50 protein-coding genes and 1 tRNA gene are annotated in these 55403 nt (G+C 59.2%); 41 read left to right on the top strand and 10 right to left on the bottom strand.

Features of this window, described 5'->3' with window-relative positions:
• Positions 1-54: 54 nt before the first annotated feature.
• The 3 genes from BOP96_RS30185 to BOP96_RS23815 all read right to left on the bottom strand — a co-directional run bounded on the left by BOP96_RS30185 (position 55) and on the right by BOP96_RS23815 (position 2024).
• Positions 55-471: a hypothetical protein gene (locus BOP96_RS30185; RefSeq protein WP_073454188.1), complete on the bottom strand. Its 417-nt coding sequence runs from the start codon at positions 469-471 to the stop codon at positions 55-57.
• A gap of 688 nt (positions 472-1159) precedes the next feature.
• Complete coding sequence (locus BOP96_RS29830; protein WP_138726241.1) at positions 1160-1516, bottom strand: hypothetical protein; 357 nt, start codon at positions 1514-1516, stop codon at positions 1160-1162.
• A 423-nt stretch (positions 1517-1939) separates the two neighbouring features.
• Positions 1940-2024 (bottom strand) — tRNA-Leu (locus tag BOP96_RS23815).
• A gap of 108 nt (positions 2025-2132) precedes the next feature.
• On the opposite strand from BOP96_RS23815, the gene queA reads away from it, so the two are divergent.
• From queA to BOP96_RS23785, 6 genes are all read left to right on the top strand, one after another.
• Positions 2133-3182 carry a tRNA preQ1(34) S-adenosylmethionine ribosyltransferase-isomerase QueA gene (gene queA / locus BOP96_RS23810; protein WP_003194027.1) on the top strand — a complete coding sequence of 350 codons (1050 nt, stop codon included), beginning with the start codon at positions 2133-2135 and terminating at the stop codon, positions 3180-3182.
• Between the two features lie 5 nt (positions 3183-3187).
• Complete coding sequence (gene tgt, locus BOP96_RS23805) at positions 3188-4303, top strand: tRNA guanosine(34) transglycosylase Tgt (RefSeq protein WP_161937012.1); 1116 nt, start codon at positions 3188-3190, stop codon at positions 4301-4303.
• A 43-nt stretch (positions 4304-4346) separates the two neighbouring features.
• A complete protein-coding gene (gene yajC / locus BOP96_RS23800; RefSeq protein ID WP_003175975.1) occupies positions 4347-4685 on the top strand; it encodes a preprotein translocase subunit YajC in 339 nt (112 codons plus the stop codon).
• A gap of 62 nt (positions 4686-4747) precedes the next feature.
• Positions 4748-6616, top strand: coding sequence for a protein translocase subunit SecD (gene secD / locus BOP96_RS23795; protein ID WP_014719826.1), 1869 nt, complete (start codon positions 4748-4750; stop codon positions 6614-6616).
• A 9-nt stretch (positions 6617-6625) separates the two neighbouring features.
• Positions 6626-7540: a protein translocase subunit SecF gene (secF, locus tag BOP96_RS23790; RefSeq protein WP_014719825.1), complete on the top strand. Its 915-nt coding sequence runs from the start codon at positions 6626-6628 to the stop codon at positions 7538-7540.
• 123 nt (positions 7541-7663) lie between these two features.
• Entirely contained in the window at positions 7664-8206 is a 543-nt protein-coding gene (locus BOP96_RS23785; RefSeq protein WP_003194023.1) for a glycine zipper 2TM domain-containing protein, read from the top strand.
• A gap of 205 nt (positions 8207-8411) precedes the next feature.
• Here the strand turns inward: BOP96_RS23785 and suhB are convergent, their stop codons facing one another.
• The gene (suhB, locus tag BOP96_RS23780) at positions 8412-9227 is read right to left on the bottom strand and encodes a type III secretion system regulator SuhB (RefSeq protein ID WP_005791195.1); all 816 of its coding nucleotides are present in this window, start codon (positions 9225-9227) and stop codon (positions 8412-8414) included.
• A gap of 145 nt (positions 9228-9372) precedes the next feature.
• Between suhB and trmJ the strand changes: the two genes are divergently transcribed.
• The 21 genes from trmJ (at position 9373) to BOP96_RS23675 (ending at position 28185) form a co-directional block, all read left to right on the top strand.
• Positions 9373-10143 (top strand): tRNA (cytosine(32)/uridine(32)-2'-O)-methyltransferase TrmJ, encoded by a 771-nt coding sequence (gene trmJ / locus BOP96_RS23775; RefSeq protein ID WP_058410987.1) that lies wholly within the window; start codon positions 9373-9375, stop codon positions 10141-10143.
• Positions 10144-10145: 2 nt separating this feature from the next.
• The gene (gene cysE, locus BOP96_RS23770) at positions 10146-10931 is read left to right on the top strand and encodes a serine O-acetyltransferase (protein WP_034128028.1); all 786 of its coding nucleotides are present in this window, start codon (positions 10146-10148) and stop codon (positions 10929-10931) included.
• A gap of 287 nt (positions 10932-11218) precedes the next feature.
• Positions 11219-11710, top strand: a complete 492-nt coding sequence (gene iscR, locus BOP96_RS23765; protein WP_003194020.1) for a Fe-S cluster assembly transcriptional regulator IscR — start codon at positions 11219-11221, stop codon at positions 11708-11710.
• A gap of 50 nt (positions 11711-11760) precedes the next feature.
• Positions 11761-12975 carry an IscS subfamily cysteine desulfurase gene (locus BOP96_RS23760; protein ID WP_003194019.1) on the top strand — a complete coding sequence of 405 codons (1215 nt, stop codon included), beginning with the start codon at positions 11761-11763 and terminating at the stop codon, positions 12973-12975.
• A gap of 99 nt (positions 12976-13074) precedes the next feature.
• Complete coding sequence (gene iscU, locus BOP96_RS23755; RefSeq protein ID WP_003175965.1) at positions 13075-13461, top strand: Fe-S cluster assembly scaffold IscU; 387 nt, start codon at positions 13075-13077, stop codon at positions 13459-13461.
• Between the two features lie 28 nt (positions 13462-13489).
• The gene (gene iscA / locus BOP96_RS23750) at positions 13490-13813 is read left to right on the top strand and encodes an iron-sulfur cluster assembly protein IscA (protein WP_003209680.1); all 324 of its coding nucleotides are present in this window, start codon (positions 13490-13492) and stop codon (positions 13811-13813) included.
• Positions 13814-13821: 8 nt separating this feature from the next.
• The gene (gene hscB / locus BOP96_RS23745; protein WP_014719822.1) at positions 13822-14343 is read left to right on the top strand and encodes a co-chaperone HscB; all 522 of its coding nucleotides are present in this window, start codon (positions 13822-13824) and stop codon (positions 14341-14343) included.
• A 51-nt stretch (positions 14344-14394) separates the two neighbouring features.
• A complete protein-coding gene (gene hscA, locus BOP96_RS23740; RefSeq protein ID WP_014719821.1) occupies positions 14395-16257 on the top strand; it encodes a Fe-S protein assembly chaperone HscA in 1863 nt (620 codons plus the stop codon).
• Positions 16258-16260: 3 nt separating this feature from the next.
• Entirely contained in the window at positions 16261-16602 is a 342-nt protein-coding gene (gene fdx / locus BOP96_RS23735) for an ISC system 2Fe-2S type ferredoxin (protein WP_005791182.1), read from the top strand.
• Positions 16603-16616: 14 nt separating this feature from the next.
• Entirely contained in the window at positions 16617-16817 is a 201-nt protein-coding gene (gene iscX / locus BOP96_RS23730) for a Fe-S cluster assembly protein IscX (RefSeq protein WP_014719820.1), read from the top strand.
• Positions 16818-16909: 92 nt separating this feature from the next.
• Positions 16910-17335, top strand: a complete 426-nt coding sequence (ndk, locus tag BOP96_RS23725) for a nucleoside-diphosphate kinase (RefSeq protein ID WP_003175956.1) — start codon at positions 16910-16912, stop codon at positions 17333-17335.
• Positions 17336-17364: 29 nt separating this feature from the next.
• Entirely contained in the window at positions 17365-18513 is a 1149-nt protein-coding gene (rlmN, locus tag BOP96_RS23720; RefSeq protein ID WP_003194014.1) for a 23S rRNA (adenine(2503)-C(2))-methyltransferase RlmN, read from the top strand.
• 10 nt (positions 18514-18523) lie between these two features.
• A complete protein-coding gene (pilW, locus tag BOP96_RS23715) occupies positions 18524-19282 on the top strand; it encodes a type IV pilus biogenesis/stability protein PilW (RefSeq protein WP_014719819.1) in 759 nt (252 codons plus the stop codon).
• Entirely contained in the window at positions 19282-20262 is a 981-nt protein-coding gene (locus BOP96_RS23710) for a RodZ domain-containing protein (protein ID WP_014719818.1), read from the top strand. The genes pilW and BOP96_RS23710 overlap by 1 nt, the downstream gene beginning before the upstream one ends.
• Positions 20263-20264: 2 nt before the next feature.
• Entirely contained in the window at positions 20265-21374 is a 1110-nt protein-coding gene (ispG, locus tag BOP96_RS23705; protein WP_003175952.1) for a flavodoxin-dependent (E)-4-hydroxy-3-methylbut-2-enyl-diphosphate synthase, read from the top strand.
• A gap of 23 nt (positions 21375-21397) precedes the next feature.
• Entirely contained in the window at positions 21398-22687 is a 1290-nt protein-coding gene (gene hisS, locus BOP96_RS23700) for a histidine--tRNA ligase (RefSeq protein ID WP_057703917.1), read from the top strand.
• 41 nt (positions 22688-22728) lie between these two features.
• The gene (locus BOP96_RS23695; protein ID WP_073454186.1) at positions 22729-23370 is read left to right on the top strand and encodes a YfgM family protein; all 642 of its coding nucleotides are present in this window, start codon (positions 22729-22731) and stop codon (positions 23368-23370) included.
• A complete protein-coding gene (bamB, locus tag BOP96_RS23690) occupies positions 23363-24514 on the top strand; it encodes an outer membrane protein assembly factor BamB (RefSeq protein WP_014719815.1) in 1152 nt (383 codons plus the stop codon). Before BOP96_RS23695 ends, bamB begins: the two co-directional genes overlap by 8 nt.
• A 139-nt stretch (positions 24515-24653) precedes the next feature.
• Complete coding sequence (gene der / locus BOP96_RS23685) at positions 24654-26123, top strand: ribosome biogenesis GTPase Der (RefSeq protein WP_005791167.1); 1470 nt, start codon at positions 24654-24656, stop codon at positions 26121-26123.
• 134 nt (positions 26124-26257) lie between these two features.
• Entirely contained in the window at positions 26258-27406 is a 1149-nt protein-coding gene (locus tag BOP96_RS23680) for a pyridoxal phosphate-dependent aminotransferase (RefSeq protein WP_019817224.1), read from the top strand.
• Entirely contained in the window at positions 27394-28185 is a 792-nt protein-coding gene (locus BOP96_RS23675; protein ID WP_014719813.1) for an amidohydrolase, read from the top strand. Before BOP96_RS23680 ends, BOP96_RS23675 begins: the two co-directional genes overlap by 13 nt.
• Before the next feature lie 167 nt (positions 28186-28352).
• On the opposite strand, the gene leuA is transcribed toward BOP96_RS23675, so the two are convergent.
• The 4 genes from leuA to BOP96_RS23650 form a co-directional block, all read right to left on the bottom strand.
• Positions 28353-30032 carry a 2-isopropylmalate synthase gene (leuA, locus tag BOP96_RS23670; protein WP_014719812.1) on the bottom strand — a complete coding sequence of 560 codons (1680 nt, stop codon included), beginning with the start codon at positions 30030-30032 and terminating at the stop codon, positions 28353-28355.
• 425 nt (positions 30033-30457) lie between these two features.
• A complete protein-coding gene (locus BOP96_RS23660) occupies positions 30458-31279 on the bottom strand; it encodes a M23 family metallopeptidase (RefSeq protein WP_014719811.1) in 822 nt (273 codons plus the stop codon).
• A gap of 3 nt (positions 31280-31282) precedes the next feature.
• Positions 31283-32662: an exodeoxyribonuclease VII large subunit gene (xseA, locus tag BOP96_RS23655; RefSeq protein WP_014719810.1), complete on the bottom strand. Its 1380-nt coding sequence runs from the start codon at positions 32660-32662 to the stop codon at positions 31283-31285.
• A 10-nt stretch (positions 32663-32672) separates the two neighbouring features.
• Positions 32673-33563, bottom strand: a complete 891-nt coding sequence (locus tag BOP96_RS23650) for a LysR family transcriptional regulator (RefSeq protein ID WP_014719809.1) — start codon at positions 33561-33563, stop codon at positions 32673-32675.
• Positions 33564-33662: 99 nt separating this feature from the next.
• Here BOP96_RS23650 and BOP96_RS23645 point away from each other — a divergent pair, with 99 nt between their 5' ends.
• The 6 genes from BOP96_RS23645 to BOP96_RS23620 all read left to right on the top strand — a co-directional run bounded on the left by BOP96_RS23645 (position 33663) and on the right by BOP96_RS23620 (position 40009).
• Complete coding sequence (locus tag BOP96_RS23645; RefSeq protein WP_020301374.1) at positions 33663-34430, top strand: sulfite exporter TauE/SafE family protein; 768 nt, start codon at positions 33663-33665, stop codon at positions 34428-34430.
• Between the two features lie 137 nt (positions 34431-34567).
• Entirely contained in the window at positions 34568-35116 is a 549-nt protein-coding gene (locus tag BOP96_RS23640; protein ID WP_005791157.1) for a hypothetical protein, read from the top strand.
• A 104-nt stretch (positions 35117-35220) separates the two neighbouring features.
• Positions 35221-36690, top strand: a complete 1470-nt coding sequence (gene guaB, locus BOP96_RS23635) for an IMP dehydrogenase (RefSeq protein WP_014719807.1) — start codon at positions 35221-35223, stop codon at positions 36688-36690.
• Positions 36691-36770: 80 nt separating this feature from the next.
• A complete protein-coding gene (guaA, locus tag BOP96_RS23630) occupies positions 36771-38348 on the top strand; it encodes a glutamine-hydrolyzing GMP synthase (RefSeq protein WP_003193997.1) in 1578 nt (525 codons plus the stop codon).
• Between the two features lie 187 nt (positions 38349-38535).
• Positions 38536-38781, top strand: coding sequence for a helix-turn-helix domain-containing protein (locus BOP96_RS23625; protein WP_003193996.1), 246 nt, complete (start codon positions 38536-38538; stop codon positions 38779-38781).
• Positions 38774-40009: a type II toxin-antitoxin system HipA family toxin gene (locus tag BOP96_RS23620; RefSeq protein ID WP_003193995.1), complete on the top strand. Its 1236-nt coding sequence runs from the start codon at positions 38774-38776 to the stop codon at positions 40007-40009. Before BOP96_RS23625 ends, BOP96_RS23620 begins: the two co-directional genes overlap by 8 nt.
• Before the next feature lie 38 nt (positions 40010-40047).
• Here the strand turns inward: BOP96_RS23620 and treR are convergent, their stop codons facing one another.
• Positions 40048-40752, bottom strand: coding sequence for a trehalose operon repressor (gene treR, locus BOP96_RS23615; protein WP_060768042.1), 705 nt, complete (start codon positions 40750-40752; stop codon positions 40048-40050).
• A gap of 254 nt (positions 40753-41006) precedes the next feature.
• Here treR and treP point away from each other — a divergent pair, with 254 nt between their 5' ends.
• The 5 genes from treP (at position 41007) to BOP96_RS23590 (ending at position 48592) form a co-directional block, all read left to right on the top strand.
• Entirely contained in the window at positions 41007-42449 is a 1443-nt protein-coding gene (gene treP / locus BOP96_RS23610) for a PTS system trehalose-specific EIIBC component (RefSeq protein ID WP_014719803.1), read from the top strand.
• A 122-nt stretch (positions 42450-42571) separates the two neighbouring features.
• Entirely contained in the window at positions 42572-44218 is a 1647-nt protein-coding gene (treC, locus tag BOP96_RS23605; RefSeq protein WP_073454185.1) for an alpha,alpha-phosphotrehalase, read from the top strand.
• Between the two features lie 165 nt (positions 44219-44383).
• Positions 44384-45604, top strand: coding sequence for a maltoporin (locus BOP96_RS23600; RefSeq protein WP_019817230.1), 1221 nt, complete (start codon positions 44384-44386; stop codon positions 45602-45604).
• Between the two features lie 172 nt (positions 45605-45776).
• On the top strand, positions 45777-48311 hold the full coding sequence (gene ptsP / locus BOP96_RS23595; protein ID WP_073454183.1) for a phosphoenolpyruvate--protein phosphotransferase: 2535 nt from the start codon (positions 45777-45779) through the stop codon (positions 48309-48311).
• A 2-nt stretch (positions 48312-48313) separates the two neighbouring features.
• Positions 48314-48592 (top strand): PTS transporter subunit EIIB, encoded by a 279-nt coding sequence (locus BOP96_RS23590; protein WP_060768040.1) that lies wholly within the window; start codon positions 48314-48316, stop codon positions 48590-48592.
• A gap of 136 nt (positions 48593-48728) precedes the next feature.
• On the opposite strand, the gene mltF is transcribed toward BOP96_RS23590, so the two are convergent.
• A complete protein-coding gene (gene mltF, locus BOP96_RS23585) occupies positions 48729-50189 on the bottom strand; it encodes a membrane-bound lytic murein transglycosylase MltF (protein WP_073454181.1) in 1461 nt (486 codons plus the stop codon).
• Between the two features lie 286 nt (positions 50190-50475).
• Here mltF and purL point away from each other — a divergent pair, with 286 nt between their 5' ends.
• The 3 genes from purL to BOP96_RS23570 form a co-directional block, all read left to right on the top strand.
• Positions 50476-54372, top strand: coding sequence for a phosphoribosylformylglycinamidine synthase (gene purL, locus BOP96_RS23580; RefSeq protein ID WP_020301368.1), 3897 nt, complete (start codon positions 50476-50478; stop codon positions 54370-54372).
• Positions 54373-54376: 4 nt separating this feature from the next.
• Complete coding sequence (locus BOP96_RS23575) at positions 54377-54688, top strand: NIF3 1 (RefSeq protein WP_014719796.1); 312 nt, start codon at positions 54377-54379, stop codon at positions 54686-54688.
• A 550-nt stretch (positions 54689-55238) separates the two neighbouring features.
• Positions 55239-55403, top strand: a 165-nt coding sequence (locus BOP96_RS23570) for a DUF6124 family protein (RefSeq protein ID WP_371925415.1), incomplete at its 3' end; no start/stop codon positions are given.

Below are 55403 nucleotides of genomic sequence, written 5' to 3'. Positions count from 1 at the left end.
CTCTTCAACGCTGAGTTCGGTATAAGACATAGGGGCAGCACCGTACCGGAAAGGTCAGGTGTTGCACTCAGTTTTTGCCGCCGCCCGTGAAAAAATACTCTCGCCGGAGTCATCGTTGTCAAGGTTTCTCTGTTTTATTATTAGTTGCTCTTGAATTCTCTCGAAAACAAACGTGATATTTTTGACGATTTCGTCCAAATCGCCAGCTAGAATGTATTTATGTCGTATCTTCCAGTATCTATATTCACTGCAAGTGGCAACCCAAGTGAATTTATTTTTAAGGTTTCTTATTTCTTTGGCTATGTTTTCACGCTTTCTTTTTGATGAGTTATTTAACTTATTTTCAAGACATTCCTTTGCAATCATCTTTTTTTCGATGGCTCGCTCAAAAACATACTGCCTTTCACATTCCGCAAAGAAAAATTCAGGAGTAAGATTTTTAAGGATTATGCGTTGTGGAATAAATATCATGTAAGTTATTATTGTTTGTTACTAATACAAATACCATGCCGTGCATGATTGTCAAATAAATAAATATTTTTACTTTCCAACCTGTAAAAAAGCTGATTTTTTTAAAAATCAAAAACGGTCAAAAAAACCTATAAAATCAACTTGCGACACTTATTTAAGAGTTATCCAAGAAGAGCAAAAGCAAAAGCCCGCCCTAACAGGCGAAAAGCATCTGGGTATTGCGAACAAAGTTCGCATATCAAAATCAAAAGCGTAGAACTCAAATTTGTATATTCAATAAATTTTGAGTAGCAAAACTTTCAAAAATCAAAACCTTTGAAATTGCCGTTTTTAGACGATTTACCATCTTGTGCGTATGGTAATACCGAGAATTAAAACACGCCGTTTTTAGCTTGTTTCTGTTGACGCACTAGAAAAGTGCATTGAGTTTTTTCTACGTTTTTTTGTCGGTTTTTTGAGTTTCAATTTTCTTGGATAGTCGTTTTTTGGCTTAAAATCAATGAAAAACGTTGTCAATAGAAAACCGAAAATATATTTAAGGTGGAACCTTAATTATCAAATAGAGGTCAACCATATTCTTTAAATTTCACAAAATATGAAATGACCATCCACCGCGTTCATCTGGTCATTTTTCAAGCTTGAACAACTTCAACCGCTAAAAACGACCTAGCAGGCCGATATGTTGTATTCAGTCTTTGGTAGGCAGAACATAACTTGATAGCCCTGTATTCACGTAATTCCAGATTTTTTTTGATATTAAGCCGCGATCTAAAAAATACTCAGCAGCAAATAGAACTCTTGGAGCTAATTGTTTTGCATCTTGTATATGGCCATTGGCTGCCAAGTTGACACAATATCTGGTCACAACTTTTAATGCGACCTCTTCATCATTTATCTCATCACGAACAGCTTCATCAACTATGCTTTTATAATCGGATAGCGAAATAAAATTTGGATTTAACTCGTTATCAACTTTATAGTCTTGCCATAATATCTGTTTGACTATTTCGTAATGCTTCTGTCTCTTTTTATAATGCCCAAACATATTAGTTACCTACACCGATGAACCCAGCGAAATAACACAAACACTAACCCATGGCATGTCATTTTGCCATCATGCTTTTGTCGCCTTTTATGTAGAGGTTTTTGCAGAGCTTAGTGGCAATCGAAATAGTAAATGGTCTGATAATCATTCTTAGGCTAATCCTCACCTGAGTATGAGACACATTCGATCCATGGTTGACCCTTTCCCGCACTGCTGCAGAGCCGCAGCACGTCAAACGGTCTGGATAAGAAGGATAGCTTCAATACACCGTTTCAGGTGTGCAGAGCGAAGCCGAAGCGGACGCCACCGGGAGGCGGTTTTTCCCAAGAAAAGGGTATGAGAAGGGTAGATTTTTTGGATAGAAAAAGGGGTAGAAATTTCTTTCTACCCCTTCTCTAAGTCCTTGATTTACAAGGAAAATTATGGTGCCCCGAGGGAGACTCGAACTCCCACTCCTTTCGAAAACGGATTTTGAATCCGCCGCGTCTACCAATTCCGCCATCAGGGCTCAATGGCGGCGAAGTATAGAGATGAGATTACCGTTGGTCAATCACGTTTCATGGTCTATTTTCACTATTTCCGCTAGACTTCCCGGCCCTGCTAGACGAACCCCATCATGCGCGTTGCTGACTTTACTTTTGAGCTCCCTGATTCGCTGATCGCTCGCCACCCTTTGGCCGAGCGTCGCGCCAGTCGACTGCTGACCCTGGACGGGCCCAGCGGTGCCCTCGCACACCGTCAATTCACTGATTTGCTTGAGCATTTGCGCCCAGGCGATCTGATGGTTTTCAACAACACCCGGGTGATCCCGGCGCGGCTGTTTGGCCAGAAAGCGTCCGGCGGCAAGCTGGAAATCCTGGTGGAGCGGGTGCTGGACAGCCACCGCGTGCTGGCCCATGTGCGCTCCAGCAAGTCGCCCAAACCGGGGTCGAGCATCTTGATCGAGGGCGGTGGCGAAGCCGAGATGGTGGCGCGCCACGATGCCTTGTTCGAGCTCAAGTTTGCCGAAGAAGTGTTGCCGCTGTTGGAGCGCGTCGGCCATATGCCGTTGCCTCCTTATATAGACCGCCCCGACGAAGACGCGGACCGCGAGCGCTATCAGACCGTGTACTCACAGCGCCTCGGCGCCGTCGCCGCACCGACTGCCGGGCTGCATTTCGACCAGCCACTGCTGGATGCGATTGCCGCCAAGGGCGTCGACACCGCCTATGTAACCCTGCACGTGGGGGCCGGTACGTTTCAGCCGGTGCGTGTGGATAACATCGAAGACCACCATATGCACAGCGAATGGCTGGAGGTCAGCCAGGACGTGGTGGATGCGGTGGCGGCGTGCAAGGCGCGTGGCGGTCGAGTGGTTGCCGTGGGCACCACCAGTGTGCGTTCGCTGGAGAGTGCAGCGCGTGATGGCGTGCTCAAGCCGTTCAGTGGCGACACCGATATTTTCATTTTTCCAGGGCGACCCTTTCATGTGGTCGATTGCCTGGTCACCAACTTCCATTTGCCCGAATCCACGCTGTTGATGCTGGTGTCGGCATTTGCCGGTTACCCGGAAACCATGGCTGCCTACCAGGCCGCCATCGCTAACGAGTACCGTTTTTTCAGCTACGGTGATGCGATGTTTATCACCCGTAACCCGGCGCCGCGCGGCCCTGAGGACAACTTATGAGTCGTATGTCGTTTGAATTGCTCGCTACGGACGGCAAAGCCCGTCGTGGTCGCCTGACCTTCCCGCGTGGCACTGTGGAGACCCCGGCCTTCATGCCGGTCGGCACCTACGGCACCGTCAAAGGCATGTTGCCCCGCGACATCGTCGCCACCGGTGCCGAGATTATCCTCGGCAATACCTTCCACCTGTGGCTGCGCCCGGGCACGGAAGTGATCAAGAAGCACGGCGACCTGCATGACTTCATGAAGTGGCAAGGCCCGATCCTTACCGACTCCGGTGGTTTCCAGGTGTTCAGCTTGGGCGCCATGCGTAAGATCAAGGAAGAGGGCGTGACCTTTGCCTCGCCGGTCGACGGCGCCAAGGTGTTCATGGGCCCGGAAGAGTCGATGCAGGTACAGCGCGATCTGGGTTCGGACATCGTGATGATTTTCGACGAGTGCACGCCGTACCCGGCCGATGAAGACGTGGCGCGTATCTCCATGGAGTTGTCGCTGCGTTGGGCCCAGCGTTCGAAGAATGCCCATGGCGATAACACAGCGGCGCTGTTCGGTATTGTTCAGGGCGGCATGCATGAAAACCTGCGCAAACGCTCGCTGGAAGGCCTCGACAAGATCGGCTTCGACGGCCTGGCCATCGGCGGTTTGTCGGTGGGCGAGCCCAAGCATGAAATGATCAAGGTGCTGGATTACCTGCCGGGCCTGATGCCCGCAGACAAACCTCGTTACCTTATGGGCGTTGGCAAACCGGAAGATCTCGTAGAGGGTGTGCGCCGCGGTGTGGACATGTTCGATTGCGTGATGCCAACCCGTAATGCCCGCAATGGGCATCTGTTCATCGATACAGGCGTGCTGAAGATCCGTAACGCGTTCCATCGCCATGATGATTCGCCGCTGGATCCTACCTGTGACTGCTACACCTGCCAGAACTTCTCCCGTGCTTATCTGCACCATCTGGACAAGTGCGGGGAAATGCTGGGTAGCATGTTGAATACCATCCACAATTTGCGTCACTACCAAGTCCTGATGGCTGGTTTGCGCGAGGCTATTCAACAGGGTACATTGGCCGCCTTCGTCGATGCCTTCTATGCCAAGCGTGGCCTCCCTGTGCCGCCCTTGGACTGAGTTTTCCGACCCTAAGATTCACTATTTGCAACTGGAGTGCTAAATGAGCTTTTTTATCTCTAACGCCATGGCTGACGCCGCTGCGCCTGCTGCTGCCGGCCCTATGGGCGGTGGTTTCGAGTGGATTTTCCTGGTCGGCTTCCTGGTCATCTTCTACCTGATGATCTGGCGTCCACAGGCCAAGCGCGCCAAAGAGCAGAAAAACCTGCTGGGCAGCCTGCAAAAAGGCGACGAAGTCGTGACCACTGGCGGTATCGCCGGCAAGATCACCAAGGTCTCCGATGCTTTCGTGGTACTGGAAGTCTCCGACACCGTGGAAATGAAGTTCCAGAAGGGCGCCATCGCCGCCACGCTGCCTAAAGGCACGCTCAAAGCGATCTGAGTAACAACCTTTACCAATCGACGGGGCGCGCAAGGCGCCCCGCGTTATAAGCGGGCGGCGTGATGCTGAACAAATACCCTCTGTGGAAATACGTACTGATCCTGGCGGTGCTGGCGATCGGTTTTATTTATTCCGCTCCCAATCTCTATCCTGATGACCCGGCGATCCAGATCTCTGGCGCCAGCACTTCGCTGCAGGTCAATCAGGCTGACCTGGACCGTGCGAGCAAAGCGCTCACCGACGCGGGTATCCAGGTTAAAGCGGCAACCTTGGCGGCTGGATCCAAAGGCGGCTTGTTGCGCCTGACCAAGCAAGAAGACCAATTGCCGGCCAAAGATGTCGTACGCAAGGCCATGGGTGACGACTACGTTGTCGCGCTCAACCTGGCCCAGACCACGCCACAATGGCTGCGCAGCATTGGCGCGCACCCGATGAAGCTGGGTCTGGACTTGTCCGGCGGTGTGCACTTCCTGCTGGAAGTCGACATGGACAAGGCCCTGGACGCACGTCTGAAGGTCTACGAAGGCGACGTGAAGAGCCTCCTGCGCAAAGAGAAGCTGCGTTATCGCAGCCTGCCGCAGCTCAATGGCGCCATCCAGCTGGGCTTTGCTGACGAAGCATCCCGCGAACAGGCCCGTGCGCTGATCCGCAAGAACTTCAATGACTTCGACATCGTGCCTGCCGACCTGAACGGCCAAGCGGTACTGCGTCTGGCGATGAGCCCGGCCAAGATCGCTGAAATCCGCGAATACTCCATCAAGCAGAACCTGACCACGGTCCGTAACCGCGTCAACGAGCTGGGTGTGGCAGAGCCGATCGTGCAGCGCCAGGGTGCCAACCGCATCGTGGTTGAGCTGCCAGGCGTACAGGACACTGCTGAAGCCAAGCGTATCCTCGGCAAGACCGCCAACCTGGAGTTCCGTCTCGCGGCAGACCCAGGCGCTACGCGTGCAACTTCCGAAGAATTCGAATTCCGCGAAGGCAACCGTCCTCCTGCGCTGATCGAGCGTGGCTTGATCATCACCGGTGACCAGGTGACCGACGCCAAGGCCGGTTTCGGCGAGCACGGCACGCCTGAAGTGAACATCCGTCTGGATGGTCATGGTGGCGAACTGATGAGCCGCGCCACGCGCAGCAACGTTGGTCGCAGCATGGCGGTGATCTTCATCGAGCAGCGCCCGGTGACCACCTACACCAAGCAAATGGTCAATGGCGTCGAGAAAGACGTGCCGGTGCAGACCTTCAAGGAAGAGAAGAAGATCATCAGCCTGGCGACCATCCAGTCGCCGCTGGGTGCTCAGTTCCGTATCACTGGCCTGAACGGCCAGGGCGAGTCTTCCGAGCTGGCGTTGCTGCTGCGTGCCGGTGGCCTGGCTGCACCGATGTACTTCGCTGAAGAGCGTACCATCGGCCCGAGCCTGGGTGCCGACAACATCACCAAAGGTGTCGATGCGGCGCTGTGGGGTATGTTGTTCGTGTCGCTGTTCATCATCGCCATCTACCGCTTCTTTGGTGTGATCGCCACTGTCGCCCTGGCGGGCAACATGGTGATGCTGCTGGCGTTGATGTCGTTGCTGGGCGCCACACTGACCCTGCCAGGTATCGCCGGTATCGTACTCACCATGGGTATGGCGGTGGACGCCAACGTGCTGATCTTCTCGCGGATTCGTGAAGAGATCGCCGCCGGTATGACCGTGCAGCGTGCAATCAACGAAGGCTTCGGCCGGGCATTTACCGCGATCCTCGACTCCAACCTGACCACACTGTTGGTCGGCGGGATTCTCTTCGCCATGGGCACAGGCCCGGTGAAAGGTTTTGCGGTGACCATGTCCCTCGGGATCTTTACCTCGATGTTCACGGCCATCATGGTGACCCGCGCAATGGTCAACCTGATCTTTGGCGGGCGTGACTTCAAGAAGTTGTGGATTTAAGGGGCTGCCATGTTACGTACAATCAACTTCATGGGCGTTCGCAATATTGCGTTCGGCGTCACCGTGCTCCTTACCGTTCTGGCGTTGTTCAGCTGGTTCCATAAGGGCCTGAACTACGGCCTGGACTTCACCGGCGGTACGCTCATCGAGCTGACCTATGAGAAGCCGGCCGACGTTACCCTGGTGCGCAGCGAGCTGGTCAAGGCCGGCTATCACGAAGCCGTGGTGCAGAGCTTTGGTGCCACCACCGACCTGCTGGTACGCATGCCTGGCGAAGACCCGCAACTGGGTCACCAGGTAGCCGAGGCCTTGCAGAAGGTCGGCGGCGATAACCCGGCGTCGGTCAAGCGCGTCGAGTTCGTCGGCCCGCAAGTGGGTGAAGAACTGCGCGATCAGGGCGGCCTCGGCATGCTGATGGCGCTGGTCGGCATCATGATCTACCTGGCATTCCGCTTTCAGTGGAAGTTCGGTGTCGGTGCCATTGTGTCGCTGATCCACGACGTGATCGTGACCGTGGGTATCCTGGCCTACTTCCAGATCACCTTCGATCTGACCGTATTGGCAGCTGTGCTGGCGATCATTGGTTATTCGCTCAACGACACCATCGTGGTCTTCGACCGGGTTCGTGAGAACTTCCGGGTGCTGCGCAAGGCGACGTTGATCGAGAACATCAATATCTCCACCACGCAGACCCTGCTGCGGACCATGGCGACGTCGATCTCCACCTTGCTGGCGATTGCTGCGCTGATGATCTTCGGTGGCGATAACCTGTGGGGCTTCTCCCTGGCGCTGTTTATCGGCGTTCTGGCGGGTACCTACTCGTCGATCTACATCGCCAACGTGGTGCTGATCTGGCTGAACCTCAACAGCGAAGACTTGATCCCTCCTGCCGCTACCGACAAGGAGGTCGACGACCGTCCTTGATGGGCGTTTGTTGATCCGCTGTTACAAGAAAGGCGCGAGTATTGAACTCGCGCCTTTTTTTTTGCTCCAAGGCTGGGTATAGCGCGGATCTTTCGGTCCGCTTGTGATGGTCAGGAGGTTCATGTGAACAAGTCGTTGCTGGTTGGTGCGGTATTGGGTGCTGTCGGTGTGACTGCCGGAGGCGCTGTTGCCACCTACAGCCTGGTAAAAAGCGGCCCTGAGTATGCGCAAGTACTGGCGGTACAGCCGGTGAAAACCCAGATCAAAACCCCGCGTGAGGTCTGCAAGGACGTCACCGTGACCCGGCAGCGTCCGGTGCAGGATCAACATCAAATCGCCGGTACCGTGGTGGGTGCCCTTGCGGGTGGCCTGCTGGGCAACCAGATTGGTGGCGGTAACGGTAAGAAGCTGGCCACCGTGGCCGGTGCGGTCGGTGGTGGCTACGCCGGTAACAAGGTTCAGGAAGGTATGCAGAACCGCGATACCTACACCACTACGCAAACTCGCTGTAACACCGTTAACGACATCAGTGACAAGGTGGTCGGTTATGACGTGCGTTACAACCTGGATGGCAAGGAAGGTACCGTGCGTATGGAGCGTGACCCTGGCAGCCAGATTCCGGTGGATAAGGAAGGTCGTTTGATCCTAGGTCAGAACCAGCAGTAATCCCAAGCCTTGCAAGGTTCAAGTGTGGGAGCTGGCTTGCCTGCGATGGCGGTGGGTCAGTAACCCGTGAGTTGGCTGGCAGGCTGTTATCGCAGGCAAGCCAGCTCCCACATTGGATTGTATTGAGTCAGTTGGAATTGGTTTTTTGCTAAATCCCAGGCATAAAAAAAGCACCCCGAGGGGTGCTTTTTTTGTGCTCGCTCGCTTAGCGCTTCAGCGAAGCCGGCAGGTGCGGCTGGATCGCCGTCAGTACTGCCTTGAAGCATTTGGTGTTGCCAGCCACGACGTGACCTTTCTCCAGGAAGTCATGACCGCCGGTGAAGTCGCTCACCAGGCCGCCTGCTTCCTGAATCAGCAGGGCGCCGGCTGCCATGTCCCACTCGGACAGGCCCGACTCCCAGAACGCATCAAAGCGACCGGCGGCTACATACGCCAGGTCCAGGCTGGCTGCACCGGCGCGGCGGATGCCCGCGGTCTGGCCAACCAGGGCGCGGAACATGCCCAGGTAGTTCTCCAGGTTGTCCATCTGGTCGTCACGGAACGGGAAGCCGGTACCCAGCAGGGCGCCTTCCAGGCTAGTGCGGCCGCTGACACGCAGGCGACGACCGTTCAGTTGGGCGCCACGACCACGGCTGGCGGTGAATTCTTCCTGGCGAACCGGGTCCAGCACAACGGCGTGTTCCAGGCGGCCACGGTATTTGCAGGCGATGCTCACGGCAAAGTGCGGGATGCCGCGCAGGAAGTTGGTGGTGCCATCCAGTGGGTCGATGATCCACAGGTAGTCTTCGCCTTCGCCACTGCCTTTGTGCAGGCCGGTTTCTTCACCGAGGATGCCGTGGGTAGGGTAGGCCTTGCGCAGGGCGTCGATGATTTTCTGTTCGGCGGCGCGATCCACCTCGGATACATAATCCTTGGCGTCTTTTTCGTCGACCTTGATGGTATCCAGGCGCTCGATGGAGCGGAAGATCAATTCACTGGCGCTGCGGGCGGCGCGCAGCGCGATATTCAGCATGGGCTGCATGGATAGGTCACCTAAGGTTGTTAAAGAAAGCCGAGCATTCTAGCAGAAACTTTCCTCAGGTGAAGGACGACGTTCGCTTTCATGGCATAACCTTAGGCGGTTCTGTAAGATTTGCTCCCCTTTCCTGTGTCCGCGAGCGCCTCCCTTGCTGCAAAACATTCGTGTCGTCTTGGTCAATACCAGTCATCCCGGCAACATCGGCGGGGTGGCGCGAGCCATGAAAAACATGGGGCTGACGCGCCTGGTGCTGGTCGAACCGCGGGTATTCCCGCACCACGAGGCTGATGCTCGTGCGTCCGGCGCCAATGACTTGCTTGAAAATGCCCAAGTGGTCGCCACCTTGGAGGATGCCTTGGTCGGCTGCAATCTGGTGCTCGGCACCAGCGCCCGTGACCGTCGTATCCCTTGGCCGCTGCTGGATCCGCGCGAATGCGGCATTAAAGTGGTGGAAGAGGCTGCTGGCGGTGCTGAAATCGCCTTGGTATTCGGCCGTGAAGACTCCGGCCTGACCAACGAAGAGCTGCAGCGATGTCATTACCACGTGCATATCCCATCAGACCCTGAGTTCAGCTCGCTGAACCTCGGGGCTGCGGTGCAGGTGCTGACTTATGAAGTGCGCATGGCCTGGCTGGCCGCTGCCGGCCAGCCGAGCAAGGTGGAAAAGGAAGAGGTTGCATCGACCAAAAGTGGCGAGTTGGCCACCATGGACGAGCTGGAGCGGTTCTATGAGCACCTGGAGCAAACCTTGGTCGCCATCGAATTCCTCGACCCTGAAAAGCCACGGCACTTGATGGCGCGCCTGCGTCGTTTGTACGGCCGCAGCTCGGTGAGCCGGGCTGAAATGAACATATTGCGTGGCATCCTCACGGAAACCCAGAAAGCGGCCCGTGGTGAGCTTCTTAAGCGGAAGGATTAAAAATGTTCGAGCGTTTGCGAGAAGATATCCAGAGTGTTTTCCACCGTGACCCGGCGGCGCGCAATGCCTTTGAAGTGCTGACCTGCTACCCGGGCATGCACGCGATCTGGATCCACCGCTTGTCCGGCGCCCTGTGGGGCATGGGCTGGAAGTGGCTGGCGCGGCTGGTATCGAACTTTGGACGTTGGTTGACCGGTATCGAGATCCATCCGGGTGCCAAGGTAGGTCGTCGGTTCTTTATCGACCACGGCATGGGTATCGTGATTGGCGAGACGGCCGAGATCGGCGATGACGTCACCCTCTATCAAGGCGTGACCCTGGGCGGCACCACCTGGAATAAGGGTAAGCGCCACCCAACGCTGGGCGATGGCGTGGTAGTAGGGGCGGGCGCCAAGGTGCTCGGGCCGTTTACCGTGGGTGCCGGCGCCAAGGTTGGCTCCAACGCGGTAGTGACCAAGGCTGTGCCGCCGGGTGCTACGGTTGTGGGCATTCCAGGCCGCATCATCGTCAAGCCGCAAGTCGGTGATGAGCAAGAGGCCAAGCGCAAGGCGATGGCCGAAAAGATCGGTTTCGATGCCTATGGCGTTAGTGAAGACATGCCCGATCCAGTGGCTCGTGCGATTGGTCAATTGCTTGATCATCTGCAGGCGGTGGATGGCAAGCTGGAGGGCATGTGTGGGGCGCTGAAGGAGCTGGGCAGCCCGTACTGCGCCAAAGACCTGCCTGAACTGCGCGAAGAGGACTTTGCTGAGATCAAGGACGAGGCCGCTACCACCAAGGCAGGCTAAATGCGGTCTCTTGTGGGAGCTGGCTTGCCTGCGATAGCTGTCTATCAGCTTGCTTATAGGTTGCTGGCCCACCGCAATCGCAGGCAAGCCAGCTCCCACATTTGATCTCCATTGGCTCGGTGGTCTTGCAGCGGGCCTGGTTGCGCTGTTCGATCCCACCCCATCCTGCTATGATTCGCGCGCCCTTTTTACGGGTATTCCTGACTAAAGTACTAGGTCTTATAGTTGACTTAAATACTCGGGAATCGCATACTTGCTCCCATTCTGAAACACCTTGGTACTTGTCCATGAGACTGACTACAAAAGGCCGATACGCGGTGACCGCCATGCTCGACTTGGCCTTGCACGCGCAAACTGGGCCGGTGTCCCTGGCCGATATCTCCGAGCGCCAAGGCATTTCCCTGTCCTATCTCGAGCAGTTGTTCGCCAAATTGCGCCGTAGCAATCTGGTTTCCAGCGTTCGCGGTCCGGGTGGTGGCTATCAGTTGTCCCGCGACATGCAGGGCATTCAGGTGGCCCAGGTGATCGACGCGGTCAACGAATCCGTCGATGCCACCAAATGCCAGGGTTTGGGTGACTGCCATGCCGGTGACACCTGCCTGACGCACCACTTGTGGTGTGACTTGAGCCTGCAGATCCATGAGTTTTTGAGTGGTATCAGCTTGGCTGATCTTGTGACTCGCCGTGAGGTGCAAGAAGTAGCCCAGCGTCAGGACCAGCGCCGTTGCAACACCAAGGCGCCGCGTCTGGACAAGATTGAAGCGTCCGCCGTCGAGTGACAGCCGAAGAGCTAACGGCACGCCAGCCAGCCTGATTTAGGAGAAAGTCCATGAAATTGCCGATTTACCTTGATTACTCAGCGACCACCCCGGTTGATCCGCGTGTCGCGCAAAAAATGAGCGAATGCCTGCTGGTCGACGGAAACTTCGGCAACCCGGCCTCCCGTTCCCACGTATTCGGCTGGAAAGCCGAGGAAGCGGTCGAGAACGCTCGTCGCCAAGTCGCTGACCTGGTCAATGCCGACCCGCGCGAAATCGTCTGGACCTCTGGTGCCACCGAGTCCGACAACCTGGCTATCAAGGGCGCGGCGCATTTCTACGCGACCAAAGGCAAGCACCTGATCACCACCAAGATTGAGCACAAGGCTGTCCTGGACACCATGCGCCAACTGGAGCGTGAAGGTTTCGAGGTTACCTACCTTGAGCCAACCACCGACGGTATCGTCACCCCGGCCATGATCGAAGCCGCGATGCGTGAAGACACCATCCTGGTTTCGGTGATCCACGTGAACAACGAAATCGGCACTATCAACGACATCGCCGCCATCGGCGAGCTGACTCGCTCCAAGGGCGTGTTGCTCCACGTCGACGCTGCTCAGTCCACTGGCAAGGTCGATATCGACCTGTCCAAGCTGAAAGTCGACCTGATGTCGTTCTCGGCCCACAAGACTTACGGCCCTAAAGGCATCGGTGCTCTCTACGTAAGCCGCAAGCCGCGCGTACGTATCGAGGCCACCATGCATGGCGGCGGTCACGAGCGCGGCATGCGTTCGGGCACCCTGGCGACCCACCAGATCGTCGGCATGGGCGAAGCTTTCCGTGTGGCCAAGGAAGACATGGCTGCCGAAAACGTGCGCATCAAGGCCCTGAGCGATCGCTTCTACAAGCAGGTCGAAAACCTTGAAGAGCTGTACATCAACGGCAGCATGACCGCTCGTGTACCGCACAACCTGAATTTGAGCTTCAACTACGTCGAAGGCGAGTCGCTGATCATGGCGCTCAAGGACCTGGCGGTATCGTCCGGTTCGGCCTGCACCTCGGCGTCCCTTGAGCCTTCGTACGTACTGCGCGCCCTGGGCCGCAACGACGAACTGGCCCACAGCTCGATCCGCTTTACGTTCGGCCGCTTCACCACCGAAGAGCAAGTCGACTACGCCGCGCAGAAGGTCTGCGAAGCCGTCAACAAGCTGCGCGTTCTGTCGCCACTGTGGGACATGTACAAAGATGGTGTCGATATTTCCAAGATCGAGTGGGCGGCACACTAACTATAGAAGCCGCCACCCAAGCTCTGTAGGAACGTGGCGGAAAACGCAGGCGTTTCTACAGGGTTCCAGAGCGGCCCTGATGAGTGAGGATTCAGTACCATGGCTTACAGCGAAAAGGTCATCGACCACTACGAAAACCCGCGCAACGTCGGCAAGATGAACGCGGAAGATCCAGATGTCGGCACCGGCATGGTCGGCGCCCCGGCGTGCGGCGATGTAATGCGCCTGCAGATCAAGGTCAATGATGCCGGTGTTATCGAAGACGCCAAATTCAAGACTTACGGCTGCGGTTCGGCCATCGCCTCCAGCTCCCTGGCGACCGAATGGATGAAAGGCAAGACCCTGGATGAGGCTGTCACCATCAGCAACACCCAGCTGGCCGAAGAACTGGCGTTGCCGCCAGTGAAAATCCACTGCTCCGTACTCGCTGAAGATGCCATCAAGGCAGCTGTTCGCGACTACAAGCAGAAGAAAGGCTTGATCTAAGCATTTGGCGACGAGTAAGGAGTCAACGATGGCTATCAGCATGACAGAAGCGGCTGCGCAGCACATTCGCCGCTCCCTGAATGGGCGCGGTAAAGGTGAGGGGATTCGTCTGGGTGTACGCACCACGGGCTGTTCCGGCCTTGCCTACGTGCTGGAGTTTGTCGACGAGGTGGTTGAAGAGGATCAAGTGTTCGAAAGTCACGGCGAGAAAGTGATCATCGACCCCAAGAGCCTGACCTACCTGGACGGCACCGAACTCGATTTCGTCAAGGAAGGGTTGAACGAAGGTTTCAAGTTCAACAACCCTAACGTGCGCGGTGAATGTGGCTGCGGCGAAAGCTTCAACATCTGAGGCTACTCGTGGGTACTCCTTGTCATTTCGCTTTATTCGAGCTGCAGCCGAGCTTTCGGCTGGACCTTGAGCAGCTCGCCACGCGCTACCGTGAATTGGCGCGTGGGGTGCATCCGGACCGCTTCGCTGACGCTTCCGAGCGTGAGCAGCGCTTGGCCCTTGAGCAATCGGCCAGCCTCAACGAAGCCTATCAGACGCTCAAAAGCCCCCCCAAACGCGCGCGCTATTTGCTGGCGATGAAGGGCGGTGAGTTGCCGATGGAAGTCACCGTGCATGATCCGGACTTCCTGATGCAGCAGATGCAATGGCGTGAAGAACTCGAAGAACTGCAGGACGAAGCCGATGTGGCGGGTGTCGCGGTCTTCAAGCGTCGTCTGAAAACCGCCCAGGATGAGCTCAACGAAAGCTTCGCAGCCTGTTGGGATGATGCGGCGCAACGCGAACAGGCTGAGCGCCTGATGCGGCGCATGCAGTTTCTCGACAAGCTCACCTACGAAGTGCGCCAGCTAGAAGAGCGCCTCGACGATTAACCCAGTGCTGCCCGTGATGCACGCCTGATAGACAGATAAGACCTGATTACCATGGCTCTACTGCAAATCGCCGAACCCGGCCAAAGCCCTCAACCGCACCAGCGTCGCCTGGCGGTCGGGATTGACCTGGGCACCACCAATTCCCTGGTTGCTGCCTTGCGCAGCGGCCTGTCCGAGCCACTGCCTGACGCCGATGGGCAGGTGATCCTGCCGTCCGCTGTGCGTTATCACGCAGATCGCACTGAAGTGGGCGAGTCGGCCAAGCTCGCCGCGTCCGCAGACCCCTTGAACACGGTGTTGTCGGTCAAGCGCTTGATGGGTCGTGGGTTGTCCGACGTCAAGCAATTGGGTGACCAACTGCCGTACCGCTTTGTCGGCGGCGAGTCCCATATGCCGTTCATCGACACCGTCCAGGGGCCCAAGAGCCCGGTCGAAGTGTCGGCCGATATCCTCAAGGTGCTGCGCCAGCGTGCGGAAAATACCTTGGGTGGTGAGCTGGTAGGGGCGGTTATCACCGTTCCGGCGTATTTCGATGACGCCCAGCGTCAAGCCACCAAGGACGCGGCGAAACTTGCCGGCCTGAACGTGCTGCGCTTGCTCAACGAGCCGACTGCGGCAGCTGTGGCCTACGGCCTCGATCAGCACGCTGAAGGCCTGGTCGCTATTTATGACCTGGGCGGCGGTACCTTCGATATTTCGATCCTGCGCCTGACCGGCGGTGTGTTCGAAGTGCTCGCGACCGGCGGCGACAGTGCCCTGGGTGGCGATGATTTTGATCACGCCATTGCTGGCTGGATCATCAGCAGTGCCGGCTTGTCGGCTGATCTGGACCCAGGCGCGCAGCGCAACCTGCTGCAAACTGCCTGCGCGGCCAAAGAGGCGCTGACTGACGCTGCTTCTGTTGACGTTTGCTACGGTAATTGGTCGGCCCCACTGACTCGCGAAGCCTTTGATGCGCTGATCGAGCCGATGGTCGCCCGCAGCCTCAAGGCCTGCCGTCGTGCTGTGCGTGATTCCGGTATCGAGTTGGAGGACGTTGGCGCAGTGGTCATGGTGGGCGGTTCCACCCGCGTTCCGCGCGTGCGTGAAGCGGTAGCCGAAGCCTTTGGGCGCCAACCACTGACCGAAATCGACCCGGATCAAGTCGTCGCCATCGGCGCTGCCATCCAGGCCGATACCCTGGCTGGTAACAAGCGTGATGGCGGCGAATTGCTGTTGCTCGACGTGATTCCGCTGTCGCTAGGCCTGGAAACCATGGGCGGCCTGATGGAGAAGGTGATTCCGCGTAACACCACCATCCCCGTCGCGCGCGCCCAGGACTTCACCACCTACAAAGACGGTCAGACAGCCATGATGATTCATGTGCTGCAAGGTGAGCGCGAGCTGATCAGCGACTGCCGTTCCCTGGCGCGCTTTGAATTGCGTGGCATTCCGGCGATGGTCGCGGGCGCGGCGAAAATTCGCGTGACCTTCCAGGTCGATGCCGATGGCCTGCTCAGTGTCGCTGCGCGCGAACTGGCGTCTGGCGTTGAAGCCAGCATCCAGGTCAAGCCGTCCTACGGCCTCACCGATGGCGAAATCGCCAAGATGCTCAAGGATTCATTCCAGTATGCCGGTGACGACAAGGTCGCCCGCGTATTGCGCGAGCAACAAGTGGATGCCCAGCGTCTGCTCGAAGCGGTGCAGGGCGCCCTTGAAGCCGACGGCGAGCGCTTGCTGGATGCCGAAGAGCGCATGGTCATTGACCTGCAAATGCAGGAACTGGCCGAACTGATGAAAGGCAACGATGGTTACGCCATCGAGCAACAGACCAAGCGCCTGTCGCAAGTCACTGATGCCTTTGCTGCCCGCCGTATGGATCAGACGGTTAAAGCCGCGCTGGCGGGCCGCAACCTGAATGAAATTGAGGAATAACTGATGCCGCAGGTCACTTTTCTACCGCACGCCGAACATTGCCCTGACGGCATGGTCGTGGAGGCTGAGACCGGCAAGTCCCTGCTCGACGTCGCCCATGACAACCACATCGAGATCGAAAGTGCCTGTGGCGGCGTGAATGCCTGCACCACGTGTCACTGCATCATTCGTAAAGGTTTCGACAGCCTAAATGAGGCTGACGACCTGGAAGAAGACTATCTTGATCGGGCGTGGGGCCTGGAGCCGACGTCGCGCCTGAGTTGTCAGGCGAAAGTGGGGACTGAAGACCTCACCGTCGAAATCCCGAAATATTCGCTCAACCATGCAGCCGAAGCGCCGCATTGATTCAAGGAAATGTCATGAGCCTGAAATGGGTTGATGTACAAGAAATCGCTATACAACTTGCGCAAGCTCATCCTGAGGTCAATCCTCTTACCGTGAACTTCGTCAAGCTGCGCGACCTCGTAATGGCACTGCCGGATTTTGACGACATCCCTGACCGGGGTGGCGAAAAGGTCCTTGAGGCGATTCAAGGCCTGTGGATCGAAGAAGCAGACTGAGCCGCCTTTTTACGCAGTTAGGCAATACCCAATAACCCGCGTATAATTCGCGGGTTTAATTTTTCGTAAATTACCGTTTCTGGAGTTACACCATGGCTGTTCAACGTACTTTCTCCATCATCAAGCCTGACGCTGTTGCAAAAAACGTCATCGGCGAGATCACCACTCGTTTCGAAAAAGCCGGCCTGAAGGTTGTAGCTTCGAAACTCAAGCAACTGTCCAAGGCTGAAGCTGAAGGCTTCTACGCTGAGCACAGCGCTCGTGGCTTCTTCGGCGACCTGGTTGCCTTCATGATCTCCGGTCCTGTTGTTGTTCAGGTTCTGGAAGGCGAAAACGCTATCGCTCTGAACCGTGAGCTGATGGGCGCTACCAACCCTAAAGAAGCTGCTGCCGGCACCATCCGTGCTGACTTCGCTGAATCCATCGACGCCAACGCTGTTCACGGCTCGGACTCCGAAGCTGCCGCTGCTCGCGAAATCTCGTACTTTTTCGCTGCTACTGAAGTAACCGCTCGCTAAGCATCGGCTTAAAGAGTGAGGGTGAATCCATGACTACATCGACTGTTAAAACCAACCTGCTGGGTCTGACTCAGCCGGAAATGGAGAAATTCTTCGACTCAATCGGGGAGAAGCGTTTCCGTGCCGGTCAGGTAATGAAGTGGATTCACCACTTTGGCGTCGACGATTTCGACGCCATGACGAACGTCAGCAAGGCCCTGCGCGACAAGCTCAAGGCCATTGCCGAGGTGCGTGGTCCCGAAGTGGTCAGCGAGGACATTTCCAGCGACGGTACCCGTAAATGGGTGGTGCGCGTGGCGTCCGGTAGCTGTGTCGAGACCGTGTACATTCCCCAGGGCAAGCGCGGCACTTTGTGCGTTTCGTCCCAGGCAGGCTGTGCCCTGGACTGCAGTTTCTGCTCCACCGGCAAGCAAGGCTTCAATAGCAACCTCACCGCCGCCGAAGTCATCGGCCAAGTGTGGATTGCCAACAAATCCTTTGGCAGCGTCCCGGCGACCGTCGACCGTGCCATCACCAACGTGGTGATGATGGGCATGGGTGAGCCGCTGCTGAATTTCGACAACGTGATTGCGGCCATGCATTTGATGATGGACGACCTGGGCTACGGCATCTCCAAGCGCCGTGTGACCCTGTCGACCTCCGGCGTGGTACCGATGATCGATGAGCTGGCCAAGCACATCGACGTCTCCCTCGCGTTGTCGCTGCACGCACCTAATGACGCATTGCGTAACCAATTGGTGCCGATCAACAAGAAGTATCCGCTTAAGATGCTGCTCGAATCGTGCCAGCGTTATATGGCGACCCTGGGTGAGAAGCGTGTGCTGACCATTGAGTACACCATGCTCAAGGACGTCAACGACAAGCTGGAGCACGCGGTCGAGATGATCGAATTGCTCAAGGACACCCCGTGCAAGATCAACTTGATCCCGTTCAACCCGTTTCCTCATTCTGGTTACGAGCGGCCGAGCAACAACGCCATCCGTCGTTTCCAGGATCAACTGCACCAGGCCGGCTATAACGTCACTGTGCGAACCACTCGTGGTGAAGACATCGATGCCGCCTGTGGCCAATTGGTAGGGCAGGTGATGGACCGCACCCGCCGCAGTGAACGTTATATCGCCGTGCGCGAACTTAACGCCGCTGAAGATTTGCCGCAAATCGCTGTGAATCGAATCTGAGAGGATCTCTATGCCCTTGCGCCTTGCGCTGCTTTTACTGTTTACCGGCCTCGTGGCCGGTTGCGTTTCATCGGGCCATGACAGCCCGTTGCGCACTGATAAAGGCCGTGATGAGGCGCGGGTTGCCTATGTGCAACTGGGTTTGGGGTACCTGCGCCAAGGCATGAGCGAGCAGGCCAAGGTGCCGTTGAAAAAGGCCCTTGAGCTGGACGCTGATGATGCCGATGCCAACGCCGCGCTGGCCCTGGTGTTTCAGGCTCAGGCTGAGCCCGAGCTGGCCGACCGCTATTTTCACAAGGCCCTGGCCTCCCGCCCTGCCGATCCGCGGCTGCTGAATAACTACGGCAGTTTCCTGTTCGAGCAGAAACGGTATGACCTGGCGTCACGTTATTTCCAGCAAGCCGCCACCGATACTCTCTACCCGCAGCGTTCGCGGGTGTTCGAGAACCTTGGTGTGACCTCGATGCGCCTCGGCCAGCGCGACAGCGCCCGCCAGCAACTGGAAAAAGCCCTGCACCTGAACAGTCGCCAGCCACGGGCATTGCTCGAAATGGCTGAGTTGTCTTACGAAGACAGGCATTATGTGCCGGCACGTGACTATTACGAGCGTTTTAGCCTGCTCAGCGGGCAAAATGCACGTAGTCTATTGCTCGGTGTGCGCCTGGCGACGGTTCATGAAGAACACGACACGGCCGCACGTTTTGGCCAGCAACTCGAACGACTCTATCCCGGTACGCCGGAATATCAGCAATACCTGTCGGAGCAATGATGAAAGCCGCGCACCCGGAAGATGTAGCAGCTAATCGCGTCAACCCAGGCGAAACCTTGCGCCAGGCCCGCGAAAGCAATGGTTGGTCGCTGGCGGAAGTGGCCCTCAAGCTCAATTTGACCAGCACCTCCCTGGCCAACCTGGAAGCCGGCGCGTTCGATAAGCTGCCTGGGCATACCTTTGCCCGCGGCTATATCCGCGCCTACGCCAAATTGTTGGGTATCGACCAGGCCGTACTGGTGCAGGAATTCGACCAGTTCACCGGTACCGATGCACAGGGCAGTAATGTCCATGGCCTTGGGCGCATCGAAGAGCCAACGCGGGTTTCCCACACGATTTTGCGGATTGTCAGCCTGTTGTTGCTGGTTGCCGTGGTCGGCGGCGGTTTCGTCTGGTGGCAAGACCAAGCCTCCCTGCGCAGCAAAGACCTGACCAGCAACGCCATGGAGCACGTCGAAGTCGAAAGCGCCGATGGCACCACCCAGATTCATCCGCTGGACGAGCCGGAAGACCAGGCCGTGGTAGAAGGGCAAGCCGCGCCGCAAGCACCGGCCACTGCCGAACAGTCCACGCCAGATGCTGGCGTGGACCCTGCTGCGGTGCCGGCTCCGGCTGTTCCGACCGCTCCCGCAGCACCCGTGGCACAGGCTCCGGCGGTTCCTGCACCTGCGACCCCTGCGCCAGCCGCACCCGCAGCGCCGGCGATATCGCCTCCCACCACTCCGGCGTTGATCGCCGGTGACGGGCGCGTACAAATTACCTTCATCGCTGACTGCTGGACGCAAGTTACCGATGGCAACGGCAAAGTGCTGTTCAGCGGTTTGAAGCGTAAGGGCGATACGCTTGACCAGGGCGGCAAGCCTCCTTTGACGCTGCGTCTGGGCTTCGCCCGTGGCGCGCAAGTGGCCTACAACGGCCAGCCTGTAGACGTGGCGCCGTTCACCAGTGGCGAGACCGCTCGCCTCAAGTTGGGACAATAGTCATGCACGGCGAATCTCCAATCAAACGTCGCGTATCGCGCAAGATATGGGTCGGCTCGGTGCCGGTGGGTGGCGATGCCCCTATCGCAGTGCAGAGCATGACCAACAGCGACACCAACGATGTAGCGGCCACCGTGGCCCAGATCAACCGTCTGGAAGCGGCCGGTGTGGACATCGTGCGGGTGTCCGTTCCGGACATGGACGCAGCCGAGGCCTTTGGTCGTATCAAGCAGTTGGTCAAGGTACCGCTGGTTGCCGACATTCACTTCGACTACAAGATCGCGTTGCGCGTGGCCGAACTGGGTGTGGACTGTCTGCGTATCAACCCCGGCAACATCGGGCGTGAAGACCGCGTGCGTGCTGTGGTGGACGCTGCCCGTGATCGCGGTATTCCGATCCGCATCGGCGTCAACGCCGGCTCCCTGGAAAAAGACCTGCAAAAGAAATACGGCGAGCCCACTCCGGCGGCGCTGGTCGAGTCGGCCCTGCGCCACGTTGAACACCTTGAACGTCTGAATTTCCAGGACTTCAAGGTCAGCGTAAAAGCTTCCGACGTGTTTATGGCGGTAGAAGCCTATCGCCTGCTGGCCAAGGAAATCGTGCAGCCGCTGCACTTGGGTATCACCGAAGCTGGCGGTTTGCGCTCAGGCACAGTGAAATCTGCGGTGGGTCTCGGTATGCTGCTCGCCGAAGGGATTGGCGATACTATCCGCATCTCCCTGGCGGCAGACCCCGTTGAGGAAGTGAAGGTCGGTTACGACATTCTAAAATCCCTGCGTTTGCGTTCCCGTGGTATCAACTTCATTGCCTGCCCGAGCTGCTCGCGGCAGAACTTCGACGTGGTGAAAACCATGAACGACCTGGAGTTGCGCCTCGAAGACCTGCTGGTGCCGCTGGATGTCGCAGTGATTGGTTGTGTGGTCAATGGGCCGGGCGAGGCCAAAGAGGCTCATGTGGGCCTGACCGGTGGTACACCAAACCTGATTTACATCGACGGCAAGCCGTCGCAGAAGCTAACGAATGACAATCTGGTGGACGAGCTGGAAAAGCTGATCCGCGAGAAAGCGGCCGAGAAGGTCGCCGCTGACGCAGCGCTGATCGCTCGCGGCTGATTGAACGAATTTAAGGATCTGATGTGAGCAAGTCTCTGCAAGCCATTCGTGGCATGAACGACATCCTGCCGGAGCAGACGCCACTGTGGCGCTACTTCGAGAGCACTGTCGCGCGCCTGCTGGATAACTACGGTTACAAGCAGATCCGTATGCCGATCGTCGAGTTCACCGAGCTGTTCAAACGCTCCATCGGTGAAGTGACCGACATCGTCGAAAAAGAGATGTACACCTTCGAAGACCGCAACGGCGACTCCCTGACCCTGCGTCCGGAAGGCACGGCCGCGTGCGTGCGTGCCGTACTGGAACATGGCATCACCGGTGGTGGCCAGACCCAGAAGCTCTGGTACATCGGCCCGATGTTCCGCCACGAGCGCCCGCAGAAAGGCCGTTACCGCCAGTTCCACCAGATCGGTTGCGAAGTTTTCAACCTGGACGGCCCGGACATCGACGCCGAGCTGATCGTGCTGACCTGGCGCCTGTGGGGCCAACTGGGCATCCGCGATGCGGTCAAGCTTGAACTCAACAGCCTGGGCACCAGCGAGTCCCGGGGTCGCTATCGCGAAGCCCTGGTCGAGTACCTGTCGGCCCACCTGGACAAACTGGACGAAGACAGCCAACGCCGTCTGAAGACCAACCCGTTGCGCGTGCTGGATACCAAGAACGCCGACACCCAGGCCGTGCTGGTCGATGCGCCGAAAATGGCTGATTACCTGGACGACGAGTCCCGCGTGCATTTCGAGGGCCTCAAGGCTCGTCTGGATGCAGCCGGTATTCCCTACGTGATCAACCCCAAGCTGGTGCGTGGCCTCGACTACTACAGCAAGACCGTGTTCGAGTGGGTCACCGACAAGCTCGGCGCCCAGGGCACCGTGTGTGCCGGTGGTCGCTACGATGGCCTGGTCGAGCAAATGGGCGGCAAGCCGACCCCGGGGGTAGGCTTTGCTATGGGCATCGAGCGGCTGATCCTGCTGCTGGAAACCCTGGAGCAGGTTCCGGAAGAGATTTCCCGTCAGGTGGACGTGTACCTGTGCGCTTTCGGCGAGGCTGCCGAACTGGCGGCCCTGGCCTTGAGCGAAAAAGTACGTGACCAGTTGCCCAACCTGCGCCTGCAGATCAATGCCGGCGCTGGTAGCTTCAAGAGCCAGTTCAAGAAGGCCGACAAGAGCGGTGCGCTTTACGCACTGATCCTCGGCGATGACGAGCTGGCCCAGCAAGTGATAGGTTTCAAACCCCTGCGTGGTCAGGGTGAACAACAGAACATTGCCTTTGATGCGCTCGCTGCGCACTTGGCCACCTGCGTCGTGCAGGGTTGAAGCTGTCGAACAGCCGAATTTAGCGATTAAGGAGTATTGGGGTGTCGAGTACTGATGATGAGCAACTGGCCGAGTTCAAGGACTGGTGGCAGCGTAACGGCAAGCCCCTGGTCACTGGCGGCCTGCTGGCGCTAGTGGTGGTGTTCGGCTGGCAAGCCTGGACCAAGTATCAGGCCAACCAGTCCCAAGGTGCCTCGATCGTTTATCAGCAACTGCTGGAAACTACCCTGACCCCGGACGGCAAGCCTGACCCTGCGCAGGTGGCGGATCTGGCCGGCAAGCTGAAGAACGAATTCAGCGGTAGCACCTACGCCCAGTACGGCAGCCTGTTCGTCGCGAAAGTCGCGGTCGATACCGGCAAGCTGGATGACGCCGTCACCGAGCTGAAGGCCATTGCCGACAAGCCGACCAACCCGACCCTGGGTGAAATCGCACGTCAGCGCCTGGCACAGGTATTGGCGGCACAGAACAAGGCTGACGAAGCACTCAAACTGCTCGACGGCGATGCTGACAAGGCATTCGTGGCAACTCGCGAAGAGCTCAAGGGCGACCTGTTGGTCCAATTGGGTCGTACCGACGAAGCCCATGCTGCGTACCAAAAAGCCAAGGCGGCGCTGTCTGATGAAGCGGCGGTCGGTGGCTTACAAATCAAGCTCGACGACTTGGCCAAAGGGGATGCGTGACGTGATCCGTTGGAAACATGCAGCATTGCTGGCTCTGGCCGTTTTGGCCGCGGGTTGCAGCAGCAACAGCAAAAAAGAACTGCCTCCTGCCGAGCTGACCAGCTTCAAGGAAGAAGTGGTCCTGCAAAAACAATGGAGCCAATCCATTGGTGATGGGCAGGGCGACCTCTACAACCTGTTGCAGCCGGCGATTGACGGCGACAACATCGTGGCTACTGATTCCACTGGTGTCGTGGTTGCCATGGATCGCATGAGCGGCGACGTCAAGTGGAAGAAAGACCTCGAACTGCCGGTTTCCGGCGGTGTGGGCGTCGGCTACGGCATGGTGCTGATCGGTACCCTCAAGGGTGACGTGGTCGCGCTGGACTCCAGCACCGGTGAAGAGAAATGGCGCGCTCGCGTGACCAGTGAAGTGCTCTCGGCACCGGCGACCAACGGCGATATCGTCGTGGTGCAAACCCAGGATGACCGCGTGATCGGCCTGGATGCCTCCACCGGCGACCAACGCTGGTTGTACGACAGCACCCCAGCGGTGTTAACCCTGCGCGGTACCAGTGGTCCGATTGTGACCAACAACCTGGCCGTTGCTGGCCTGTCGACCGGTAAAGTGGTTGCCCTGAATACCCAGAACGGCGTGCCGGCCTGGGAAACCCGTGTGGCCATCCCGCAAGGTCGTTCCGAACTGGATCGCGTGGTCGACATCGACGGCGGCTTGCTGCTGTCGGGTGAAACCCTCTACGTCGCCACCTACCAGGGTCGTGTTGCCGCGTTGGACCTGCAAAGCGGTCGCATCAACTGGCAGCGTGATGCTTCCAGCTATGCGGGTGTCGCCCAAGGGTTTGGCAGCGTCTATGTGAGCCTTGCATCCGGCACCGTTGAAAGTGTGGATGAGCGTTCCACCACTGCACTGTGGAGCAATGACTCCCTGGCTCGCCGTCAATTGTCGGCACCGGAAGTCTTTTCCAGCTACGTCGCGGTGGGTGACTTCGAAGGCTACCTGCACCTGCTGAGCCAGGTGGACGGTCGTTTTGTCGGTCGCCAGCGTATCGACAGCGACGGCCTGCGTGCGCGTCCGCTGGTGGTGGGTAACATGCTTTATGTGTATGGCAACGGCGGCAAGCTGGAAGCCCTGACCATCAAGTAAAGGTTTGACTATGCTTGGGGTAACCCCCAGGCGGCCCTGCTTCGGCGGGGCATGCGGCATCTGACGATGCTGCCCCGAGCACCAGCCGCTGCCCTGCAGCGGCTTTTGTATTTTCTGAAATAACGAAGTGGAGAGCCGCATGGTTCCCGTAATCGCCCTGGTGGGCCGACCTAACGTCGGCAAGTCCACCCTGTTCAACCGCCTGACCAGGACTCGCGACGCCATTGTCGGCGACTTGTCCGGTCTGACCCGTGATCGCCAATACGGTGAGGCAAAGTGGCAAGGGCGCTCCTACATTATTGTCGACACCGGTGGTATCTCCGGTGACGAGCATGGCATGGACGAAAAAATGGCCGAGCAGTCACTGCTGGCCATTGAAGAAGCCGATGTCGTGTTGTTCCTGGTGGACGCCCGCGCGGGCTATACCGCTGCCGACCAGATGATTGGCGAGCACCTGCGCAAGCGCAACAAGCGCTCCTATCTGGTCGCCAACAAGATCGACAACATCGATCCTGAGGCAGCCCGTGCCGAATTCAGCCCGATGGGCCTGGGCGATGCGATCCCGGTCGCCGGTGCCCACGGTCGCGGCATCACCCAGATGCTGGAAATCGCCCTGCGCGACTTCCCCAAGGATGACGTCGAGGAAGAAGAGGGCGAGGAAGAGATCGTCGCTGAAGGTGAGGAAGCCAAGCGCATTCCTGGCCCGAGCGAAAAAGACGGTATCAAGATCGCTATCATCGGCCGCCCGAACGTCGGCAAGTCGACCCTGGTCAACCGTATGCTCGGTGAAGACCGCGTTATCGTCTATGACCAACCCGGCACCACGCGCGACAGTATTTACATCCCGTTTGAGCGTAACGACGAGAAGTACACGCTGATCGACACCGCCGGTGTGCGCAAGCGCGGCAAGATCCACGAAGAAGTTGAAAAGTTCTCCGTGGTCAAAACCCTGCAAGCGATCAAAGACGCCAACGTGGTGATCTTCGTAATGGACGCCCGCGAAGGCGTGGTGGACCACGACCTCAACTTGCTGGGCTTTGCCCTGGAAGCCGGTCGGGCCCTTGTGATCGCGATCAACAAGTGGGACGGCATGACGCCGAGCGAGCGCGATTTCGTCAAAATCGAGCTGCAGCGCCGGTTGTTCTTCGTCGAGTTCGCCGATATCCACTTTATCTCGGCACTGCACGGCACCGGCGTGGGCAACCTCTACGCGTCCGTACAGAACTCGTTCAAGTCCGCGGTTACCCGCTGGCCGACCAACCGCCTGACCCAGATCCTGGAAGACGCGGTGGGCGAGCACGCGCCGCCGATGGTCAACAACCGCCGGATCAAACTGCGTTACGCCCACTTGGGTGGTGCCAACCCGCCGATTATCGTGATCCACGGTAACCAGATCGAGAAGGTGCCCAAGTCCTACGTGCGTTACCTGGAAAACACTTACCGCCGTGTCTTGAAACTGGTCGGTACGCCGATCCGTATCGAGTTCAAGGGTGGCGAGAACCCATACGAAGGCAACAAGAACACACTGACCGACCGTCAGGTGAACAAGAAGCGTCGTTTGATGACTCACCACAAGAAAGCCGACAAGAAGCGCCGTGACAAGAAATAACGGCAGCTTTGCGTTGTAAGCGACACGCTGCAAGAGAGGGCTCCTTTGGAGCCCTTTTTTATGCGCGACCGTTTGTGTCTTGACCCGATGCAGTGGGCAGCTTAAAACTTGGGGTTCACCTGCAGGGGCTTCCGATGATCACCAGCAAGCTGCCGAATGTCGGCACGACCATTTTCACCACCATGTCGCAACTCGCCGCTGAAACCGGCGCGCTCAACCTGTCCCAGGGCTTCCCCGATTTCAATGGCCCGCAAGGTTTACTCGATGCCGTGGGCAAGCATATCGCCCTCGGCCATAACCAATATGCACCGATGACCGGCCTGCCCGTGTTGCGTCAGCAAGTGGCGGCCAAGATCGCCCGCAGTTATGGCGTCACAGTGGATGTCGACAGCGAAGTGACCATCACCCCAGGCGCCACCGAGGCGATCTTTTGCGCGATCCAGGCGGTCATCCGCAACGGCGATGAAGTCATCGTGTTCGACCCCAGCTACGACAGCTACGAGCCGTCGGTCGAGCTGGCCGGTGGTCGCTGCGTGCATGTGCAATTGAGCCTGCAAGGCTTCGCCCTCGACTTTGACAAGATCAAGGCCGCGCTCTCACCGCGCACGCGCATGATCATCATCAACTCGCCACATAACCCCACCGGCGCGCTGATCAGCCGCGCCGAGCTGGACCAGTTGGCCGAACTGATCCGCGACCGTGATATTTATCTGGTCAGCGATGAGGTCTACGAACACCTGGTATTCGACGGTGTGCCCCACGTCAGCATATTGGCCCATCAGGAACTGTATCAGCGCGCCTTTGTGGTCAGCTCCTTCGGCAAGACCTATCACGTGACCGGCTGGAAAACCGGTTACGTGGTCGCGCCGCCGGCCCTGACAGCTGAACTGCGCAAGGTGCATCAATATGTCAACTTTTGCGGCGTCACCCCTTTGCAGTACGCTTTGGCAGACTTCATGGCCGAACATCCGGAGCATGTCGACGAACTGCCGGCTTTTTACCAGGCCAAACGTGACCTGTTCTGCGACCTGCTGGCGCCATCGCGCTTGAGCTTTACCCGGGTGACCGGCACTTACTTCCAACTGGTGGATTACTCGCAGATTCGCCCAGACCTGGATGACGTCGCCATGTCCCTGTGGATGACCCGCGAACATGGCGTGGCGACCATTCCGGTTTCGGTGTTCTACCAGCACCCACCCCAAGGCCAGCGCCTGGTGCGCCTGTGCTTTGCCAAACGCGAGGAGACGTTGCGACAAGCGGCGGAAAAACTATGCGCGATCTGAGTGCACTGCCCAATCTGAACATTGCCCTGGTGCAGACGAGCCTGGCCTGGCATGACCGCCAGGCCAACTTCGAACACTTCGAGTTGCTGCTGGAGCAGGCCAAAGGCGCCGACTTGATTGTGTTGCCAGAGATGTTTACCACCGGTTTTTCCATGGAATCAGAAGCCCTCGCCGAGCCGGAAAGCGGCCCCACCCATCATTGGCTTCAAGCCCAAGCGGCAAAGTATCAGGCCGTGATTACCGGCAGTGTGATCATCCAGGCCGCCGATGGCAGCCACCGCAACCGTCTGCTGTGGGCGCGGCCGGATGGTGAGGTCTTGCATTACGACAAGCGCCACCTGTTCCGCATGGCCGGTGAACATGACCATTACACCCCCGGCGAGCGCCAGGTGCAGTTCGAGTTGAAGGGTTGGCGCATTCGCCCGCTGATCTGCTATGACCTGCGCTTCCCGGTGTGGAGCCGCGACGCCCAGGATACGGACCTGCTGCTGTACACCGCCAACTGGCCGGGCGCTCGGCGTCAGCATTGGAATCGGCTGTTGCCGGCACGGGCCATTGAGAACCTGTGTTACGTGGCGGCGGTGAACCGGGTGGGCACCGACGGCAAGGGGTTTGCCTACACCGGCGATAGCCAGGTGTTGGATTTCCAGGGTGAGACTTTGCTGAGTGCAGGGGAGGCGGATGGGGTGTTCCAGGTGATCCTGGATGCGGCGGAGCTGGCGGCTTACCGTACACGATTCCCGGCGAATCTAGATGCCGATAGCTTTCAGTTTGTCTGAGGCTCTGAGATTGCTCCCACGCTCTGCGTGGGAACGCCTCTTGGGACGCTCTGCGTACTGCTTCTAAGGGCGGACGCAGAGCGTCCAGGGCTGCATTCCCACGCAGAGCGTGGGAACGATCAGGCCCCTGGATTCTCACCCAGGGGCCTTTTGCATTACGGCAATGCTTACGCCGCTTTGGCTTCCAACTGGCTCAACGAGCGGTTCAGCGCACTGAACAGCGCCTTGAAGCTGGCGGTAGTGATGTTTTCATCGATCCCCACCCCATGCACCGGGCGCTCACCGTTCACGCGCAGTTCAATGTAAGCCGCCGCCTTGGCATTGGTACCCGCACCAATCGCATGCTCGTTGTAGTCCATGATTTCAACGCCAATCGGCAAGCCGGCCACCAAGGCTTCCAGCGCGCCGTTGCCTTTGCCTTTCCAGTGCAAGTTGGTTTCGCCCTGGCCTTTGCCGGAGACTTCCACCTCGACAAAGCTGTTGCCGTTCTCTTCCTGCAGGCGGTGGCTGACCAACGCGTACGGCGTGTTGGCTTGCAGGTATTCACGCTGCAGCAAGGCGTAGATCTGTGGCGCGGTCATCTCCAGGCCCACGCGATCGGTTTCGGCCTGTACCACCTGGCTGAACTCGATCTGCATGCGACGCGGCAAACTGATGTCGTATTCCTGCTCCAGCAGGTAGGCGATGCCGCCCTTGCCTGACTGGCTGTTCACACGGATCACGGCCTCGTAGCTGCGGCCAATGTCCGCAGGGTCGATTGGCAAGTACGGCACTTCCCACAGCGCATCGTCTTTCTGCTGGGAGAAGCCTTTGCGGATCGCGTCCTGGTGCGAGCCGGAGAACGCGGTATGTACCAGATCGCCGACATACGGGTGACGTGGGTGCACCTGGATCTGGTTGCATTCCTCGACCACTTTACGTACGCCGTCAATGTCAGAAAAGTCCAACTGCGGATCCAGGCCCTGGGTGTACATGTTCAGCGCCACGGTGACCAAATCGACGTTACCAGTACGCTCGCCGTTGCCAAACAGGCAGCCTTCCACACGATCAGCGCCGGCCATCAGGCCCAACTCGGTGGCCGCCACGCCAGTGCCACGGTCGTTGTGGGTGTGCAGGCTGATGATCACGCTGTCACGACGGTTGATATGGCGACCGAACCACTCGATCTGGTCGGCATAGATGTTCGGCGTGGCGCATTCAACCGTGGCGGGCAGGTTGAGGATCATCTTGTGCTCAGGCGTGGGGTTCCACACCTCGATCACCGCGTCGCAGACTTCCTTGGCGAACTCCAGCTCAGTGGCGCTGAAGGTCTCTGGGGAATATTCGAAGGTCCACTGGGTTTCCGGCTGCTGGGCGGCGTATTTGACGAACAGCTTGGCGGCGTTGACCGCGATGGCCTTGATGCCGTCCTTGTCCTGGTTGAACACGATGCGGCGGAACGACGGCGAGGTGGCATTGTACAAGTGCACAATGGCTTTCTTCGCGCCGCGCAGAGATTCGAAGGTGCGTGCGATCAAGTCTTCACGACCCTGGGTCAGCACTTGGATGGTGGTGTCCTCGGGGATGTGGTTGTCTTCGATCAGGGTGCGCACGAAGTCGAAGTCGGTTTGCGACGCGGCAGGGAACGAGGCTTCGATTTCCTTTACGCCAACGGCCACCAGGGTCTTCCAGAAGCGCAGCTTTTTCACCGCGTCCATCGGCTCGATCAGCGACTGGTTGCCATCACGCAGGTCGGAGCTGCACCAGATCGGCGCTTGGGTGATGGTCTTCGACGGCCAGGTACGGTCCGGGATGTCGATGGTCGGGAACGCGCGGTATTTCGAAGACGGGTCTTTGAGCATGCTCATCGGAAAATCCTTGGTTGTAGGGGCCGAAAAAAGGCGGCCTGCCGTAGAACTGTTATTGGGGATAAAACTTTAGGACGAGGCAGATCGATTCAGCCTGGCAGTCGTGCGCTGACAAGGCACAGGCTGCGGTGCTGGCGGAGCTGAATGAGGGTGTGAGAGGTTTTCATAAGCTCAACCCTAACCGCCGGGGTGAAAGATGGCAAGCAGTCGAGAAAAATTGAGATAAGTTCTTTTGCTGCCTCGAAAATCGAGATTTTATTGCCGTAATTTCGAGTGGTGTGTGTTTTTGTTGCTGTGGGTTTGTCAGGTGCGCAATTGAGGCGACGGCTTGCACCATCGCAGGAAAGCCAGCTCCCACACTGGGCAGCCTTCCAATGGAGGAGCCGGGCTTGCCCGCGATGAGGCCCGTAGTTTCACATTTGATATCAGGGTTGGAACGCGCCGATAAAGATCGCTGGATCTACACGTGCATCGTTCAGGCTGACGTTCCAGTGCATGTGCGGGCCAGTCGCCCGGCCAGTCGCACCCACCTTGCCCACCACCGCGCCGCGCACCAGTTGCTGGCCCACCTTCACGTCGATTTTGGACATATGGCAGAACATGCTGATAAAACCCTGGCCATGGTCGACGAACACCGTGTTGCCATTGAAGAAGTAATTGCCCACCAGAATGACCTTGCCGTTGGCGGGCGTCTTGATCGGCGTACCGGCCGGCACGGCGAAGTCCAGGCCCGAGTGCGGGTTGCGCTCTTCGCCGTTGAAGAAGCGTCGCACGCCGAACTTGCTCGACAGCGGCCCGCTCACCGGTTTATCCAGCACCAGGTTGCTCGGCAGGTTCGGGCTGAAACTGCGGTAAGCCTTGAGCTGCACAGCCAGTTCGCCTTCGATGCGCTTGAGCTGGGCCGGGTCAGGGTTGACCTGGCTCTTGTTCTTCAAAGTGATGCGCTGTTCCGGATACTTCTTGTAGCCGACGATAAACGGCAGGTTGCGCCCACCGCTGCTGATGCGCTCGTTGCCGGGCTTGACCGTCAACGGGATGCCGACAATGGCCAGCCAGTTGTCCTGCTCCTTGACCACCAGCACCGGCTTGCCCTGGTAAGTGGCTTTCGGCGCCGTGGCCGAAGGGCCCAGCTCGACGACGGCCACGCCGCCAGGCACCGGTTTGTTCAGGGTTCGCGTGATGTAGCTGTCGGCGTGGGCATTAAACGTGAGGCACAACAGCATCAACAGGCTCAGTAGGCGTGGCATCGATCAATCCAATAATGAAAGGGTGACGGGTGTCAGGTGGTTGTCTTCCACCCGCACTTGCAATTGGCCTTCACCCAGGCGCGCGGTGAGGCGCTGGCCGGTGTGGGTTTGCGCGGCATTGCGAATCGCCTGGCCGCGCTCGTCCAACAGGATGCTGTAGCCGCGGCCCAGGGTCGCCAGCGGGCTGACCACCTGCAATGTCTGCACTTGGCTCTGCAGTTGCAGACGCCGAGCCTTGAGACCTTCGCGCATGGCGCGGGGCAGGCGTTCGGCGAGGCTGTCCAGGCGCTGGCGCAAGAGTGCCAGTTGACGGCCCGGGTGCTGGCCGGCGAGGCGGGTCTCCAGGCGGATCAAGCGCTCGCGACGGGTATTGAGGCTGCGCTCAAAGGCACGGCGCAAGCGCATGTCCAGGTCATCCAGACGCTGGGCCTGCTGGCGCAAGCGCTCGCCCGGATGACGCAGGCGCCGGGCCATGCCTTCCAGGCGCAGGCGGCTGTGGCTCAGGCGGTTGCGCATCAGCATCACCAGGCGGCGCTGCAGGTTTTCTACCTGGCGTACCAGATGGCTGGCGTCGGGAGCCAACAACTCGGCGGCGGCGGAGGGAGTAGGGGCGCGGACGTCCGCCACGAAGTCGCTGATGGACACATCGGTTTCATGACCAACGGCGCTGACGATAGGGGTAACACAGGCATCAACTGCACGGGCCACCGCCTCTTCGTTGAAGCACCACAAGTCTTCAAGGGAGCCACCGCCACGGGCCAGGATCAGCGCGTCGAAACCACGAGCGTCGGCGAGTTTCAGCGCCCGCACGATCTGCGGGATTGCTTCGCGGCCTTGCACGGCGGTAGGGATCAGGGTCAGTTCAATGTTCGGCGCGCGGCGGCGGAACACGCTGATAATGTCGCGAATCACCGCGCCGGTGGGCGAGCTGATAATGCCGATGCGCCGAGGATGCACCGGCAGCGCCACCTTGCGTTCGGCACTGAACAGGCCTTCGGCGCTCAGCTTTTCCTTCAGTGCATCAAAGGCCAGGCGCAGCGCACCGTCACCGGCTGGCTCCACGGTATCGAGGATCAGTTGGTAATCACCACGGCCCTCGAACAACGAGACCTTGCCGCGCACCTTCACCGCCAGCCCGTCCCTCAACGCCTGGCGTACGCGTGCAGCGTTGTTGCGAAACAGCGCACAACGCACTTGGGCCCCGCTGTCCTTGAGCGTGAAATACACATGGCCGGAGGCTGGGCGAGCGAGGTTGGAGATCTCGCCTTCCACCCAGATATTGGTGAACACGTCTTCCAGCAACACCCGCGCACGGCCGTTGAGCTGGCTGACAGTCAGGACTTCGCGGTCCAGGCCCAAACGGGCAAAAGGATCTTTAATCATGGGCGGCAGTTTATAGGCATTCGTGCAGGGTTTGACAGAATTGCTCCACCAGCGGGCTCTGCACTTGCGCGCAGGCCAGGGCCACGGTGCTGTGGCAGTCCGGGTCGGCCAGGGGTAAAAAGTGCAGGTTGGCGGGGGCGATGTCCTGCATGGATTTTGGTAACAAGGCAATACCGAAACCGGCCTGGATCAATTGCAACTGCGTGGTCTTGCGCGACATCACCCGTGCGGCCTTGGGGAAAAAACCTGCACGCATGCACAATTCGGCCGACAGATAACTCAGCCCGCCGCGTTGGGGATGGGGGATCGAGATAAACGCTTGGTCCTTTAGCTGTGCCAACTCCACCGGCGCGTCGCTGCGTGCCAACGGATGATTCGGCGGCACCGCCAGCACCAACGGCTCCGTGTACAACGGCAGCACACGCACGCCGTCGCGCTGGCGCAGTACGGGCAAGCGTAGCAGGCCGACGTCCAGGCGACCCTCGGCGATATCCTCCAACTGAGCTTCGGAGGAGAGCTTGGCAATATCCACCGACACGCCCGGACAGCCCTCTAGCCAGTTGCTGATGCCGTGCAATAACGCGCCGCTCATCGGCACGGTGCTCGAGTGACTCAGGCGCAGCGTGCCAAGCTGGCCATTGCCTACGAGGGTCGCCACTTCGCTGGCCTTGAGCAACTCACTCAACAAATTGCGCGCCCGTGGGTAGAACGCTTCACCGGCCGCTGTGAGCCGCGGTTGGCGTGCGGTGCGTTCGAACAATGGGGTTTGAAGTTGATTTTCCAGTTCCTTGATCTGCCGGCTCAAGGCCGACTGCGCCACAAACAGGCGTTCGGCCGCGGCACTGAAGCTGCCGCTCTCGGCGATTTCGACGAAGTAACGCAGTTGCCGCGTGGAGATCACGAGTCATGCCTTTTTGAGATGAGTGGCTGGCTTTGAAGATATTAGTCGCAACAGTAGACAATGGCTAAAGTGAAGGCCATGTCCAGCAAGGAATAACCCATGAGCCTGGTTGAGTTGATGAGTCAGTGGTCGTTCGGGGCTGTGGATTGGCTGGTGATCGGCCTGGGTGTGGTGCTGGCCTATGTGGTGTTTGGCATTGCCGGGTTCGGGACGGCCTTGGTCGCCGGGCCAATCCTGATTCTATTCATGCCGCTGTCGAAGATCATCCCGTTGCTGGTGCTGCTGGATTTTGTCGCGGCGTTTGGCGGCCTGCTGCAAGCGCGGCACGATGTGAACAAGCCGGAACTGTTGCGGTTGCTGCCCTGCATGGCCATCGGCTGCAGCCTGGGCGTGGGGTTTTTGCTCAACTTGCATTCGGACGTGTTGCTGTTGTTGATGGGGCTGTTTATCAGTGCCTACGCGATTTACAGCCTGGCGGTGAAAGCACGGCCGACTCAATTGGCGGCGGGCTGGTCGATTCCCATGGGCACTGTGGGTGGCCTGTTTGGGGCGCTATTTGGCAGTGGCGGCTTTTTATATGCGATTTACCTTAACAGCCGTTTACCCAAAGACGCGGCGCGGGCCACGCAAAGCGCGCTGATCAGTTGCAGCACGGTCGTGCGTTTGAGTTTGTTCCTGATTGCCGGGGTGTATGCAGATTTGCCGTTATTGATGTTGGCGGTTTGTCTGTTGCCGGCGATGGCCCTGGGGCTGTGGTGTGGGCGCAGGCTGACGATGCGGCTGTCCCGGGAGGCGTTCGTGCGGTTGGTGACCTGGTTGGTATTGGCCAGTGGTATTGCGTTGATCGGGCGGTATGTGAGTACTTGACCTGATTTTTTCAGGGATTAAGCTGCCGTCCTCCCGGGCGTCATCGCGGGCAAGCCCGGCTCCCACATTGGAATGCGATCAACTGTGGGAGCCGGGCTTGCCCGCGATGGCGCCAATAGCCACACCGCAGGACTCCCATGAACTCCCAAAGCATCCTTGTCCCGAAAATCTCCACCTTGCCCGTCCACGAACCCCGCGCCCGGGCGATTGTGCGCTGGCTGGTGCGCAAGAACATCATCAAGGAAGAACTCACCACTTGCGGGCGTACCGGCAACCGCATGGGCTACGCCCTGGCCGATGGCGCCCGCGCCGTGGTGCTGCACCCCGAGGCGCTGCCGTTCAACGAGCCGGTCAATGGCCTGGAGATCATCTACAAGCGTTGCATCTATACCCCGGCCAAGGGGTTTCTTGAAGAAGCCGGTTGCCCGGAATGCCTGAAGGAAGTTGGTGAGGCGCTGTTCGAAAGCCTGGAAGACTGGATGCCTGGCCACACCGACAACTTCACCTGCCCGCTGTGTGGGCATGAAGATGACATCAACGGTTTTCTGTTCCTGCAGGAATGCGGGTTTTCCAACCTGGGGTTCATCTTCAACAACTGGGCGGAGGCGGGGTTCAAGCAGAGCTTTATCGACGAATTTGCCGATTGGTTGGACCAGAAAATGAGCTGGGTCAAAGTCGAGCTTTAATCCATCTATCAGTATTACCAAGTTTGTCAGAGTTTTACATTGAGCCGGGCAGGGTGCATGTATATAATGGCGCGCTTCCATTTTCCCGCTCGGGAGCCCCCGCGATGCTGCGTATCAGCCAAGAAGCTCTGACATTCGACGACATTCTCCTAGTGCCCGGTTATTCCGAGGTGCTTCCTAACGAAGTCAGTCTCAAGACCCGCCTAACCCGTGGCATCGAGCTGAATATTCCCCTGGTTTCCGCTGCCATGGACACCGTCACCGAAGCCCGTCTGGCCATTGCCATGGCTCAGGAAGGCGGCATCGGCATCATCCACAAGAACATGACCATCGAGCAGCAAGCTGCCGAAGTGCGCAAGGTCAAGCGTTACGAAGCCGGCGTGGTGAAAGATCCGATCACCATCGAAGCTGACGCCACCGTGCGTGACCTGTTCGAACTCACGCGTATGCACAACATCTCCGGCGTCCCGGTGCTGCACGATGGCGACCTGGTCGGCATCGTCACTTCCCGTGACGTGCGTTTCGAGAACCGCCTTGAAGTCACCGTCCGTGAAGTGATGACGCCTAAAGAGCGCCTCGTCACCGTCAAGGAAGGCGCCGACAAGAACGATGTGCGCGAACTGCTGCACAAGCACCGCATCGAGCGCGTGCTGATCGTCGACGACAAATTCGCCCTCAAAGGCATGATGACCGTCAACGACATCGAAAAAGCCAAGGCTTACCCGCTGGCCAGCAAGGATGACCAAGGTCGTTTGCGTGTTGGCGCTGCCGTCGGTACCGGTAAAGACACTGGTGATCGGGTCTCGGCCCTGGTCGCCGCCGGTGTTGACGTGGTAGTGGTCGACACCGCCCACGGCCACTCCAAAGGCGTGATTGACCGCGTGCGTTGGGTCAAGCAGAACTTCCCTGACGTGCAGGTGATCGGCGGCAACATCGCCACCGGCGCTGCCGCCAAGGCCCTGGCCGAAGCGGGCGCCGACGCAGTCAAGGTCGGTATCGGCCCAGGTTCCATCTGCACCACGCGCATCGTTGCCGGTGTGGGCGTGCCGCAGATCAGCGCCATCGCCAACGTCGCCGCCGCCCTTGAAGGCACGGGCGTACCCTTGATCGCCGACGGTGGCATCCGGTTCTCCGGTGACCTGTCCAAGGCCATCGTCGCCGGTGCCTCCTGCGTGATGATGGGCTCGATGTTCGCAGGTACCGAAGAAGCGCCGGGCGAGATCGAACTGTTCCAGGGTCGTTCGTACAAGGCTTACCGTGGCATGGGTTCGCTGGGCGCCATGTCCCAGGCGCAAGGTTCTTCCGACCGTTACTTCCAGGACTCCTCGGCAGGCGCCGAGAAGCTCGTACCGGAAGGCATCGAAGGCCGTGTGCCATACAAAGGCACCCTGAGCGCGATCATCCATCAACTGATGGGCGGCCTGCGTTCCTCGATGGGCTACACCGGCAGTGCCGACATCGAAGAAATGCGCACCAAGCCAGAGTTCGTGCGGATCACCGGCGCCGGCATGGCTGAATCCCATGTCCACGACGTGCAGATCACCAAGGAAGCGCCAAACTACCGTGTAGGTTGAGCCTTCCAGCAAAATGTTAAGTAACCGGGGCTGTTCTTCAGCCCCGAGTTGTTTCTGATTCATTAGACGAGACTGACTTCATGGCCCTCGACATTCACGCCCACCGCATCCTGATCCTCGACTTCGGTTCCCAGTACACCCAACTGATCGCCCGCCGCGTGCGTGAAATCGGCGTGTACTGCGAACTGCACCCGTTCGACATGGACGATGAAGCGATCCGCGAATTCGCACCCAAAGGCGTCATTCTCGCCGGTGGCCCCGAGTCCGTTCACGAAGCCAACAGCCCGCGCTGCCCGCAGGCGGTATTCGACCTGGGTGTGCCGGTGTTCGGCATCTGCTACGGCATGCAGACCATGGCCGAGCAACTGGGCGGCAAGGTTGAAGGTTCCGAGTTGCGTGAATTCGGTTATGCCCGTGTAGACGTGGTCGGCAAGAGCCGCCTGCTGGACGGCATCGAAGACCACATCGACGCCGACGGCCTGTTCGGCCTCGACGTGTGGATGAGCCACGGTGACAAGGTCACCAAAATGCCGGAAGACTTCCACATCCTGGCCAGCACCCCGAGCTGCCCGATCGCTGGCATGTTCAGCGACGAGCGTCGCTACTACGGCGTGCAGTTCCACCCGGAAGTGACCCACACCAAGCAAGGCGGGCGCATCCTGTCGCGTTTCATCCTCGACATTTGCGAGTGTGAAGCCCTGTGGACCCCGTCTAAAATCGCTGAAGACGCCATCGCCCAAGTGCGCGCCCAGGTCGGTACCGACAACGTGCTGCTCGGCCTGTCCGGCGGCGTTGACTCCTCGGTTGTGGCGGCCTTGCTGCACAAGGCCATCGGCGACCAGCTGACCTGCGTATTTGTCGACAACGGCCTGCTGCGCCTGCACGAAGGTGAGCAAGTGATGGCCATGTTCGCCGAGAACATGGGCGTCAAGGTGATCCGCGCCAACGCTGAGGACCAGTTCCTCAACAACCTAGCCGGCGAGTCCGACCCGGAGAAGAAGCGCAAGATCATCGGTCGTACCTTCATCGACGTATTCGATGCCGAGTCCACCAAACTGGACAACATCAAGTACCTCGCCCAGGGCACCATCTACCCCGACGTGATCGAGTCGGCCGGCGCCAAGAGCGGCAAGGCCCACGTGATCAAGTCCCACCACAACGTGGGTGGCCTGCCTGAGGAAATGAACCTCAAGCTGGTAGAACCGCTGCGCGAACTGTTCAAGGACGAAGTCCGCCGTCTGGGCCTGGAACTGGGCCTGCCGTACGACATGGTCTACCGCCACCCATTCCCAGGGCCGGGCCTGGGCGTGCGTATCCTGGGTGAAGTGAAGAAGGAATACGCCGACCTGCTGCGTCGCGCCGACCACATCTTCATCGAAGAACTGCGCAAGGCCGACTGGTACCACAAGGTCAGCCAGGCGTTCGTGGTGTTCCAGCCGGTGAAATCGGTTGGCGTTGTAGGCGATGGCCGTCGTTACGCATGGGTTGTTGCGCTGCGCGCCGTAGAGACCATCGACTTCATGACAGCGCGTTGGGCACACCTGCCTTACGAACTGCTGGAGACGGTCAGCGGCCGGATTATCAATGAGATCGAAGGTATTTCGCGCGTTACTTATGACGTGTCGAGCAAGCCGCCGGCGACGATTGAGTGGGAATGATCCTGCGATAGCAGGTGAGGACTGAATAACAGAACCCCGGCCATGTGCCGGGGTTTTTGCATGTTAGGCGAGTAGGTTAGAAGAACTCATCCTCTGTACATCAAGGAAGCTGTTCAATACAAAATGCATTGTATATTATGCAAAATTGTAATTTATGAGGTTTTGCATTGTATAGGATGCGATATAGATGGAGGATCTAGGAATTCTGATCAAAACCCTGCGAAAGTCCGCAGGCCTTTCGCAAAGTCAGCTAGCACAGCGGCACGGCATGAGTCGCGCCACCATCTCGGGGATCGAAAACAATACCATCCCTGAAATAGGTATTCGCAAGGTCGCAGCGATTCTTGAAGGCTTGGGATACGAATTGACCGCCACCCCCAATCCTCGACGCATGACTCTCGACGAATTGAAGGCAGGAGGTGTCCATGACTAGCCAACGTGATCGGTTGTACATCGGCACCAACGGTGTGCCTGCTGGAACGCTCGGGCGACGTAATGAAAATCAGCGTGACTCGATTTTTTCGTATAACGACACGGTGGCCCAAGAGCAAGCAGTGTCCTTGACCATGCCGGTGCGCCTGGAAAGCTACAACTGGGAGTACGGCATTCACCCGTTGTTTGAGATGCACATTCCTGAAGGGCATCTCAAGGCCGAACTCGTACGGCGTTTCAGCAAATCGGTGCGCGGTTTTGATGACTTTGCTTTATTGGGCATCGTAGGTCCGCACCAATTGGGTCGTATCAGCGTTGCCCATCAAGCGGGTGATGCGTCGTTGCCTGGGGTCAAGCTGGCTGACCTGCTGGTGTACGACGGGGCTGAAGACCTGTTCGATGAGCTTCTGAAAACCTACGCCGCTTATTCAGGGGTGTCGGGCGTTCAGCCGAAAGTGCTGGTTCGCGATGTTGGCGATATGGCTGCTGATATTGAACGTCTTACCCACAAGGGCGCCACGCATTTGGTAAAGGCGTTCAATGAGTCGGACGTTCCTCAGTTGGCGGCCAATGAATTTTTCTGCATGCGTGCCGCATACCATTGTGGTCTTGAGGTGCCTGAGGTCCAGCTCAGTCATAACGGGAAGTTTCTGGTAGTGAAGCGGTTCGACATCGGTGAAAACGCCTACCTCGGATTTGAGGATATGTGTGTTCTATCGGGATGGGGAACCGGGAAAAAATATGACGGCAGCTATCAAGGGTGCGCAAAACTGATCAGGTCATTTGTCACGCCAAGCCGGGTAGCCAGGGCTCTTGAAGACTTTTTCATAATGGTGGCGCTCTCGGCCGGTATTCAGAACGGTGATGCACACCTGAAAAACTTCGGCTTGCTTTATGAAAACTGCGCCGAGGATGCCGATGTCTGGCTTGCCCCCGTTTATGACCTGGTGACCACTACGGTCTACGCCGGCAACGACATCATGGGGCTGTTGCTTGGCGGTTCGAAGGCGTGGCCAAAGCGCAAGATGCTTGTGCAGTTCGGGCGCAGTTCGTGCAGTTTGACGCAGGCGCGCTGTAACGAATTGCTCGCCAGAGTGGACGATGGCATGAGTCGCGCCATGGCGGAGCTATCCGAGTATCGAAGTACCCACCCGGAGTTCGAAGCCGTGGGGGAAAAGATGGCCGGCGCATGGGCAGCAGGCTTGGCCAGGAGTATCTCGGTGTCGTGAGGGGCCGGGTTTAAGCGAGCCCCAGGGAGCAGCCGGGTTTAGCGCCGTGCCACATCCGAAAAATAAAACTTATCCAACGTATGCCGCGACTCGGTGTACTCGAACTGCCTTCCATCCTGCAAGAACGTCTGGTTACTCACCACAATCACATGGCTTTGCCCATCCAGATCCAGATGCGCCTGGTCGTCCTTGCTGCGCGGCAAGGCTTCGATGGTGCGCTGCGCATAGCTGATCTGCAGCTGCAGCGTTTGCTCGATAAACGCGTAGATCGACTGCTCGGCGATGTCGTGATCCAGGCCGGGAATCAGGTCACTGATGAAGTGGTTGATGTCCAGGATCACCCGTTTGCCACCGATGCGGCGTACCCGCTTGATGCGCGTAATGAGGGTGCCGGGCTCGGCCTCGATGTGCTGCAGCAGTGAGCCTTCCAGTGGGATCTGGGTGAACTCGACCACGTCAGTACGTACGTCATCGCCCAGGTCAGCATGCGTTTCGTGGAAGCTGACGATGCCGCCCAGTTGGAACTCGATCGGGTTGGGCGATAACACAAAGGTGCCCTTGCCGTGGATCTTTTGCGCAAAGCCACGTTCCTGCAACTGCTCGATGGCGCGCCGTACGGTGCCACGGCTGGCCTGGTAGGCGTCCATCAGTTCGGTTTCGGAGGGAAGGCGCGTACCGCGTTGCAGGCGCTCGGTGGTGATGCTGGCAAGCAGATCCGTATAGATCTGGTTGTATTTGCTCATGGGATGGCTCTTGCCCGGCGTTATGAAGGTGGACTGCGCGTTCAAGGCAGGAACCATAGTGGCAGAGGTGGGGTTTGTCCATTGGACAGCGGTGCGAGCCGGGGAAAAATCTGACAGAAAGCTCGCAGGCATAAACAAAAGTGTAACTCGTACAGACGAGTTGTTGATTTAACTCGTACAGACGAGTACTTTTCCCTCCTCGGCGTGCTGCCAACGACTGCCACCCATAAAAACAATCACAGTGGAAAACGAGCATGAGCCACGACTATTCAACGATTGCCCGCGAGATTCTCGACAACCTCGGGGGCCGCGAAAACCTTGAGCAGGCCGCCCATTGCGTGACCCGCCTGCGCCTGGCGCTCAAGGACCCCAGCCTGGTCAACAGCAGTGCCCTGAACCAGGTCGATCTGGTCAAGGGCTCGTTCTTTACCGGTGGCCTGTTCCAGGTGGTGATCGGCCCCGGCGAAGTGGAAAAGGTCTACGCCGCCCTGCGCGAGCTGACCGGCCTGGCCGCGTCGACCATTGCCGACGTCAAGAAAGCCGGCGGCGACAAGACCAACCCCATGCAGCGTCTGGTGCGGGTGTTCTCCGATGTGTTCATGCCGATCCTGCCCGCGCTGATCATTGCCGGCCTGTTGATGGGCGTGAACAACCTGATGGGCGCCAAGGGCATGTTCATCGAAGGCAAGACGCTGCTGGAGGCCTACCCGAACCTGGATGGTCTGTGGAGCCTGATCAACCTGATGGCCAACACCTCCTTCGTGTTCCTGCCGGCACTGGTGGGCTGGTCGGCGGCCAAGCGGTTCGGCGGCAGTGAAATCCTCGGCATCGTGCTGGGCCTGATGCTGGTGCACCCGGACCTGCTCAACGCCTGGAACTACGGCAAGGCGGTTGCCGGCCTCGACGGCCAGAGCCTGCCGTACTTCGATATCTTCGGCTGGTTCCAGATCGAGAAAGTCGGTTACCAGGGGCAGATCCTGCCGATCCTGATGGCGGCCTTTGTCATGAGCGTGATCGAAAAGTGGCTGCGGGCGCGGGTGCCGAATGCCATTCAACTGCTGGTGGTGCCGATCACCACTATCGTCGTCACCGGCGTGCTGGCCCTGGCGATTATCGGCCCGGTGACCCGTCACCTTGGCATCCTGATCACCGAAGGTTTGGTGACCCTGTTCGAGATCGCCCCGATGATCGGCGGCGCGATTTTCGGCCTGCTCTATGCGCCGCTGGTGATCACCGGCATGCACCACATGTTCCTCGCCGTCGACCTGCAGTTGATCTCCACTCAGGGCGGCACCTTTATCTGGCCGATGATCGTCATGTCCAACCTGGCCCAGGGCAGCGCCGCCCTCGGGGTGTTCTACATGACCCGCAACGCGCGGGACAAAAGCATGGCCTCGACCTCGGCGATTTCCGCTTACTTCGGCATCACGGAGCCGGCGATGTTCGGCGTGAACCTGCGCTTCAAATTTCCGTTCTATGCCGCGCTGCTGGGCTCGGCGCTGGGCAGCATTTTTCTGTCGTTGAACAAGGTGCAGGCCTCGGCCATCGGCGTCGGTGGGTTGCCCGGGTTTATCTCGATCGTGCCGAGCGCGATTCCGATGTTCGTGATCGGCATGGTCGTGGCGATGGTCGTGCCGTTTGCGCTGACGTGCATGTTGAGCATGAAGATCGTTCGGCCTGGTTACCGGGTCGCCTGAAGATCGCTATCGCAGGCAAGCCAGCTCCCACAGTGATGTGTGAACACATTCAAGTGTGGGAGCTGGCTTGCCTGCGATGAGGCCAGAAGGGCCAGCACCCAACTCTACTGAAGGAACCCACCATGCAAACCTGGCAACACTCGGTGATCTACCAGATCTACCCCAAAAGCTTCCACAGCCACGCGGGTAACGCCACCGGTGACCTGTTGGGCATCGTGGACAAACTCGACTACCTCAAATGGCTGGGCGTGGATTGCCTGTGGGTTACCCCGTTCCTGCGCTCGCCCCAGCGCGACAACGGCTACGACATCAGCGACTACTACGCCATCGACCCCAGCTACGGCACTATGGCCGACTGCGACCTGCTGATCAGCGAAGCCGCCAAGCGTGGTATCAAGCTGATGCTCGATATCGTGGTCAACCACACCTCCATCGAACACGAATGGTTCCAGCAGGCGCGCAGCAGCCTCGACAATCCCTATCGTGACTTCTACATCTGGCGCGACCAGCCGAACAACTGGGAATCCAAGTTCGGCGGCTCGGCCTGGGAGTACGAAGCGCAGACTGGCCAGTACTACCTGCATCTGTTCGACCATACACAGGCCGACCTCAATTGGGACAACCCCCAGGTGCGCGCCGAAGTGTTCAAGATGATGCGCTTCTGGCGCGACAAAGGCGTGGGCGGCTTCCGCCTGGATGTGATCAACCTGATCTCCAAGCCCGCCGACTTCCCCGAGGACAACAGCGACGGCCGCCGCTTCTACACCGACGGCCCGAACGTGCACCAATACTTGCAGCAAATGCACCGTGAAGTCTTTGAAGGCCATGACCTCATCAACGTGGGCGAGATGTCATCCACCCGCCTGGAACACTGCATTCGCTACTCGAATCCAGCGTCTAAAGAACTGTCGATGACCTTCAACTTCCACCACCTGAAAGTCGATTACCCCAACCTGCAAAAGTGGGTGAAGGCTGACTTCGACTTCCTGCAACTCAAGCAGATTTTCTCCGACTGGCAGATGGGCATGCAGGCCGGCGGCGGCTGGAACGCGTTGTTCTGGTGTAACCACGACCAGCCACGGGTGGTCTCGCGCTTTGGTGACGACGGCCAATACCGCGTGGTCTCGGCCAAGATGCTCGCCACGGCGCTGCACTTTCTGCAGGGCACGCCGTATGTGTATCAGGGCGAAGAGTTGGGTATGACCAATCCAGGCTTCGACAGCATCTCGCAATACCGCGATGTGGAAACCCTGAACATCTTCCGCCTCAAGCGCGACGCGGGAGAGTCCGAAGCCTCGAGCATGGCGGCGATCATGCAGAAGTCCCGCGATAACGGGCGTACGCCCATGCAGTGGAGCACCGAAGCGAACGCGGGGTTCAGCCGCGGTGAACCCTGGATCGGCATTCCCGCGAATGCTGCGCAGATCAACGTCGCAAGCCAGGTGGATGACACGGATTCGGTGCTGCATCACTACCGCAGGCTGATCGATCTGCGCCGTCGCGAACCGCTGATACAGCAAGGCGTTTACCGCCCGATGCTGCAAGACCATCTCCAGGTCTGGGCGTACCTGCGTGAAGGCCACGGCGAGCGCCTGTTGGTACTCAACAACTTCTATGGATCGCCATGCGAGATCCAGCTGCCAGAAAGCGTGATCAACGCCGAGAGCGAGCAACGCCTGTTGATCAGCAACTACCCCGACTGCCCCCTGCGCACGAGCACTGTGCTGTTACGTCCTTATGAATCCTTCGTGCTGCACCTGACTGATTGAAACACCCCCTGCAGGAGCGAGCTTGCTCGCGAAGATCGTCAACGAAAACGCGCCCCTCCAGGTGTTGCGTGGAGGCAGGAAGTTTTTCGCGAGCAAGCTCGCTCCTACAGGGATCGCGTCATGCAAGACAGTAAGAAAAAACAATAAAAATAAAAGGAGCGTTTCATGAAAACAACAATAAAGCTGGGCCTTATTGCCTCCTGCCTCACGGTGCCTTTTGGCGCGCAAGCCCTGGAGTTTGCCGGGTATTTGCGCAGCGGCGTGGGCACGTCAACGGGCAGCGGCAAGCAGCAATGTTTCCAACTGCCGGGTGCGCAAACCAAATACCGCCTGGGTAACGAATGCGAGCAGTACGCCGAGCTGGAACTGCGTCAGGATTTGCTGACCCTCGACGACGGTTCTGTGTTCAGCGTCGATGCCATGGCGTCCCTCTACAACCGGTACGACCGCGCCCTGAAGTTCCAGGGTGAAAACAACGGCTCGGCGCGCATGCCGCAGATGTATGCGCAATGGTCCAACCTGCCCAGTCTCAATGGCGGTTCGCTGTGGGCCGGGCGGCGTTACTACAAACGTAACGACATCCATATTTCCGACTTCTACTACTGGAACCAGAGCGCCACCGGTGGTGGGATCGAGGACGTGTTGATCGGCGGCTTGAAATACAGCTACGCCCTGTCGCGCAAGGACAACCTGTACCAGAAGGAGTACGCCACCCGTCACGACTTCAACGTCGCCGGTTTCAAGACCAACCCCGGTGGCGAACTGGAACTTGGCTTGAGCTACATCGCCAAGGCCGGTGGCCGTGACACCAACAGTGGCTGGGCGCTGACGGCGCAGCATGTACAAGCGGCCTTCCTGGGTGGCAAGAACAAGTTTGCCCTGCAGTACGGCGAAGGCCCCGGCACCGGTCTGGGTTACACCGGCAATACCACGTTGGACAAAAGTAGCAAAAGTTACCGCGCCGTGGAGTTCTTTGATTGGCAAGTGACTCCGCGTTTCGGCGGGCAAGTCGAGGCGGTGTACCAGAAAGATGTGCGCCCTGGGCGTCAGGATCAGAACTGGATGTCCCTGGGTGTACGCCCGGCGTATGCGCTCAGCGAGCAATTCAAACTGGTTACTGAGCTGGGGCACGATCAGGTCGAGGCCACCGGCGGTACGCGCAAATTGAGCAAATTTACCTTCGCCCCGACCTGGTCGCCCAAAGGCCCTGAGTTCTGGGCGCGGCCGGAAGTACGGCTGTATTACACCTATGCGTCCTGGAATAAAGCGGCCAAGCGTGCGGCCAATGAGCTGGCGGCGGGCTCGGCTTTGTCCGACACCGGCGCCTATGGCACGGCGCGGCATGGGTCGAACGTCGGTGTGCAGGTCGAATATTGGTGGAAGTAATCCGCGCTTGTGTGGAAGCGGGCTTGCTCGCGAATGCAGTAGGTCAGTCAATGAATGTGTCGCCTGATACACCGCTTTTCGCGAGCAAGCCCGCTCCCACCTTTGATCTTCGTCATCCTCAACCTTGCATCGGCTCAATGATTTTTAAAGAACAACACAAACAGGTGAAGTCATGACCACATCTCAACCCCTGGAACTGCTGGCACCCTTGTCCGGGGTTTTGCTGGCGCTGGATCAGGTCCCCGACCCGGTATTTTCCGGCCGCGTGATTGGCGATGGCCTGTGCATCGACCCTACCTCGCAGACCCTCTGCGCGCCGTTGGCCGGGGTGATCAGCAATATTCAGGACAGCGGCCACGCCGTCAGTGTCACCGCCGAAAACGGAGTGCAGGTGCTGCTGCATATTGGCCTGGACACCGTGAACCTGGCGGGCCATGGCTTCACCCGGCTGGTCGAGGAGGGCCAGCGGGTGGAGGCCGGGCAGCCGCTGATCGAGTTCGATGCCGATTATGTGGCGCTCAATGCACGCAGCCTGCTGACCTTGATGCTCATTGTGAGCGGCGAGCCGTTTGTGCCATTGGTGGCCGGTCAAGCGCTGGTCGAGTCCGGCCAGCCACTGTTGCAGGTCTCACCGGGGCAGATACCCGCAGAGGTGGACGAGGAGGAGGGCAATGCGCTGTTCTCCAAGCCAGTAACCCTGCCCAACGCCAGCGGCTTGCACGCCCGCCCTGCGGCGGTGTTTGCTCAGGCGGCGAAGGGGTTCAGTTCAAGCATATTTCTGCACAAGCAAACCCTGAGCGCGAATGCCAAGTCGCTTGTGGCGATCATGGCGCTGCAGACCTTCCAGGGCGACAGCGTGCAAGTGAGCGCGGCGGGGGAAGATGCCGAGGCGGCGATCCAGGCGCTGGTGGCGTTGTTGCTCGACGGCTGTGGCGAGACGCTGCCGGTAGCCGTCGAGAAAATCAGCAAGCCCGCTGCGCCGGCGTCTTCGGCGTCCGTGTTGCGAGGCGTCTGTGCGTCGCCGGGCTCGGCGTTCGGCCAGGTGGTCCAAGTGGCTGAACCGACGCTCGACATTCCCGAAGCCGGTACGGGAGAAACCTTCGAACGTACCGCATTGGCCCGTGGCCTGCGGGCGGCAAACGAGGCGCTGCAAGCGTTGCAGGCCAAGGCGGCCGGCAGCGCCCAGGCCGAGATTTTCCGCGCCCACCAGGAACTGCTCGAAGACCCGACCCTGCTTGAACAAGCTCATAGCCTGCTGGCCGAAGGCAAGAGCGCGGCCTTTGCCTGGAATACGGCCACGGTGGCGACCGCCAGGCTCTTCGAAGGCTTGGGTAAAACGCTGCTGGCTGAGCGTGCGGCGGATTTGGCCGACGTCGGCCAGCGCGTGCTCAAGTTGATCCTGGGGGTGCCGGAGCGTTCCATGGAGCTGCCGGAGTGCGCCATTCTGGTCGCCGAACAACTGACCCCCTCACAAACCGCCGGCCTGGATACCAGCAAAGTGCTGGGCTTCGTCACGGTCGCCGGTGGGGCTACCAGCCACGTGGCCATCCTCGCCCGGGCCCTCGGCCTGCCATCCCTTTGCGGTGTACCCAGTCAAGTATTGGCCTTGGCCAACGGCAAGCGGGTACTGCTCAATGCCGATAAAGGCGAGCTGCAGCTGGAGCCGAATCTGGCTGAAATCGAGCAACTGCAGGCGGTTCGTCAACAGCAAAAGCTACGGCTGCAGCGTGAAGTGGCACAGGCCTCACAGGCGGCGGTCACCCGCGACGGTCACCACATCGAGGTCACAGCCAACGTCGCCTCATTGCAGGAAGTGGAACAGTCACTGACCCTGGGCGCTGAAGGCGTGGGGCTGCTGCGTTCGGAGTTCCTCTACCTGGAACGCAACCGTGCCCCGAGCGCAGAGGAGCAGGCCGACACCTACAGCGCCATCGCCCGCGCCCTCGGCACCGAGCGCAATCTGGTGGTGCGTACCCTGGATGTGGGCGGCGATAAACCCTTGGCCTATGTACCGATGGAAAGCGAGACCAACCCATTCCTTGGCCTGCGCGGGATCCGCCTGTGCCTGGAACGTCCCGAACTGTTGCGTGAACAGTTGCGTGCGATTCTTGTCAGTGCAGGCTTGGCGCGGCTGCATATCATGTTGCCAATGGTCAGCCTGCTGTCGGAGCTGCATCTGGCGCGCAAAATGCTCGAAGAGGAAGCGCAGACGCTTGGCCTGAGTGAACTCCCCAAGCTGGGCATCATGATCGAAGTGCCGAGTGCGGCGTTGATGGCGGATGTGTTTGCGCCCCATGTGGATTTCTTCTCCATCGGCACCAACGACCTCACCCAATACACCCTGGCCATGGACCGCGATCACCCGCGCCTGGCCAGCCAGGCCGACAGTTTTCATCCGGCGGTGCTGCGGCTGATCGACATCACTGTCAAGGCGGCCCATGCCCACGGCAAGTGGGTGGGCGTATGTGGTGCGCTGGCATCCGAAACCCTGGCGGTGCCGGTGTTGATTGGCCTGGGCGTGGATGAGCTGTCGGTCAGCGTGCCGCTGATCCCCACCATCAAGGCCACCGTGCGCGAGTTGGACCTGCACGACTGCCAGATCATTGCCCGCCAAGTGCTGGGCCTGGAAGAAGCCGACCAAGTGCGCGAGGCCCTGCGCCTGTACCACGCGGCCACCGTTGAAACCTCACCTATCATGGAGCACTGAGCATGTTCGAGAAATTGCAGCGGGCGTTCTGGAAAGCCCTGACGCCTGATTTGGTGGCCGAGACGGTCACGCCGACGACGCCGAGCCTGTTGTCGGCCGATGTGGTGAGTGCATTGGGCGGGGAGGGTAACGTGACGTCACAGCAGCGCGTGGCACTCACGCGGGTGCGCGTGCAATTGCGCGAGGCGGGGCGTTTGGATGAGTCGGCGTTGAAGGCCGCGGGTATACCCGCCGTGATGGTACTGCCGGGCGGCGTGCTCCACCTGCTCACCGGCCTATAAGGCGACGATGATCAAATGTGGGAGCCGGGCTTGCCCGCGATAGCGGTGTGTCAGGCGCCGAATACCTTGACTGTCAGGCCGCCATCGCGGGCAAGCCCGGCTCCCACAGAGATTTGCTGTGTGCGGGCTGTCGTGATCAGAGTTGCGGGCTGTCTTGCGGTGGCTTGGTCTTGTCCACGCCCGGCACATGCAGGTTGCCTTCCACCACCTGGTTACCTTCCAGCTGCGGCTGGGTCACCCAGGTGAGGATGTCGTAGTAACGCCGGATGTTCGCCACAAAATGTACCGGCTCGCCGCCGCGGGCGTAGCCGTAGCGGGTCTTGCTGTACCACTGCTTCTGCGACAGGCGTGGCAGCATCTTCTTCACGTCCAGCCACTTGTTCGGGTTCAGGCCTTCTTTCTTCGCCAGGAGGCGCGCGTCGTCCAGGTGGCCGGTGCCTACGTTGTAGGCGGCGAGGGCGAACCAGGTGCGGTCGGGTTCGGCGATCTTGTCATCCAGTTCATCCTTGATCCTGGCCAGGTACTTGGCGCCGCCCATGATGCTCTGCTTGGGGTCCAGGCGGTTGGACACGCCCATGGCTTGCGCGGTGTTCTGGGTCAGCATCATCAGACCGCGCACGCCGGTCTTGGACGTGACCGTGGGTTGCCACAGCGATTCCTGATAACCAATGGCTGCCAACAACCGCCAATCGACTTTCTCGGCCTTGGCATAGGCGCGAAAGTGTTTCTCGTACTTGGGCAGGCGCTGTTGCAGGTGCTGGGCAAAGGTATAGGCGCCGACATAGCCGAGTACATCGACGTGCCCGTAGTAGCGGTCCTTCAGGCGTTGCAAGGTGCCATTCTTCTCGACCTTGTCCAGGTAACTGTTGATCTCGTTGAGCAGGCTGTTGTCGTCGCCTGCTGCCACGGCCCAGCTTTGATTGCTGGCATTGCCGAGGTCGAAGGCCACGCGCACGTTGGGGAAGTACACCTGGTTCATGGCCACTTCGTTGGAGTCCACCAGGGTCAGGTCGATTTGCCCTTCGTCGACCATGCGCAGCAAATCCACCACCTCAACGGCATCGGATTCTTCGTATTCAATCGCCGGGTTCTGTTTTTTCAGCGCCGCCAGTTGTTCAGCGTGGGTGCTGCCCTTGAGCACCATGATCTTCTTGCCCACCAGGTCGGCGGCATTGGTGGGACGCGATTGGCCGTTGCGGTAGATAATCTGTGGGGTGACTTCAAGGTACGGGTGGGAGAAGCGCACCTGCTGCTGGCGCTGGTCGCTGCTCACCAGGCCGGCGGCGGCGAGTACCGGGCCATTGGGTTTGCCCAGCCGGCTGAACAGGTCGTCGAGGTTGTCGGCCGTCTCGATTTCCAACTTCACCCCCAGGTCGTCGGCAAAGCGCTTGACCAGTTCGTATTCGAAGCCGGTCTCACCGTTGCGATCCTGGAAATACGTAGCGGGACTGTTGCGAGTGACCACCCGCAATACGCCATCCTCCTTGATTCGCTCCAGTGTGCTGGGTTTATCAACACAGGCACTGAGCATCAGGAAGAGCAAGGTGGCGATGAGCCATTTGACGCATCGCAGGCGCGAAACAGTTGGGAAGAACATCTGCGCAGTATACGCAAACGGCTCACGGCGCCATATCTCGACAGCGGCGCACTTGTCTGCTAGCCAGCGTAAAACTGTGCTGCAGCCCGCAGAAACGGGGCTTGGCGAGCGATTGTGACGGTTAAAATAACTGCGCCCAATGCCCTGCATCACGCCGTGATCGCAGGCAAAGCGTGCCAACTGACGTTCGGCGGCGGCCACCGGTAGCGTTTCGGGTGCCGTTGGCGAAGGTTTACGCTAGAATGCACGGCCTCAAAGCACACCCCTTCCCGAGGCTGTCCCGAAGATGTTGATCCTGCGCGGCGCTCCTGCCCTTTCTGCCTTTCGCCACAGCAAACTCCTTGAGCAACTGAGCCAGAAGGTTCCAGCTGTTACAGGCCTGTACGCTGAATTTGCTCACTTCGCCGACGTAACCGGCGTCTTGACCGCCGACGAACAGCAAGTGCTGGCACGCCTTCTGAAGTACGGCCCAAGCGTTCCCGTTCAAGAGCCGACTGGCCGCTTGTTCCTGGTTCTGCCACGGTTCGGCACCATCTCGCCCTGGTCGAGCAAGGCCAGCGACATCGCCCGCAACTGCGGCCTGGACAAAATCCAGCGCCTGGAGCGTGGGATCGCCTTCTACGTCGCCGGGCAGTTCAGCGACGCCGAGGCCGAGCTGATCGCCAGCAGCCTGCACGACCGCATGACCCAGATCATCGTCGGCCAGCTGGAACAGGCTGCCGGCCTGTTCAGCCATGCCGAACCCAAGCCGCTCACCGCGATTGACGTGCTCGGCGGTGGCCGCGCCGCCCTCGAGAAGGCCAACACCGAACTGGGCCTGGCCCTGGCCGAAGACGAGATCGACTATCTGGTCAACGCCTTCACCGGCTTGAAGCGCAACCCCCACGACATCGAACTGATGATGTTCGCCCAGGCCAACTCCGAGCACTGCCGTCACAAGATCTTCAACGCCAGTTGGGACATCGACGGCCAAAGCCAGGAAAAAAGCCTGTTCGGCATGATCAAGAACACCTACGTGATGCACAGCGAAGGCGTTCTGTCGGCTTATAAGGACAACGCCTCGGTCATCGTCGGCTCCGTCGCCGGTCGCTTCTTCCCGGATCCGGAAACCCGCCAGTACGGCGCGGTGCAGGAGCCGGTGCACATCCTGATGAAGGTTGAAACCCACAACCACCCGACCGCGATTGCCCCGTTCCCGGGCGCAGCCACCGGTTCGGGCGGCGAAATCCGTGACGAAGGCGCCACCGGCCGTGGTGCCAAGCCCAAGGCGGGCCTCACCGGTTTCACCGTGTCCAACCTGCAGATCCCGGGCTTTGAACAGCCGTGGGAAGTGCCGTATGGCAAGCCTGAGCGCATCGTCACGGCGCTGGACATCATGATCGAAGGCCCGCTGGGCGGCGCCGCGTTCAACAACGAATTCGGGCGACCAGCGCTCACCGGCTACTTCCGGACCTTCGAGCAGTCCATCACCACCCCGCGTGGCGATGAAGTGCGCGGCTACCACAAGCCGATCATGTTGGCCGGCGGCATGGGCAACATCCGTGAAGAACACGTCAAGAAAGGCGAGATTCTGGTCGGCTCCAAGCTGATCGTGCTCGGCGGCCCGGCGATGCTGATCGGCCTGGGCGGCGGTGCGGCCTCTTCCATGGCCACCGGCACCAGCTCGGCAGATCTGGACTTTGCTTCCGTACAGCGCGAAAACCCTGAGATGGAACGCCGTTGCCAGGAAGTCATCGACCGTTGCTGGCAGTTGGGTGACAAGAACCCGATCAGCTTCATCCACGACGTCGGCGCTGGCGGTTTGTCCAACGCCTTCCCGGAACTGGTCAACGATGGCGACCGTGGTGGCCGTTTCGAGCTGCGCAACATTCCAAACGACGAGCCGGGCATGGCCCCGCACGAAATCTGGAGTAACGAATCCCAGGAACGCTACGTACTGGCCGTCGGTCCTGAAGACTTCGCACGCTTCCAGGCCATCTGCGAACGCGAGCGTTGCCCGTTTGCCGTGGTCGGCGAAGCCACTGCCGAGCCGCAACTGACCGTCACCGACAGCCACTTCGGCAACAGCCCCGTGGACATGCCGTTGGAAGTGCTGCTGGGCAAGGCCCCGCGCATGCACCGTTCGGCCAACCGTGAAGCTGAACTGGGCGATGATTTCGACCCAAGCACGCTGGACCTGGCCAACAGCATCGAACGTGTGCTGCACCATCCGGCCGTGGCGAGCAAAAGCTTCCTGATCACCATCGGCGACCGCACCATCACCGGCCTGGTGGCTCGTGACCAAATGGTCGGCCCATGGCAGGTGCCGGTGGCCGACGTTGCCGTCACCGCCACCAGCTTCGACGTGTACACCGGTGAAGCCATGGCCATGGGCGAGCGCACGCCGCTGGCCCTGCTGGACGCTCCGGCGTCGGGCCGCATGGCCATTGGTGAAACCCTCACCAACATCGCTGCCTCGCGTATCGGCAAGCTGTCCGACATCAAACTGTCGGCCAACTGGATGTCCGCTGCCGGCCACCCGGGTGAAGATGCACGCCTGTACGACACGGTTAAAGCCGTCGGCATGGAGCTGTGCCCGGAACTGGGTATCACCATTCCGGTGGGCAAGGACTCCATGTCCATGGCCACCCGTTGGAACGAAGACGGCACCGACAAGAGCGTCACGTCGCCGCTGTCGTTGATCGTTACCGGTTTCGCGCCGGTCACCGACATCCGCCAGACCCTGACCCCGCAACTGCGCATGGACAAGGGCACCACCGACCTGATCCTGATCGACCTGGGCCGTGGCCAGAACCGCATGGGCGCCTCGATCCTGGCGCAAACCCACGGCAAGCTCGGCAAGCAGGCCCCGGACGTCGATGACGCCGAAGACCTCAAGGCCTTCTTCGCCGTGATCCAGGGCCTGAACGCCGACGGCCACCTGTTGGCTTACCACGACCGTTCCGACGGTGGTTTGCTGACCAGCGTCGTCGAAATGGCCTTCGCCGGTCACTGCGGCCTGAACATCGTGCTCGACAGCGTTGCCGAGGATGCTGCCGAAATCAACGGCATCCTGTTCAACGAAGAATTGGGTGCAGTGATCCAGGTACGCCAGGACGCGACCCCAGATGTGCTCGCGCAGTTCAGCGCCGCTGGCCTGGCCGAGTGCGTGGCGGTGATTGGCCAGCCGATCAACAACGGCGAAGTCAATATCTCGTTCAACGGCGACACGGTCTTTACCGGTCAGCGTCGTTTGCTGCAACGCCAGTGGGCCGAGACCAGCTACCAGATCCAGCGTCTGCGCGACAACGCCGACTGCGCCGAGCAGGAATTCGACGTGATCCTGGAAGAAGACAACCCGGGCCTGAGCACCATGCTCAGCTTCGACGTCAACCAGGACATCGCAGCGCCTTACATCAAGAAGGGCATTCGCCCACAGGTTGCCGTACTGCGTGAGCAAGGCGTCAACGGTCAGGTGGAAATGGCGGCGGCGTTCGACCGCGCCGGCTTCAATGCGATCGACGTGCACATGAGCGATATCCTCGCTGGTCGCGTTGACCTCAATGAGTTCAAAGGCCTGGTGGCCTGCGGTGGTTTCTCCTACGGCGACGTGCTGGGTGCCGGTGAAGGCTGGGCCAAGTCGGCCCTGTTCAACAGCCGTGCCCGCGACGCGTTCCAGGGCTTCTTCGAACGCAACGACAGCTTCACCCTGGGTGTGTGCAACGGTTGCCAGATGATGTCCAACCTCAGCGAACTGATCCCGGGCAGCGAGTTCTGGCCGCACTTTGTGCGTAACCGTTCCGAGCAGTTCGAAGCCCGTGTCGCCATGGTGCAGGTGCAGGAGTCCAACTCGATCTTCCTGCAGGGCATGGCCGGTTCGCGTATGCCAATCGCCATCGCCCACGGTGAAGGCCACGCCGAATTCAGCAGCGAAGAAGCGCTGCTTGAAGCCGACCTGTCCGGCACCGTGGCCCTGCGTTTCGTCGACAACCACGGCAAGGTCACCGAGAGCTACCCGGCCAACCCGAACGGCTCGCCGCGCGGGATCACCGGCCTTACCAGCCGCGACGGCCGCGTGACCATCATGATGCCGCACCCGGAGCGCGTGTTCCGCGCCGTGCAAAACTCGTGGCGCCCGGAAGAGTGGAACGAAGACGGCGCCTGGATGCGCATGTTCCGCAACGCTCGCGTGTGGGTGAACTAAGGCCGTGTACAAGCTCGCCTTCTTCGTACCCGACAGCCATGTGGAGACGGTAAAAACCGCCGTCTTCGCAGCCGGCGGCGGGCGCATCGGCGACTACGACAGCTGCGCCTGGCAAGTGCTGGGCCAGGGCCAATTCCGCGCGTTGGACGGCAGCCAGCCGTTTATCGGGCAGGTCGGCCAGGTTGAAGTGGTTGAAGAGTGGAAGGTTGAGCTGGTGGTGGCGGATGAGTTGATTGCGGCTGTCGTGGCTGCTTTGAAACTCAGTCACCCGTATGAGACACCGGCGTATGAGGTGTGGCAGTTGGCGGATTTTTGATCGGCTGGCTGCATAAACAAGAAACCCGCTGGGCCAGTTTGGTCAGCGGGTTTTTTGTTGGCTGTGAAGGCCTCATCGCGGGCAAGCCCGGCTCCCACAGTTTGATCGTGTTGTCCTGTCATGCATCAACCCACTGTGGGAGCTGGCTTGCCTGCGATGGCGCCGGTGCAGGCGCCTCAGAACTTTCCGACAAGCCTTTCAGGTTGTCCCTCGGAACGGGTACCACTAACCTTCGTCAGTCGCTGCCAATTCAGCGACCGGGACTGCAAGCCCGCCGAAACCTCACCAGTTAGTCACAAGCGCCTTTATAATTGCGGCGCTTTTTCATGGTCGCCATTTATGGCGGCTGTGTGCGGGAGACCTTCGGGTCTACCGAGACTTGCTGGTGATTCTCGGTCTTGCAGGCCCGCACACAGCTGCCACCCATCATCTGCAAGTGATGCTGGTAGTTCACGGCTAACTGATCGTTCCCACGCTCCGCGTGGGAATGCATCCTGTGACGCTCAGCGTCACCCTTGCGCAGGGCGGGACGCAGAGCGTCCGAGGCGGCATTCCCACGCAGAGCGTGGGAACGATCGGTCAAGACCTGGCATCCGTGCAGGCACTGGCGGGTCAACTGGCTTTTGATGTCGACGGCTCCCTGCGTGATGCAGTGCTGGGGATTCATCGGATGGTGGAAGGGATCCAGTTGATGGTGGATCGGGTGCTGGATCTT

Origin of the sequence: Pseudomonas sp. FSL W5-0203, from assembly GCF_001896155.1 — a bacterium.
Classification (GTDB): Bacteria; Pseudomonadota; Gammaproteobacteria; order Pseudomonadales; family Pseudomonadaceae; genus Aquipseudomonas; species Aquipseudomonas paracarnis.
The sequence above is the reverse complement of the archived record's forward strand: the minus strand, read 5'-3'. Positions and strand labels throughout refer to the sequence as shown.

What these genes read in the sequence shown, in the direction of transcription:
- cysE (WP_034128028.1), top strand. Translation starts at nt 10,146, where the DNA reads ATGTTCGAGCGTTTGCGAGAAGATATCCAGAGTGTTTTCCACCGTGAC.
- guaB (WP_014719807.1), top strand. Translation starts at nt 35,221, where the DNA reads ATGCTGCGTATCAGCCAAGAAGCTCTGACATTCGACGACATTCTCCTA.
- BOP96_RS23710 (WP_014719818.1), top strand. Translation starts at nt 19,282, where the DNA reads ATGAAAGCCGCGCACCCGGAAGATGTAGCAGCTAATCGCGTCAACCCA.
- leuA (WP_014719812.1), bottom strand. Translation starts at nt 30,032, where the DNA reads ATGAGCATGCTCAAAGACCCGTCTTCGAAATACCGCGCGTTCCCGACC.
- iscR (WP_003194020.1), top strand. Translation starts at nt 11,219, where the DNA reads ATGAGACTGACTACAAAAGGCCGATACGCGGTGACCGCCATGCTCGAC.
- iscX (WP_014719820.1), top strand. Translation starts at nt 16,617, where the DNA reads ATGAGCCTGAAATGGGTTGATGTACAAGAAATCGCTATACAACTTGCG.
- BOP96_RS23600 (WP_019817230.1), top strand. Translation starts at nt 44,384, where the DNA reads ATGAAAACAACAATAAAGCTGGGCCTTATTGCCTCCTGCCTCACGGTG.
- rlmN (WP_003194014.1), top strand. Translation starts at nt 17,365, where the DNA reads ATGACTACATCGACTGTTAAAACCAACCTGCTGGGTCTGACTCAGCCG.
- BOP96_RS29830 (WP_138726241.1), bottom strand. Translation starts at nt 1,516, where the DNA reads ATGTTTGGGCATTATAAAAAGAGACAGAAGCATTACGAAATAGTCAAA.
- queA (WP_003194027.1), top strand. Translation starts at nt 2,133, where the DNA reads ATGCGCGTTGCTGACTTTACTTTTGAGCTCCCTGATTCGCTGATCGCT.
- iscA (WP_003209680.1), top strand. Translation starts at nt 13,490, where the DNA reads ATGGCTATCAGCATGACAGAAGCGGCTGCGCAGCACATTCGCCGCTCC.
- ndk (WP_003175956.1), top strand. Translation starts at nt 16,910, where the DNA reads ATGGCTGTTCAACGTACTTTCTCCATCATCAAGCCTGACGCTGTTGCA.
- BOP96_RS23590 (WP_060768040.1), top strand. Translation starts at nt 48,314, where the DNA reads ATGTTCGAGAAATTGCAGCGGGCGTTCTGGAAAGCCCTGACGCCTGAT.
- bamB (WP_014719815.1), top strand. Translation starts at nt 23,363, where the DNA reads ATGCGTGACGTGATCCGTTGGAAACATGCAGCATTGCTGGCTCTGGCC.
- BOP96_RS23645 (WP_020301374.1), top strand. Translation starts at nt 33,663, where the DNA reads ATGAGCCTGGTTGAGTTGATGAGTCAGTGGTCGTTCGGGGCTGTGGAT.
- pilW (WP_014719819.1), top strand. Translation starts at nt 18,524, where the DNA reads ATGCCCTTGCGCCTTGCGCTGCTTTTACTGTTTACCGGCCTCGTGGCC.
- BOP96_RS23680 (WP_019817224.1), top strand. Translation starts at nt 26,258, where the DNA reads ATGATCACCAGCAAGCTGCCGAATGTCGGCACGACCATTTTCACCACC.
- BOP96_RS23660 (WP_014719811.1), bottom strand. Translation starts at nt 31,279, where the DNA reads ATGCCACGCCTACTGAGCCTGTTGATGCTGTTGTGCCTCACGTTTAAT.
- treC (WP_073454185.1), top strand. Translation starts at nt 42,572, where the DNA reads ATGCAAACCTGGCAACACTCGGTGATCTACCAGATCTACCCCAAAAGC.
- suhB (WP_005791195.1), bottom strand. Translation starts at nt 9,227, where the DNA reads ATGCAGCCCATGCTGAATATCGCGCTGCGCGCCGCCCGCAGCGCCAGT.
- hscA (WP_014719821.1), top strand. Translation starts at nt 14,395, where the DNA reads ATGGCTCTACTGCAAATCGCCGAACCCGGCCAAAGCCCTCAACCGCAC.
- BOP96_RS23760 (WP_003194019.1), top strand. Translation starts at nt 11,761, where the DNA reads ATGAAATTGCCGATTTACCTTGATTACTCAGCGACCACCCCGGTTGAT.
- treR (WP_060768042.1), bottom strand. Translation starts at nt 40,752, where the DNA reads ATGAGCAAATACAACCAGATCTATACGGATCTGCTTGCCAGCATCACC.
- treP (WP_014719803.1), top strand. Translation starts at nt 41,007, where the DNA reads ATGAGCCACGACTATTCAACGATTGCCCGCGAGATTCTCGACAACCTC.
- BOP96_RS23625 (WP_003193996.1), top strand. Translation starts at nt 38,536, where the DNA reads ATGGAGGATCTAGGAATTCTGATCAAAACCCTGCGAAAGTCCGCAGGC.
- purL (WP_020301368.1), top strand. Translation starts at nt 50,476, where the DNA reads ATGTTGATCCTGCGCGGCGCTCCTGCCCTTTCTGCCTTTCGCCACAGC.
- der (WP_005791167.1), top strand. Translation starts at nt 24,654, where the DNA reads ATGGTTCCCGTAATCGCCCTGGTGGGCCGACCTAACGTCGGCAAGTCC.
- BOP96_RS23640 (WP_005791157.1), top strand. Translation starts at nt 34,568, where the DNA reads ATGAACTCCCAAAGCATCCTTGTCCCGAAAATCTCCACCTTGCCCGTC.
- BOP96_RS23620 (WP_003193995.1), top strand. Translation starts at nt 38,774, where the DNA reads ATGACTAGCCAACGTGATCGGTTGTACATCGGCACCAACGGTGTGCCT.
- guaA (WP_003193997.1), top strand. Translation starts at nt 36,771, where the DNA reads ATGGCCCTCGACATTCACGCCCACCGCATCCTGATCCTCGACTTCGGT.
- yajC (WP_003175975.1), top strand. Translation starts at nt 4,347, where the DNA reads ATGAGCTTTTTTATCTCTAACGCCATGGCTGACGCCGCTGCGCCTGCT.
- fdx (WP_005791182.1), top strand. Translation starts at nt 16,261, where the DNA reads ATGCCGCAGGTCACTTTTCTACCGCACGCCGAACATTGCCCTGACGGC.
- iscU (WP_003175965.1), top strand. Translation starts at nt 13,075, where the DNA reads ATGGCTTACAGCGAAAAGGTCATCGACCACTACGAAAACCCGCGCAAC.
- tgt (WP_161937012.1), top strand. Translation starts at nt 3,188, where the DNA reads ATGTCGTTTGAATTGCTCGCTACGGACGGCAAAGCCCGTCGTGGTCGC.
- secF (WP_014719825.1), top strand. Translation starts at nt 6,626, where the DNA reads ATGTTACGTACAATCAACTTCATGGGCGTTCGCAATATTGCGTTCGGC.
- BOP96_RS30185 (WP_073454188.1), bottom strand. Translation starts at nt 471, where the DNA reads ATGATATTTATTCCACAACGCATAATCCTTAAAAATCTTACTCCTGAA.
- mltF (WP_073454181.1), bottom strand. Translation starts at nt 50,189, where the DNA reads ATGTTCTTCCCAACTGTTTCGCGCCTGCGATGCGTCAAATGGCTCATC.
- ptsP (WP_073454183.1), top strand. Translation starts at nt 45,777, where the DNA reads ATGACCACATCTCAACCCCTGGAACTGCTGGCACCCTTGTCCGGGGTT.
- xseA (WP_014719810.1), bottom strand. Translation starts at nt 32,662, where the DNA reads ATGATTAAAGATCCTTTTGCCCGTTTGGGCCTGGACCGCGAAGTCCTG.
- secD (WP_014719826.1), top strand. Translation starts at nt 4,748, where the DNA reads ATGCTGAACAAATACCCTCTGTGGAAATACGTACTGATCCTGGCGGTG.
- ispG (WP_003175952.1), top strand. Translation starts at nt 20,265, where the DNA reads ATGCACGGCGAATCTCCAATCAAACGTCGCGTATCGCGCAAGATATGG.
- BOP96_RS23675 (WP_014719813.1), top strand. Translation starts at nt 27,394, where the DNA reads ATGCGCGATCTGAGTGCACTGCCCAATCTGAACATTGCCCTGGTGCAG.